At 64.6% G+C, this 55,702-nt stretch carries 55 protein-coding genes and 1 pseudogene (1 of these 56 cut by a window edge); 35 read left to right on the forward strand and 21 right to left on the reverse strand.

The features are described from left to right. From AC6LJY_RS21245 to AC6LJY_RS21265, 5 genes and pseudogenes are all read right to left on the reverse strand, one after another. Positions 1 to 690: pseudogene (locus AC6LJY_RS21245) on the reverse strand (flagellar hook-length control protein FliK); the annotation flags it as partial. Beyond that, positions 687 to 1,043, reverse strand: a complete 357-nt coding sequence (locus AC6LJY_RS21250) for a flagellar protein FliT (RefSeq protein WP_104145683.1) — start codon at positions 1,041 to 1,043, stop codon at positions 687 to 689. The pseudogene AC6LJY_RS21245 and the gene AC6LJY_RS21250, both read right to left, overlap by 4 nt. Before the next feature lie 47 nt (positions 1,044 to 1,090). Then, complete coding sequence (fliS, locus tag AC6LJY_RS21255) at positions 1,091 to 1,519, reverse strand: flagellar export chaperone FliS (RefSeq protein WP_046807466.1); 429 nt, start codon at positions 1,517 to 1,519, stop codon at positions 1,091 to 1,093. 19 nt (positions 1,520 to 1,538) lie between these two features. Then, entirely contained in the window at positions 1,539 to 2,927 is a 1,389-nt protein-coding gene (gene fliD, locus AC6LJY_RS21260) for a flagellar filament capping protein FliD (protein ID WP_046807465.1), read from the reverse strand. A gap of 143 nt (positions 2,928 to 3,070) precedes the next feature. Next, positions 3,071 to 3,448 (reverse strand): flagellar protein FlaG, encoded by a 378-nt coding sequence (locus AC6LJY_RS21265; RefSeq protein WP_046807464.1) that lies wholly within the window; start codon positions 3,446 to 3,448, stop codon positions 3,071 to 3,073. A gap of 143 nt (positions 3,449 to 3,591) precedes the next feature. Here AC6LJY_RS21265 and AC6LJY_RS21270 point away from each other — a divergent pair, with 143 nt between their 5' ends. Continuing rightward, positions 3,592 to 4,329 (forward strand): IclR family transcriptional regulator, encoded by a 738-nt coding sequence (locus tag AC6LJY_RS21270; protein ID WP_046807463.1) that lies wholly within the window; start codon positions 3,592 to 3,594, stop codon positions 4,327 to 4,329. A gap of 25 nt (positions 4,330 to 4,354) precedes the next feature. Here AC6LJY_RS21270 and AC6LJY_RS21275 read toward each other — a convergent pair whose 3' ends face one another. The 4 genes from AC6LJY_RS21275 to AC6LJY_RS21290 all read right to left on the reverse strand — a co-directional run bounded on the left by AC6LJY_RS21275 (position 4,355) and on the right by AC6LJY_RS21290 (position 8,209). Next, positions 4,355 to 5,521 (reverse strand): acyl-CoA dehydrogenase family protein, encoded by a 1,167-nt coding sequence (locus AC6LJY_RS21275; protein ID WP_046807462.1) that lies wholly within the window; start codon positions 5,519 to 5,521, stop codon positions 4,355 to 4,357. After that, complete coding sequence (locus tag AC6LJY_RS21280) at positions 5,521 to 6,753, reverse strand: CaiB/BaiF CoA transferase family protein (protein ID WP_498136693.1); 1,233 nt, start codon at positions 6,751 to 6,753, stop codon at positions 5,521 to 5,523. Before AC6LJY_RS21280 ends, AC6LJY_RS21275 begins: the two co-directional genes overlap by 1 nt. Continuing rightward, positions 6,750 to 7,721: a Bug family tripartite tricarboxylate transporter substrate binding protein gene (locus AC6LJY_RS21285; RefSeq protein ID WP_498136694.1), complete on the reverse strand. Its 972-nt coding sequence runs from the start codon at positions 7,719 to 7,721 to the stop codon at positions 6,750 to 6,752. Before AC6LJY_RS21285 ends, AC6LJY_RS21280 begins: the two co-directional genes overlap by 4 nt. A gap of 71 nt (positions 7,722 to 7,792) precedes the next feature. Next, on the reverse strand, positions 7,793 to 8,209 hold the full coding sequence (locus tag AC6LJY_RS21290; RefSeq protein WP_046807459.1) for a cupin domain-containing protein: 417 nt from the start codon (positions 8,207 to 8,209) through the stop codon (positions 7,793 to 7,795). A 164-nt stretch (positions 8,210 to 8,373) separates the two neighbouring features. On the opposite strand from AC6LJY_RS21290, the gene folC reads away from it, so the two are divergent. The 4 genes from folC (at position 8,374) to purF (ending at position 12,638) form a co-directional block, all read left to right on the forward strand. Continuing rightward, entirely contained in the window at positions 8,374 to 9,684 is a 1,311-nt protein-coding gene (folC, locus tag AC6LJY_RS21295; protein ID WP_046807458.1) for a bifunctional tetrahydrofolate synthase/dihydrofolate synthase, read from the forward strand. 63 nt (positions 9,685 to 9,747) lie between these two features. Continuing rightward, on the forward strand, positions 9,748 to 10,599 hold the full coding sequence (locus AC6LJY_RS21300; RefSeq protein ID WP_314364225.1) for an SPOR domain-containing protein: 852 nt from the start codon (positions 9,748 to 9,750) through the stop codon (positions 10,597 to 10,599). Further along, positions 10,599 to 11,087 (forward strand): CvpA family protein, encoded by a 489-nt coding sequence (locus AC6LJY_RS21305; RefSeq protein WP_046807457.1) that lies wholly within the window; start codon positions 10,599 to 10,601, stop codon positions 11,085 to 11,087. The genes AC6LJY_RS21300 and AC6LJY_RS21305 overlap by 1 nt, the downstream gene beginning before the upstream one ends. Positions 11,088 to 11,117: 30 nt before the next feature. Further along, a complete protein-coding gene (gene purF, locus AC6LJY_RS21310; protein WP_120155022.1) occupies positions 11,118 to 12,638 on the forward strand; it encodes an amidophosphoribosyltransferase in 1,521 nt (506 codons plus the stop codon). A 1-nt stretch (position 12,639) separates the two neighbouring features. Here the strand turns inward: purF and dld are convergent, their stop codons facing one another. The 7 genes from dld to map all read right to left on the reverse strand — a co-directional run bounded on the left by dld (position 12,640) and on the right by map (position 20,667). Further along, complete coding sequence (dld, locus tag AC6LJY_RS21315) at positions 12,640 to 14,418, reverse strand: D-lactate dehydrogenase (RefSeq protein ID WP_498136695.1); 1,779 nt, start codon at positions 14,416 to 14,418, stop codon at positions 12,640 to 12,642. After that, positions 14,415 to 15,182, reverse strand: a complete 768-nt coding sequence (gene lldR / locus AC6LJY_RS21320) for a transcriptional regulator LldR (protein ID WP_498136696.1) — start codon at positions 15,180 to 15,182, stop codon at positions 14,415 to 14,417. The genes dld and lldR overlap by 4 nt, the downstream gene beginning before the upstream one ends. Positions 15,183 to 15,361: 179 nt before the next feature. Next, positions 15,362 to 15,883: a M48 metallopeptidase family protein gene (locus tag AC6LJY_RS21325; protein ID WP_046807193.1), complete on the reverse strand. Its 522-nt coding sequence runs from the start codon at positions 15,881 to 15,883 to the stop codon at positions 15,362 to 15,364. Further along, on the reverse strand, positions 15,880 to 16,374 hold the full coding sequence (locus tag AC6LJY_RS21330; protein ID WP_498136697.1) for a disulfide bond formation protein B: 495 nt from the start codon (positions 16,372 to 16,374) through the stop codon (positions 15,880 to 15,882). Before AC6LJY_RS21330 ends, AC6LJY_RS21325 begins: the two co-directional genes overlap by 4 nt. A 53-nt stretch (positions 16,375 to 16,427) precedes the next feature. Continuing rightward, entirely contained in the window at positions 16,428 to 17,141 is a 714-nt protein-coding gene (locus AC6LJY_RS21335) for a MarC family protein (protein ID WP_046807192.1), read from the reverse strand. Between the two features lie 80 nt (positions 17,142 to 17,221). Continuing rightward, positions 17,222 to 19,828, reverse strand: a complete 2,607-nt coding sequence (locus AC6LJY_RS21340; RefSeq protein WP_314364234.1) for a [protein-PII] uridylyltransferase — start codon at positions 19,826 to 19,828, stop codon at positions 17,222 to 17,224. A 17-nt stretch (positions 19,829 to 19,845) separates the two neighbouring features. Beyond that, a complete protein-coding gene (gene map / locus AC6LJY_RS21345; RefSeq protein WP_046807190.1) occupies positions 19,846 to 20,667 on the reverse strand; it encodes a type I methionyl aminopeptidase in 822 nt (273 codons plus the stop codon). 862 nt (positions 20,668 to 21,529) lie between these two features. Between map and rpsB the strand changes: the two genes are divergently transcribed. From rpsB to AC6LJY_RS21425, 16 genes are all read left to right on the forward strand, one after another. Next, on the forward strand, positions 21,530 to 22,279 hold the full coding sequence (rpsB, locus tag AC6LJY_RS21350; RefSeq protein ID WP_046807189.1) for a 30S ribosomal protein S2: 750 nt from the start codon (positions 21,530 to 21,532) through the stop codon (positions 22,277 to 22,279). Between the two features lie 180 nt (positions 22,280 to 22,459). Then, complete coding sequence (gene tsf / locus AC6LJY_RS21355; protein WP_046807188.1) at positions 22,460 to 23,338, forward strand: translation elongation factor Ts; 879 nt, start codon at positions 22,460 to 22,462, stop codon at positions 23,336 to 23,338. Between the two features lie 175 nt (positions 23,339 to 23,513). Then, complete coding sequence (pyrH, locus tag AC6LJY_RS21360) at positions 23,514 to 24,230, forward strand: UMP kinase (protein ID WP_046807187.1); 717 nt, start codon at positions 23,514 to 23,516, stop codon at positions 24,228 to 24,230. Positions 24,231 to 24,245: 15 nt separating this feature from the next. Then, positions 24,246 to 24,806 (forward strand): ribosome recycling factor, encoded by a 561-nt coding sequence (frr, locus tag AC6LJY_RS21365; protein WP_046807186.1) that lies wholly within the window; start codon positions 24,246 to 24,248, stop codon positions 24,804 to 24,806. A 179-nt stretch (positions 24,807 to 24,985) separates the two neighbouring features. Beyond that, positions 24,986 to 25,750, forward strand: a complete 765-nt coding sequence (gene uppS / locus AC6LJY_RS21370) for a polyprenyl diphosphate synthase (RefSeq protein WP_046807185.1) — start codon at positions 24,986 to 24,988, stop codon at positions 25,748 to 25,750. Positions 25,751 to 25,802: 52 nt separating this feature from the next. Beyond that, a complete protein-coding gene (locus AC6LJY_RS21375) occupies positions 25,803 to 26,660 on the forward strand; it encodes a phosphatidate cytidylyltransferase (RefSeq protein WP_046807184.1) in 858 nt (285 codons plus the stop codon). Then, the gene (locus AC6LJY_RS21380; RefSeq protein WP_314364241.1) at positions 26,657 to 27,856 is read left to right on the forward strand and encodes a 1-deoxy-D-xylulose-5-phosphate reductoisomerase; all 1,200 of its coding nucleotides are present in this window, start codon (positions 26,657 to 26,659) and stop codon (positions 27,854 to 27,856) included. The genes AC6LJY_RS21375 and AC6LJY_RS21380 overlap by 4 nt, the downstream gene beginning before the upstream one ends. A gap of 43 nt (positions 27,857 to 27,899) precedes the next feature. Continuing rightward, a complete protein-coding gene (gene rseP, locus AC6LJY_RS21385) occupies positions 27,900 to 29,231 on the forward strand; it encodes an RIP metalloprotease RseP (RefSeq protein WP_046807182.1) in 1,332 nt (443 codons plus the stop codon). A gap of 53 nt (positions 29,232 to 29,284) precedes the next feature. Beyond that, a complete protein-coding gene (gene bamA, locus AC6LJY_RS21390; RefSeq protein WP_046807181.1) occupies positions 29,285 to 31,618 on the forward strand; it encodes an outer membrane protein assembly factor BamA in 2,334 nt (777 codons plus the stop codon). Positions 31,619 to 31,727: 109 nt separating this feature from the next. Beyond that, positions 31,728 to 32,288 (forward strand): OmpH/Skp family outer membrane protein, encoded by a 561-nt coding sequence (locus AC6LJY_RS21395; RefSeq protein WP_046807180.1) that lies wholly within the window; start codon positions 31,728 to 31,730, stop codon positions 32,286 to 32,288. 17 nt (positions 32,289 to 32,305) lie between these two features. Next, a complete protein-coding gene (lpxD, locus tag AC6LJY_RS21400; RefSeq protein WP_498136698.1) occupies positions 32,306 to 33,403 on the forward strand; it encodes a UDP-3-O-(3-hydroxymyristoyl)glucosamine N-acyltransferase in 1,098 nt (365 codons plus the stop codon). A 67-nt stretch (positions 33,404 to 33,470) separates the two neighbouring features. Continuing rightward, positions 33,471 to 33,926, forward strand: a complete 456-nt coding sequence (gene fabZ, locus AC6LJY_RS21405; protein ID WP_006219108.1) for a 3-hydroxyacyl-ACP dehydratase FabZ — start codon at positions 33,471 to 33,473, stop codon at positions 33,924 to 33,926. Then, positions 33,927 to 34,721: an acyl-ACP--UDP-N-acetylglucosamine O-acyltransferase gene (lpxA, locus tag AC6LJY_RS21410; protein WP_219992273.1), complete on the forward strand. Its 795-nt coding sequence runs from the start codon at positions 33,927 to 33,929 to the stop codon at positions 34,719 to 34,721. Continuing rightward, positions 34,718 to 35,914, forward strand: coding sequence for a lipid-A-disaccharide synthase (gene lpxB, locus AC6LJY_RS21415; RefSeq protein ID WP_219992274.1), 1,197 nt, complete (start codon positions 34,718 to 34,720; stop codon positions 35,912 to 35,914). Before lpxA ends, lpxB begins: the two co-directional genes overlap by 4 nt. Then, positions 35,901 to 36,509, forward strand: coding sequence for a ribonuclease HII (gene rnhB / locus AC6LJY_RS21420; RefSeq protein ID WP_046807176.1), 609 nt, complete (start codon positions 35,901 to 35,903; stop codon positions 36,507 to 36,509). The genes lpxB and rnhB overlap by 14 nt, the downstream gene beginning before the upstream one ends. Continuing rightward, positions 36,506 to 37,285 carry a TrmH family RNA methyltransferase gene (locus AC6LJY_RS21425; RefSeq protein ID WP_498136699.1) on the forward strand — a complete coding sequence of 260 codons (780 nt, stop codon included), beginning with the start codon at positions 36,506 to 36,508 and terminating at the stop codon, positions 37,283 to 37,285. The genes rnhB and AC6LJY_RS21425 overlap by 4 nt, the downstream gene beginning before the upstream one ends. Before the next feature lie 599 nt (positions 37,286 to 37,884). Here AC6LJY_RS21425 and ppsR read toward each other — a convergent pair. Continuing rightward, entirely contained in the window at positions 37,885 to 38,712 is an 828-nt protein-coding gene (gene ppsR, locus AC6LJY_RS21430) for a posphoenolpyruvate synthetase regulatory kinase/phosphorylase PpsR (RefSeq protein WP_046807173.1), read from the reverse strand. A gap of 181 nt (positions 38,713 to 38,893) precedes the next feature. On the opposite strand from ppsR, the gene ppsA reads away from it, so the two are divergent. Beyond that, complete coding sequence (gene ppsA / locus AC6LJY_RS21435; RefSeq protein ID WP_104145645.1) at positions 38,894 to 41,260, forward strand: phosphoenolpyruvate synthase; 2,367 nt, start codon at positions 38,894 to 38,896, stop codon at positions 41,258 to 41,260. A gap of 85 nt (positions 41,261 to 41,345) precedes the next feature. Here ppsA and AC6LJY_RS21440 read toward each other — a convergent pair whose 3' ends face one another. Then, a complete protein-coding gene (locus tag AC6LJY_RS21440; protein ID WP_498136700.1) occupies positions 41,346 to 42,287 on the reverse strand; it encodes a bifunctional transcriptional activator/DNA repair enzyme AdaA in 942 nt (313 codons plus the stop codon). Between the two features lie 94 nt (positions 42,288 to 42,381). Continuing rightward, positions 42,382 to 43,119 (reverse strand): glutamine amidotransferase, encoded by a 738-nt coding sequence (locus AC6LJY_RS21445; protein ID WP_120155036.1) that lies wholly within the window; start codon positions 43,117 to 43,119, stop codon positions 42,382 to 42,384. 168 nt (positions 43,120 to 43,287) lie between these two features. On the opposite strand from AC6LJY_RS21445, the gene AC6LJY_RS21450 reads away from it, so the two are divergent. The 3 genes from AC6LJY_RS21450 (at position 43,288) to AC6LJY_RS21460 (ending at position 45,952) form a co-directional block, all read left to right on the forward strand. Next, positions 43,288 to 43,725: an NfeD family protein gene (locus AC6LJY_RS21450; protein ID WP_046807170.1), complete on the forward strand. Its 438-nt coding sequence runs from the start codon at positions 43,288 to 43,290 to the stop codon at positions 43,723 to 43,725. An 87-nt stretch (positions 43,726 to 43,812) separates the two neighbouring features. Continuing rightward, on the forward strand, positions 43,813 to 44,739 hold the full coding sequence (locus AC6LJY_RS21455; protein ID WP_046807169.1) for an SPFH domain-containing protein: 927 nt from the start codon (positions 43,813 to 43,815) through the stop codon (positions 44,737 to 44,739). Between the two features lie 25 nt (positions 44,740 to 44,764). After that, on the forward strand, positions 44,765 to 45,952 hold the full coding sequence (locus AC6LJY_RS21460) for a diguanylate cyclase (RefSeq protein ID WP_314364256.1): 1,188 nt from the start codon (positions 44,765 to 44,767) through the stop codon (positions 45,950 to 45,952). A gap of 1 nt (position 45,953) precedes the next feature. Here AC6LJY_RS21460 and smpB read toward each other — a convergent pair whose 3' ends face one another. Further along, positions 45,954 to 46,484, reverse strand: coding sequence for an SsrA-binding protein SmpB (gene smpB / locus AC6LJY_RS21465; RefSeq protein ID WP_255444759.1), 531 nt, complete (start codon positions 46,482 to 46,484; stop codon positions 45,954 to 45,956). 69 nt (positions 46,485 to 46,553) lie between these two features. Between smpB and AC6LJY_RS21470 the strand changes: the two genes are divergently transcribed. The 7 genes from AC6LJY_RS21470 to AC6LJY_RS21500 all read left to right on the forward strand — a co-directional run bounded on the left by AC6LJY_RS21470 (position 46,554) and on the right by AC6LJY_RS21500 (position 52,278). Next, entirely contained in the window at positions 46,554 to 46,988 is a 435-nt protein-coding gene (locus tag AC6LJY_RS21470) for a type II toxin-antitoxin system RatA family toxin (protein WP_046807167.1), read from the forward strand. Beyond that, positions 46,978 to 47,325 (forward strand): RnfH family protein, encoded by a 348-nt coding sequence (locus AC6LJY_RS21475; RefSeq protein WP_104145647.1) that lies wholly within the window; start codon positions 46,978 to 46,980, stop codon positions 47,323 to 47,325. The genes AC6LJY_RS21470 and AC6LJY_RS21475 overlap by 11 nt, the downstream gene beginning before the upstream one ends. A gap of 292 nt (positions 47,326 to 47,617) precedes the next feature. Next, positions 47,618 to 48,772: an acyl-CoA dehydrogenase family protein gene (locus AC6LJY_RS21480; RefSeq protein WP_046807165.1), complete on the forward strand. Its 1,155-nt coding sequence runs from the start codon at positions 47,618 to 47,620 to the stop codon at positions 48,770 to 48,772. Continuing rightward, positions 48,769 to 49,944: an enoyl-CoA hydratase/isomerase family protein gene (locus AC6LJY_RS21485; protein WP_046807164.1), complete on the forward strand. Its 1,176-nt coding sequence runs from the start codon at positions 48,769 to 48,771 to the stop codon at positions 49,942 to 49,944. The genes AC6LJY_RS21480 and AC6LJY_RS21485 overlap by 4 nt, the downstream gene beginning before the upstream one ends. A 235-nt stretch (positions 49,945 to 50,179) precedes the next feature. Beyond that, positions 50,180 to 51,070, forward strand: a complete 891-nt coding sequence (gene mmsB, locus AC6LJY_RS21490; protein WP_046807163.1) for a 3-hydroxyisobutyrate dehydrogenase — start codon at positions 50,180 to 50,182, stop codon at positions 51,068 to 51,070. Position 51,071: 1 nt separating this feature from the next. Continuing rightward, positions 51,072 to 51,509, forward strand: coding sequence for a PaaI family thioesterase (locus AC6LJY_RS21495; RefSeq protein ID WP_104145648.1), 438 nt, complete (start codon positions 51,072 to 51,074; stop codon positions 51,507 to 51,509). Between the two features lie 79 nt (positions 51,510 to 51,588). Then, on the forward strand, positions 51,589 to 52,278 hold the full coding sequence (locus AC6LJY_RS21500) for a VIT1/CCC1 transporter family protein (protein ID WP_046807161.1): 690 nt from the start codon (positions 51,589 to 51,591) through the stop codon (positions 52,276 to 52,278). Between the two features lie 189 nt (positions 52,279 to 52,467). Here AC6LJY_RS21500 and ygfZ read toward each other — a convergent pair whose 3' ends face one another. Then, complete coding sequence (gene ygfZ, locus AC6LJY_RS21505; RefSeq protein WP_046807160.1) at positions 52,468 to 53,496, reverse strand: CAF17-like 4Fe-4S cluster assembly/insertion protein YgfZ; 1,029 nt, start codon at positions 53,494 to 53,496, stop codon at positions 52,468 to 52,470. A gap of 154 nt (positions 53,497 to 53,650) precedes the next feature. Here ygfZ and mltG point away from each other — a divergent pair, with 154 nt between their 5' ends. The 3 genes in view from mltG to holB are tightly spaced (each overlapping or abutting the next) and all read left to right on the forward strand, a layout consistent with a single transcriptional unit that may run on beyond the window. Continuing rightward, positions 53,651 to 54,811: an endolytic transglycosylase MltG gene (gene mltG, locus AC6LJY_RS21510; protein ID WP_498136701.1), complete on the forward strand. Its 1,161-nt coding sequence runs from the start codon at positions 53,651 to 53,653 to the stop codon at positions 54,809 to 54,811. Beyond that, the gene (gene tmk / locus AC6LJY_RS21515; RefSeq protein ID WP_498136702.1) at positions 54,808 to 55,431 is read left to right on the forward strand and encodes a dTMP kinase; all 624 of its coding nucleotides are present in this window, start codon (positions 54,808 to 54,810) and stop codon (positions 55,429 to 55,431) included. The genes mltG and tmk overlap by 4 nt, the downstream gene beginning before the upstream one ends. Then, positions 55,428 to 55,702 carry the 5' end (the start) of a DNA polymerase III subunit delta' gene (gene holB / locus AC6LJY_RS21520; RefSeq protein WP_046806813.1) on the forward strand. Its footprint extends 775 nt past the window's final position, so the window shows 275 of its 1,050 coding nt (coding positions 1-275); the start codon lies at positions 55,428 to 55,430; its stop codon lies beyond the right edge, outside the window. The genes tmk and holB overlap by 4 nt, the downstream gene beginning before the upstream one ends.

The following is a 55,702-nucleotide window of genomic DNA, read 5'->3' on the forward strand; positions in this document are numbered from 1 at the left end:
TTGGAGTCGTGGAGTAGCCTGTAGCAATCGAGAAGAGATCGCGGCGCGTGGGAGGATAGAGGTGGGGTGGAGGGAGGGGTGGGGGGTGGGGGGGGGGGGGCTTGCGGGGGGGGGGGGGGGGGCGGGGGGGGGGGCGGGGGGGGCGGCGGTGTTCGCGGCAGCGCCCGTCTGCGGGGCGCCCGGCAACGTCTGCGCGGCTTGTCCGGGCTGGGCGGCCGGGCCGTTCGCGGGCGCGGGTTGGGATCCGGCTTGGGCGGGCGCTTGCTCAGCCGCGCCGCCATTGGCGTTCCACAGCGGGGCGCGTCCCTGGACGGCGGGCGCGGCTTCTGGAAACTGCGCCAGCAAGGCAAGAATCGTGCGGGCGGTGGTGCCCAGCGTGGTCGGCGCGGACGCGGTGGTGTCGCTACTGGTGACCAGCCCGCGCGCGGCCAGCGCCAGCGCGGCGGCGGTCTTGGCGTCGACAACGGTATTCTGGCGGTCGCCTCGGGCGCCGCCAGTTTGTATACCTTGCCGGGGGTCGCGGGTGGACCCGTCCGACGACCCGGGCTTTTCCGGGCCGCCAGGCTGGCTGACGGCGTCCGGCCGGGCGCCCGAAACCTGGTTGGCATTCGCGGCGGACATCGTCGTGCCAAGCACGGCGTCCAACCGCTGCACCAGGACGTTACCGAGTGCGGCGGGACCGACGCTCATTCTTCAGGCGCCTGCTGGTATCCGTAGGCCGACAGCAGCGTCTGCTGGCGCTTCATGCGCCCCAGCAGTTCGCCCAGGCGGGCCAGTTGAGGAATGGCCAGATCACGCGTCAGCGCGTCGTTTTCCAGGATGCGCACCAGCAGGTCGTACTTCATGGCGCGCGTGGCTTCGTCCAGCGGCGCCTTTTGTTCGGTCTGACGCAGGCGTTCGACGCGTTCGCAGTATTGCTGGCCGTGCACCATGGCCAGGTCCCAGTCGCCGGCCTTGGCGGCGGAGAGCATTTCCCCCGTGATGTCAGCAATCTCCTGGTAGTTTTCCAGGATGGAGGGAGGGGACTGGGTAAGGGACGTCATGGAAATCTCGGGCGTGCGCAGGCTGGCTAGGGACATGGTTCTGGCCATTACGGCTCCATGCCGCCGGCAGGCCGGTCGATGGAAGTCTGCCAGGCCTCGGCCAGGTCGGCCAGCAGGCGGTCGGCAATATCCAGCTGTTCGGCATCCGCCTTCAGGTTCGCCGTCAGCAGCGTGCGGATGATGTAGTCGTACAGCAGGGCGAGGTTGGCGGCGATATCGCCGCCGGCCTCCATATTAAGCCCCGTCTTCAGACCTTCATCGACGATCTTGATCGCTTTCGAGATGGCGGCGCCGCGCTCGGCGATCCGGCCTTCGTTCAAATGGATACGTGCCTGCCCGATGGCCGCCCGCGCACCCAGATACAGCAGGGTGATCAGCCGCTCCGGGCTTGCGCCCAGGACTTGCGTTTCCAGACCGATATCGGCGTAGGAACGAACAGAATAAGACCCTGAGGGCCGTCGGGCGGCATACGTCATTTAATGCATCTTCTATAAGTTACTTGTTGGACTTATTCATTGCCTCAAACTGCTGGGTCAGGTACGCGCCTGTGCTTTGCATCTTCATGTAGAAGGTGTCCAGCGCAACAAACTGCGAGCGCATCCGTTCGATTTCAGCGTCGCTGGACGCTTTGGCGCGTGCCTTCTGCGCATCCACGGCAGTGATGGACTTGGCCAAGCCGTCCTGGCGGGTCTTGAGCGAACCCGTCGAACCCAGCACGTCCTTGAGGGCGGCGTCGATGTTCTTGGCCAGGCCGTTTTCGCCGGTCAGCAGCTTGGTGACGTCTGCCGGGTTTTCCGTCAGGGCCTTGGTCAGCTTGGTCGTGTCCAGCTTCAATTCGCGGGCGGTGGCATCCGTGGTGATGCCCAGATCAGCCAGCGATTTCAGCGTGCCGTTGCCCAAGACGCCTTGCAGCGCGCCGGACAGGGCGGATTGGATCGAACGCGTCGTACCGTCGCCGGTCAGCGGCTGATTGGTGGCGGCCTTGGCGTCGAACGACGTCAGGTTCTTGATCGTGGTTTGCAGCGTCTTGTACTTGGTGACGAAGTCCTGCACGGCCTTGCTGGCGACCGAGGTGTCGGCTTCCAGCTTCAGCGTGATCGGCTTGTCGGCGTCCGTCTTTTCTGCCAGGTTCAACGTGATGCCGTCGATGGCGGTCGAAATGTTGTTCGAACCGCTCTTGACCGGGATGCCGTTGATGATGACTTCGGCGTCCTGGCCCTTGGTGGCCGTCATGCCGCTGGTGACGCCGCCGGCGTCGGTGCTGAAGGTCAGGATGTCTTTCAGCGACTGGTCGCCGTTAACGGTAATGGACTTGACCGATGCCTTCTCGCCCGTGTCGCGCGCGGTCAGCATCAGGAAGTTGTTGCCGTTGCCGTCGTTGATGACCGTGGCGCGCAGGCCGGTCTTGTCGTCGGCGTTGATGGCTTTGACGATCCCGTTCAGCGACGTGTCGTCTTTCAGGTCGACGGTACGCTTGGTGCCGTCGGCCAGTTCGATTTCAAACGTGCCGGTGGCGCCGTTCTGAGCCGTGCGGTCGGCAATGGCCGACGATTGCAAGCTTTGGGCACGCGCCAGGTTTTTCACTTCGATGGTGTACTCGCCAGCCACCGCGCCTTCCGCGGCCACGGTGGCCGTCAGGGCGGAACCGCCGGTCACGCTGCCTTTGATGGCAGCCATCGTTTCGGTCTTGCCCAGCACGGCGGCAGACGACTGAAGGGCTTCCAACGCGCTTTGCAGCTGCGAGTAAGCGTCGATACGGGTTTGGTAGCTTTCGGCGCGGGTCGTGTAGACCGACAGCTTTTTCGTCTCGGCGTCTTGCAGGTCCGACAGGATCTTTTCCAGCGGCAAGCCGGACACGGACCCAAGGTTGGTAATAGAAGCCATGTGAAATTCCTTCCTAGCGATGCGATTCTGTCAAAAATATGATGCCGGCGATTGGCCGGGTAAGGGCATAAGGCGGGCCTAATTCGGGGTTTCCCTCACGAAATGGCGCCAACTTGCATGGAAAACACCGTTTTAAGGGTCACCTACGCGGAAGTCTTGATGCCGTTTCCTTGCATGTTCACGATCATTTTGGCGATTTTCAGCACGGTTTCGCTGGGGATCGTACGAATGACATCGCCCGATTCCGCGTCCACCACCGACACCACCACCTGATGCACGTTCGGGTCTATCTCGAACTGCAATTGAGTCGACCACGCCTTCATCTGGTCGTTGATTTCGTCCAGCGCCTTGTCCAGCGGCAGCTTCTGCGAATCTGATTGGTCCGACGTGGCACTGTCGGAGGCGCCGCTGTTCGTGGCGGCGGCCGCGGGCGTCACGCTCACAGCCGGTTCGGCTGCGACGGGGGCCAACACGGGCGCAACGGGTGCGAACGTAGCGGGGGCTAGGGGGGTTACGGCCATGATCACTCCAGCGGCGATGTGGGCGTCTCGGAGGAACGCGCTGTTTTCAGGGAATTCTCAGCTACGATTACGGCACCTTTGCAGGGAACTTTAGCCCCCGGCGGGGCTGGGTCTTTCACGTGCTAATCAGTTTGGATCGGGCAATGAGTGTCAAGACGGCGCTGCGAGTCATCGAAATCATCGAAACCTTTGCCCGCGAAAAGCGCGCGTTGCCCTTGTCGGAGCTGGCCCGTCTGCTGGATGTGCCGGTGTCCAGCTGCCTGGCGCTGATCCGCACCTTGACCGGGCTGGGCTACCTGTATGAAACGGGCCGGCGCCAGGGGTACTACCCCACCGGCCGGCTGCTGGCCATGGCGCAACGCATCGCGCGTGCGGACCCCGTGCTGGATCGCGTCTACCCCAGCCTGGCCGAATTGCGCGACGCCACCCGCGAAACCGTTGTTTTTGCCAAGCTGACGCAGGACGGCCGCGTGGTCTATCTGGACGTGCTGGATTCGCCACATACCATCCGATACGCGCCCGTTGCCGGCGAGTTCAAGGACGTACATGCCAATTCGCTGGGCAAGGCCTTGATGTCGCTGATGGACGAATCCGCGCGCCATGCCGTCCTGGCCGGCACGCCGATGACGCGCTACAACGAGCGCACGCTGGTCACCGCCGAGGCACTGGAAGCTGATCTTCAGCGCTCGCGGCAACGCGGCTGGTTCATGAACAGTGGGGAATCGATCGCCGACGTGGGCGCCATTGCGTGGCCCGTCACGCTGTCGGGCGAGCACTATGCGATTTCGGTGGGCGGCCCGATCTACCGGATCGAGCCGCAGCAAGAGGCGTATGCGCGCATCCTGCGGGCGGCCTGCACGGCGCTGGAACAGCAGGCCTGACGGGGCGCGGGCCCCGCCCTGATCCTTAATACGACTTCGGCAGCCCCAGCACCTTTTCGGCGATAAAGCACATGATCAGCTGCGGGCTGACGGGCGCAATGCGCGGAATGAAGCTTTCGCGCAGCAGCCGTTCCACGTGGTATTCCTTGGCGTAGCCCATGCCGCCCAGCGTCATCACCGCCGTCTGGCAGGCGTTGTAGCCGGCTTCGGCCGCCAGGTACTTGGCGGTGTTGGCGTAGGGGCCGCAGGGCAGGCCGGCGTCGTACAGGCTGGCGGCCTTGAACACCATCAGGTCGGCGGCCTCCAGCTGCATCCAGGCTTGTGCAAGCGGGTGCTGGATACCCTGGTTCTGGCCAATGGGGCGGCCGAATACGGTGCGTTCGCCGGCATACTTCACCGCCCGGTCCAGCGCCGCGCGGCCAATGCCCACGGCTTCCGCCGCGATCAGGATGCGTTCGGGGTTCAAGCCGTGCAGGATGTATTCAAAGCCTCGGCCCTCTTCGCCGATGCGGTCGGCCACGGGGATGCGCAGGCCATCGATGAACAGCATGTTCGAGTCCACGGCCTTGCGGCCCATTTTCTCGATCTCGCGCACTTCGATCTTTTCGCGGTCCAGGTCCGTATAGAACAGCGACAGGCCCTGGGTGGGTTTGTCTACCTCGGACAACGGCGTGGTGCGCGCCAGCAGCAGCATTTTGGTGGCAACCTGCGCCGTCGATATCCAGATCTTGCGCCCATGCACCACGTATTCATCGCCCTGGCGCACCGCCCGGGTCGACAGCTTGGTGGTGTCCAGCCCGGCATCGGGCTCGGTTACGGCGAAGCAGGCTTTTTCGCGCCCGGCGATCAGCGGTTCCAGCCAGCGGCTGCGTTGTTCGTCACTGCCGAAGACCACCACCGGATTCAGCCCGAAGATGTTCATGTGCACGGCGGACGCGCCGGTAAAGCCCGCGCCGGACGCGGCGATGGTCTGCATCATCAGCGCGGCTTCCGTCATGCCCAGGCCGGCGCCACCGTATTCCTGCGGCATGGCGATGCCCAGCCAGCCGTCGCGGGCCAGATCGGCATGCAGCGGCTCGGGAAAGCCGCCTTCGCGGTCGCGTTCCAGCCAGTATTCGTCGGGGTAGCGGTCGCAGATGCGCGAAACGGCGTCGCGCAGCGCCAATTGGTCGGGGGTGAAAGCAAAGTCCATCAGTCGTTTCCGTCCTGGGTAATGCCACGGGCGAGCAGGTCGTCGATCCGGGCGTCGTCGTAGCCGGCCTGCGCCAGCACCTCGCGGCTGTGCTCGCCCAGTCGGGGGGCGGGCCGGCGCAGCGATGTCGGCGTGCCTTGGTAATGGCCCAGCGGCGCGGGGGTGCGCAGCGGGCCTTCGCTGGGGTGGTCGATGTGGCGGATGAAGTCGGTGGCGGCCAGGTGCTCGTCTTGCAGCAGGTCGTCCACCGTGTACAACTGCGAGGCCGGAATGTCGGCCGCCGCCATCGCTGCCAGCCAATGGTCCGTGCTGCGGGTGCGAATCACGTCTGCCACGAAGGCGTAGACCTCGCTGATGTGCGCCGCCCGCGCGCCATGCGTGCAAAAGCGCGGGTCCTGGGCCAATTCCGGCTGCTCGATCAGCTTGAAGAAGTTGCGCCAGTGCTTGTCGTTGTAGATCAGCAAGCATAGGTAGCCGTCGGCCGTGGCGTAGGGGCGGCGGTGCGGGGCCAGCAGCCGGGCGTAGCCGGTGGGTCCCAGAGGCGGTTCAAAGGTCGCCCCGCCCAGGTGGTCGCCCAGCACCAGATGCGCCATGCCTTCAAACATCGGGATCTCGACCTGTTGGCCGCGCCCCGTGGTCTTGGCGTGCAGCACGGCCGACACCAGGGCGATGCCTACGTGCAGGCCCACCGCGCGGTCCGCCAGCGTCAGCGGCGCGTAGCGCGGCACGTCGCCGCTTTGCTGGGCCGACAGCGCCGCGATGCCCGTCTGCCCCTGGATCAGGTCGTCGTACGCGGGCCGGCCGGCGTAGGGGCCGGCCTCGCCAAACCCGTAGGCGCCCAGGTAAACGATGCGCGGGTTGCGCGCGGCCACCGCCTCGTACGACAAGCCCAGCCGCGCCATGGCTTGGGGCCGGATGTTGTAGAGCAGTGCGTCGCAGCTTTCCGCCAGCCTCAAGCAAGCCGCCAGGCCCTCGGGCGTCTTCAGGTCCAGCACGATGGACCGCTTGTTGCGGTTCAGGTGCAGGTACAAGTGGCCCATGCCCGGATTGCGCATGGGGCCCACGGCGCGCATGTTGTCGCCCGCGGGCGATTCCACCTTGATGACGTCCGCGCCCAGGTCCGCCAGCGTCTGAGTGGCGTAAGGGCCCATCACGACCGAGCTCAGGTCCAGGATGCGCACCCCGGCAAGCGGGCCGCCGGCGGCGGCATCAGTGGATGAATGCTGCGTCATTGTTGTTGGATCCCCGCGTCTTTGATCAGCTTGCCCCACAGGTCGCGCTGTTCGCTGACGAACGTGGCGAAGTCCTGCGGCGTACCCGAAAAGGCGTCGAAGCCCAGGCCCGCCAGGCGCTTCTTCACGTCGGGATTGGCCACCACTTTGTTGATCGCGGCGTTCAACTTGGCCACCACCTCGGGCGGCAGGCCGGCCGGGCCGAAATAGCCGTTCCAGGAATTCAGGTCAAAGTCCTTCACGCCCGCCTCGGCCATGGACGGCAGGTCCGGCACGATGGCGCTGCGCTCGGCGGTGGACACGGCCAGGGCCCGCAGTTGGCCGGAGTGCACGAACGGCAGGCCGGAAGCCAGGTCGGTGAACATGAAATCCACCTGGCCGCCGACCACGTCGGTCAGCCCCTGCGGCGTGCCCTTGTACGGCACGTGCAGGATGTCGATCTTGGCGCGGTCGGCCAGCGTTGCGCCCGCGACGATGCCCGTGCTGTTGCCGCTGGCGTAGGTGATGCGGCCGGGGTTCTTCTTCGCGTCAGCCACCAGTTCGGCCACGTTCTTCCAGGGCCGTTTCGGGTTTACGACCAGGATGAAAGGCAGGTTGCCGCCGCGCGCGATGGGCGTGAAATCCTTGACGGGGTCGTAGGACACGTTCTTCATCAGCCAGGGGGCGGCCGAGTGCGACGTATTGGTGGTGACGAACAAGGTGTAGCCGTCCGGCTTGGCGCGCGCCACATAGCTGGCCGCGATGGTCGCGTTGGCGCCGGGCTTGTTCTCGACGACGATCTGTTGGCCCAGGATGGTCGACAGCTCCTGCCCGAAGATGCGGCCGACGGCATCGGTGCCTGAACCGGCCGGGAACGGCACGATCAACGTAATGGGTTTGTTGGGGTAGTCGGCCGCCTGCGCCAGGGGCGCGGCCAACAATGCCGCGCCGCTGAGCAGGGCGGTACCGAATAGACGGAAGGGGTGCATGGGTTGTCTCCAGTTTTTATAGATAGGAATGCAAGCGCGGCTCTGCGTCCGCTGCCTGGTGCCGCGCCGCGTCAGGCGGCGGGCGAGGGCGCCGGAAAGTCCCGGATCACGCGGTCGGGGGATTCTTCGTACGGAGGGGTGTAGATCACCAGCAGCCTGGCGGGCTCGTCGCTGGTCACGGTAAATACGTGGGGGATGTCGGGCGGGAAGTAGCAGCAGTCGCCCGCCACCATGTCGGCCGTTTCGTCCGCCACCTGCGCGCGCGCGGTGCCGGACAACAGATAACAGACCTGTTCGATGCCCGGATGCGCATGCGGCAGCGCGCCCTGGCCTTTTTCAATCACGCCCAGCAGCACTTCCACGCCGCGCGCGCCGACCGTGTCGGGGCTGATCAGCCGGCGGTTCAAGGTGCCGGTGTGATTGGCGGGGTGATAGCCGGGGATGTCGGCTTCGCGAACCAGCCAGCGGGGGGGTGAAGATTGCGTCATGTTCGTCCGTCTAAGTTTTCATACGTAAATTCATTTTCACGTATGCGAAAAACATCGGCAAGCGCTTTTTCGGAACCGATACCGTGGCGCGCCCTAGGGGATTAGGGAAAACACCGGGCACCGGCTGCTAAAATCCTGGGCTGATCTCCTCTCTCGGCCCCGACATGTCCCCCGTTTCTTCGCCTGACGCTTCCGCCACCCTGTCCGACTGGCTCCAGTACCTGGAATCCATACACGCCACCGCGATCGACATGGGCCTGGACCGCGTGCGCGACGTGGCCACCCGCATGGGGCTTGAGCTGTCGGGCGTGAAGTTCGTGGTGGGCGGCACCAACGGCAAGGGGTCCACCTGTGCCATGCTTGAAGCCATCCTGCTGGCTGCCGGCTACAAGGTCGGGCTGTACACGTCGCCCCACCTGATCGACTTCAACGAACGGGCCCGCGTCAACGGCCAGATCGCCTCGGACGCCGAGCTGATCGCGCAGTTCCAGGCGGTCGAAGCGGCGCGGGGCGAGGTTTCGCTGACCTACTTTGAATTCACCACGCTGGCCATCCTGCGGCTCTTCTCGCAAACGCGGTTGGACGCCATCGTGCTGGAAGTGGGGCTGGGCGGGCGGCTGGACGCCGTCAATATCGTCGACGCCGATTGCGCCATCGTCACCAGCGTAGACCTTGACCACACCGACTGGCTGGGCGATACCCGCGAAAAAATCGGCTTCGAAAAGGCCCACATCTATCGCGCTGGCCGTCCGGCCATTTGCAGCGATCCGGTGCCCCCGCAATCGCTGCTGGACCACGTTGAAAAAATCGGCGCGGATCTCTGGCTGTTCGGGCGCGACTACAACTATTCCGGCGACCGCCAGCAATGGGCGTATGGCGGGCGCGAACAGCGCCGCAGCGCGCTGGCGTACCCGGCGCTGCGCGGGGCCAACCAGCTGCTGAACGCGTCCGCCGCGCTGGCCGCGCTGGAATCGGTGCGCGACCGGCTGCCGGTGCAGCAGCAGGCGGTGCGGCTTGGGCTGCTACAAGCCTCGCTGCCGGGCCGCTTCCAGATTCTGCCCGGTCAGCCGTCGGTGATCCTGGATGTGGCGCACAACCCGCATGCCGCGGCCGTGCTGGCGCAGAACCTGGACAACATGGGCTTTCATCCGTACACCCACGCGGTGTTCGGCATGCTGAACGACAAGGACCTGGCCGGCGTCATCGCCAAGCTGGGCTCCCGCATCGACCACTGGTATTGCGCAGGGCTGCCGGGCCCGCGCGGCACGTCGGGCCAGGCGCTGGCCGACAAGGTGGCCGCCGCCTTGCCGCCATCGCCCGCGGGGGCGGAAAGCCCCAGCATCGCCGCCTTCGACGATCCCGCGCAAGCCTACGCGGCGGCGCGCGAACGGGCGGTCGAGAATGATAGAATCGTCGTGTTTGGGTCGTTTCTCACCGTGGCCTCGGTTTTGCAGGCTCTGGGTCGCAAGGCATAGGCAAAACGGGACATGGCGGCCCGCCGCCATATTGCCGCAAGGCGCCGCAAGGAATTCTCTTCCATGGGTTTTTTCAATCGCAAAGATCCTGCCGACCAGGCGCAGTCCTCTAAACGGGCGGCAGTGCCTAGCGAGGTTCAGGCTGCGCAGTTGCGCGGCCGTGCGCGGCGCAGGTTGGCAGGCGCCGTCGCCCTGGTGCTGGCGGCAGTCATCATCCTGCCCATGGTGCTTGATTCGCAGCCGGTGCCGGTTGCCGACAACATTCCCATCCGCGTGCCGGACCGCAACACTCCCTTCCAACCGCAGGTAAGCGAGCCGCAGGCCGCCGGGTCCGGTGCTGCCGCGTCGGGCGCAGCCGCAGCCAATGGCGCCGCCACGGGCACCGCGCCTACCGAAACCCCGGTGCCCACGCCGCCTGCCGTGACCTCCACGCCGCCCGCCGCGACGGCGTCCAGCGCGCAAGGAACCACCGTGCAGGTCACGCCGCCACTGGTGCCGCCCAAGCCCGAAGCCAAGCCCAAGCCGGAACCCAAGCCCGAGGCCAAGCCGGAAGCCAAACCGACCACCCCCGCCAAACCCGACACGCGTTCCGATGACGGCGCGCGCGCTTTGGCGCTGCTGGAAGGGCGTGCGGCACCGGCTGCTTCGGCGCCGGCCACCGCGCCCAAGCCTGCCGCCAAGGGCAATTTCGTGTTGCAGATCGCGGCGTACACCACGTCGGAAGACGCCCAATCGCGTCGCGCCAAGCTGCATCAGGCGGGCGTCACCAACGCATTTGTTGAACAAGCCTCCATCGGAGGCAAGCAGCAGTACCGTTTGCGCGTGGGGCCGTTCCCCTCTCGCGAAGCGGCACAGGCGGCCCAGGCGCGTTTGCGCACCTTGGGCTATGACAATGGTTTTATCGCCGCCCAATAGTGACCGGTTTCGACTTCGTCGTGCTGGCCATCCTGGCGGTCTCGGGTGTGCTGGGCCTGGTGCGCGGCCTGCTCAAAGAGGTGCTGTCGCTGGTCGCCTATCTGCTGGCCTTCGTGGCCGCGATATGGTGGGGTCCCACGGTGTATACGTGGCTAGAGCCCTATATTGAAACGACGCTGCTGCGCATGGGAGTCTCATACGCCGTGGTGTTCATCCTAGTGCTGCTCGGTGTGGGTTTGGTCAACATGACGCTAGCCGCCTTGATCCGCAGTACCGGACTCAGCCCGGCCGATCACGGCCTGGGCGGAATGTTCGGGCTGGCCCGTGGTCTGCTGATCGTGCTGGCGTTGGTGGCCGCTGCCGGCTACACGCCGCTGCCCCAAGAGCCGTGGTGGAAGGACGCCATGTTTTCGCATTCGGCCATCGAGGCCATCAAACATATCAAAACGTGGCTGCCGCCGTCTTTGGCGACTTGGCTGCCGTATTGATTAGCTTCAAATCAACCAGGAAATCTCACCATGTGTGGAATCGTAGGGGTCATCGGGCGCGGGCCGGTCAACCAGCTGCTCTATGACAGCTTGCTGTTGTTGCAGCATCGCGGGCAGGACGCCGCGGGCATCGCGACGTCGCAAGGCAACCAATTCAATATGTACAAGGCTCACGGCCTGGTGCGCGACGTCTTCCGTACGCGCAACATGCGTTCGTTGCCCGGTACGTCCGGCGTCGGCCAGGTCCGCTATCCCACCGCGGGCTCCAGCGCCAGCGAGGAAGAGGCCCAGCCGTTCTACGTCAACGCCCCGTTCGGCATCATGTTTGCCCACAACGGCAACCTGACCAACTGGCGTGAACTGCGTGAATCGCTGTACCGCGTCGACCGTCGCCACATCAACACGAATTCCGATTCCGAAGTGCTGCTGAACGTGCTTGCGCACGAGCTGCAATCCTCGGCCAACGGTGTGTCGCTAGACGACGACGCGATCTTCCGTGCGGTGTCGGCCGTGCATAAGCGCGTGCGTGGCGCCTATGCGGTCGTGGCGCAGATTTCCGGTTACGGCCTGCTGGCCTTCCGCGACCCCAACGGCATCCGCCCGTTGTGTATCGGCCGCATGGAAACCGACGAAGGCGTTGAATGGATGGTGGCCTCGGAATCCGTGGCGCTGGAAGGCAGCGGCTTTGTCTTCGTGCGCGACGTCGAGCCCGGCGAAGCCGTGTTCGTCGACCTGGACGGCCGCTTCGTCAGCCGCCAGTGCGCCGAGAACCCGCAACTGGTGCCCTGCATTTTCGAATACGTGTACTTCGCGCGTCCGGATTCGCTGATCGACGGCGTGTCGGTCTACGACGCCCGCCTGCGCATGGGCGAGTACCTGGCCGACAAGGTCGCGCGCAACATGCGCCTGGGCGACATCGACGTCGTCATGCCGATTCCGGATTCCTCGCGTCCCGCCGCCATGCAGTTGGCCGCGCGCCTGAACCTGGACTACCGCGAAGGGCTCATCAAGAACCGCTACGTGGGTCGCACGTTCATCATGCCGGGCCAGGCCGTGCGCCGTAAGTCCGTGCGCCAGAAGCTCAATGCCATCGGCATGGAATTCAAGGGCAAGAACGTGCTGCTGGTTGATGACTCCATCGTGCGCGGCACCACCAGCCGCGAAATCGTCGACATGGCGCGCGCCGCCGGCGCCAACAAGGTGTACTTCGCGTCCGCCGCGCCTCCGGTGCGATTCCCGAACGTGTACGGCATCGACATGCCCACGCAATCGGAACTGATCGCCACCGGCCGCAGCGACGAAGAAATCGCCCGCGCCATCGGCGCCGATTCGTTGATCTACCAGGATCTGTCCGACATGCAGCAGTCGGTGCGTGACCTGAACCCCAAGATGCAGCGCTTTGAGGCTTCGTGCTTCGACGGCGAATACGTCACGGGCGACATCACCGCCGAATACCTGGCCCGCCTGGGTCAGTCGCGCGCCGAACCCGGCCAGGACGAAGGCGCCAGCGGCTTGCAATTCAACATGGGCTACGCCGCCAACGACGCCTGATCTACCCCTGCGCGCCGCGGCCATCCTCTTGGCCGCGGTAAGCGGCCGGCAACCCTTGCTGGCCGCAGCAGGCACCCCAATTCAACAGTTTTGACGTGTGCCCGATGCCCGGGTTGAACGTGTTGGTGGGGTCCAGTTCCCGATAGAACGCAGCCAGCGCCGGCTTGGCAACATACAAGTGCCCCACGTTGTGCTCGGCCGGATATTCCGCCTGCCGCGCGTCCAGCAACGCCCACATGCGATGCTCCATCGCGACCGGATCGACGCCCTTGCGCACGATGTAGTCCTGGTGAAACACGTGGCAGAAAAAGTGCCCGTAATACAGCTTGTGCACGATGTCGCGTTCCATGTCGGCCGGCAGGGTCTCGACCCATTCCCGGTCATTGCGGCGCAACGCGATGTCCAGCGGCACGATGTCCTGCACCGTTGAGCGATGCGTGTCGCGATAGCGGATTGCCGCGCCCGCGATGGCAAAACGATGCAGAAAGGCCTTGCGTCCTTCTTCGGCGTCGCATTCAAAGAATGCGGCGTCCTTGCGTCCCGCGAAGTGCTTCGTCAAAAACGCGCGCGTGGCCTCGACCGTATCGTTGGACACGCGCAGCAGCAGGTGGTGTTCGTAGCGGTCGCGGTAGTCGCGCATGCGGCGCGGCAGATGATTCGGCAGCAGCGCCACAACGGCCTGTATCGCGCGGTCGATCAGGCCCGGCAGGCCCAGCCGTTCCGCCATGCCGTCCAGCCGGCTCTTGATGGCAAAGGCCTTGGGTACGCGGGCGGTGCCCAGTTTGTCGATCAGCAGAAACACGTCTTTGCCATAGCGCGCGCCGATATCGAATGCGTCGCGATGGATGTATTCGCCCGCGATAGGCAGCCGTGGAAGCTTGGCCAATAGTTCGCGGCGGACAGCGGTCAGGTCATCGGGCCGGTTGCTGCCGATATAAAACACCGTGCTGGGTTCGCGCTCGAACGTGTCCAGCCGCACCGCGAACAGGCACACGCGGCCGGCCGAGCCGGAGGCTTCGTGCAGGCGTGAGGGGTCCGCATTGAAGCGCGCCGGCGTGGGGGCGTCGATCTGGCGCACATGGTCGGCATAGTTGGGGTCTGACGCCGCGCCCACGTCATCGCTGATATCGCCGGGACCATAGTCGCCGGCCTGCAAACGGGTCAGGATCTCTTCGGGCGTCTGGCCCAGGTCGATGCCCAGATGGTTGACCAGGTTAAGCGAACCGTCTTCGTTCAGCCGCGCGTACAGCGCCAGTTCGGTATACGCGGGCCCGCGCCGCAGCAAGGCGCCGCCCGAGTTGTTGCACACGCCGCCCAGCACCGACGCCCCAATGCAGGACGACCCGATCACCGAATGCGGTTCGCGACCCAGCGGCGCCAGCGTCTGCTCCAGCCGGTCCAGCGTGGCGCCGGGCAGGCACACCACCTGCCGCCCGTCGCGGATCACCTGCACCCCCGGAATGCGCAGCGTGCTGACCAGCACGATCTCGCGGTCGTACTGATCGCCATCGGGCGTGGACCCGCCGGTCAGCCCGGTGTTGGCGGCCTGCATGATGACGATGCGCCCCGATTGCACCACGGCTTGCAGCACACGCCATTGCTCCAGCAAGCTGCCGGGGCGTACCACCGCAAGCACACGGCCTTCGCCCGTGCGATGGCCGCGACGAAAGCGGCGCGTGGCCGCATCGCCGGTCAGTACATGCGCGTTGCCGACCACGGCGCGCAGTTGGGTCAGCAATTCGGTGCCGGTGCCGGTGTCGGGGGTGGAGGCTGGCGTCATGGTTGGGGCGAGGGCGGGGGCGGGGAGGGCAGGCGGGCGGCGCGGTCGCGCCGGGCGGCGTCTTCGTCCATTTTGACGAGCGTGGCGCGGATGTAGTCCAGGTGCTGGCCGATGACGGCGCGCGCCTGGTCGGCGTCGCCGTCAAGGATGCTTTGCATCAGCGCCTGGTGCTGATGGGTCAGCTTGTCGTGCGAGGACGGGCTGTCCTGGATGACCATGATGCGGCGGTTTTGCGCCACGGTGGACAGCATCAGGTCGAACAGCCCGCGCATGACTTGCAGCAGCACCAGGTTGTGCGAGGCTTCGGCAATGGCCAGGTGAAACTGCGCGTCGGCGTGGGCCGAGAGCTCGGCATTGCCGCGTTGCTGGTAGTCGACCATCTGATCGAAGCAGCGCTGGATCTTGGCTTTGTCCGCGTCGGTGGCGCGTTGCGCCGCGTAGCTGGCGGTGCTGGTTTCCAGCGCGCAGCGCGTTTCCAGCACGTCATAGCGGTACTGCGGGTCGTGCTGCATCAGCGCGGCCAACGGCGACATTGATTCCTGCGGCCATTGATGCGCGTCGGCCGCCAAAAACGTGCCGGCGCCGACGCGGCTGATCAGGATGCCGTGGCTGGACAGCTTCTGGATGGCCTCACGCAAGGCGGTGCGTGACACGCCCAGGCTTTGCGCCAAGCCGCGCTCGGCCGGCAGCCTTCCACCCGGCGCGATGTTGCGGGCCTGGATCAGGGATAACAGCTTTTCAGCGACTTGGTCTGACAGGCGCATGGGATATTGGTACGACCAATTTGCCGTCCCTTGCGGGCGGCGGCGCATGCCAATCAGGCGCCGGAGGCAATGATACCCAAGAATCGCCGCTCAATCTCGCGGGAAGATTCGTTTAATTCGCGATATTGCCAAGCGAAACTGGTACGACCAATTTGTTGTAAAGCGACGCTGCCCGACCTTCAGCCCACCGGCGCCCACAGCGTTTCGCGGGTGGCTTCCAGATGCGTCAGATACAGCCGCAGATCAAATTCGTATTGGTGGTAGTGCGGTTCCATGCGCAGGCACAAGTTGTAGAAGGCCTTGTTATGGTCCTTCTCTTTCAAGTGCGCCAACTCATGCACGGTGATCATTTTCAGGAACTGCGCGGGCACGGTCTTGAATAGCGTCGCCACCCGGATCTCGTGCTTGGCGCGTAATTTCCCGCCCTGCACGCGCGAGATGTACGTGTGCTGGCCCAGCGCGTGCTGGATCACATGAATCTTGCTGTCGTACGCCACCTTGTTGATCTGGTCGCCATTGCGCAGATACGTGTTCTTCAGGTCGGTCACGTACTGGTAAAGCGCGCGGTCGGTGCGGATGTCGTGCGGCCCATCCGGGTAGCGCGCAAGCAGGGCGTCGCCCAGCTTGCCGCGCTCAAGCAGCGTCTGGGCCTGGACGAGCAGGGGTTCCGGATAGCCGGTAAGAAATTTCAGGGTAGTCACAGCGCCGAGCGAGCAGGCGCGCGCCCGAAGACCACCGGCAGCGCCATGAAGAACAGGATCACGAAAAGCGCCAGGCTCCACAGGGCGTATTCGATGCCCAGCACCGGCACCTTGGCGTCCATGCAGGTGGCGAAAATGCCGAACACCCAGGGCACGTTGCCTTCCAGGCCGATGCCCGTCATGAAGCGGTCGGCAAACGTCTGGTCGCACGACAGCATGTTGGCCGCCACGGTGTACTGGTACCAGGCCGCCACCACGCCGGACAACGACAACAGCGCCGCCAGCGCGCCGGCAATGCGGGTCAGCGCACGGCCGCCACCAAATCCGCCCACCAGCGCCACCGCCCCGATCACCAGATAGATTAGGCGTTGCAGCACGCACCAGGCGCAGGGCGGCATGTCAAAGACGTGTTGTGAAATCAGGGCCACGCCAACGGCGCCGAAGCAAAACAGGGCAATCAGGCGTAGCAGGCGTTCAGAGCGGGTAGTCATTTTTTTAGCTTGTCTTGAGATTGGTCGATGCGGGCACGCAGCCCGGCCAACGCTTAGGCTTTGGGAACCGGAATTGGTTGCATCACCTGCGTCAACAAACCCAGCATCAGGTCGCGCGCGCCTTCCCAGAAGATCTGTACGCCCAGGCACAGCATGATGAAGGCGGACAGCCGCATGAACACGGCCGTGCCGTTGTCGCCCAGCCGGTGCAGCATCTGGGCGGCAAAGCGCAGGCAGATATACAGGGTCAGCGACACGGCGATGATGCCCGGAATCGAGCCACCCAGGCGTACTAGGCTCAGCACATGGTTCTGGTCGCGCAGCGACACGCCCACGGTAATGGCGGCGGCAATCGAGCCCGGGCCGCAGCTGATGGGGAAGGTCAACGGGTAGAACGCGCGCGCCTTGGCCATTTCAGGCGTAAACGATTCGGCCATGCGGGCCACGCGCTCGGTATCGGCATCCGGCGAATTCACCAGCCGCCAGGCGCTGGCAATCACCAGCATGCCGCCACCCACGCGCACGATCGACAACGAAATGCCGAAGAAACTGAGCAGCACGTTGCCGGCCACCATGGCCACGACCAGCATCAGGCACACGTTGATAGCGACGCGCTTGGCCAACACCACGCGCGTGGCCGACGAGGCGCCTTCGGTCAGCGACAGGAAGATTGGCGCGATGGCGGGCGGGTTCAGGAAGGGCAGTAGCGTGGCCAGCGCAAAAAAGAAGCTGCTGCCAAAGACGCGCAGATAGTCGTTGAGCTGCATGAGGGCGGGCATCGCGTGGCCGAAAACCCGGATTGTATGCGGTCCGGGTGCCGTCTGGCGATGCCGCGGCTGCGGTCAGATCAAGCGACCCGCTGTTGCGCCTCGTCGCCGGCCAGCGCATCCAGGATGTCGCGTTCAAACTGCATCTGGCTGCGGGGGCGGGCCAAAGTGGATCCGTCCACGATGAAGACGTCTTCCACGCGGTCACCCAGCGTCATGATCTTGGCCATCAACAGGTTGATTTCGTGCCGTGCGAACACGCGCGCCAAAGCGTGCAGCAGGCCAGGGCGGTCGGTGGCCGTGACGGACAGGCGCCACGATGTGCTGCGCTCGTCCGGTTGCAGTTCAGCCTGCGGCATGACGGGAAATACCCGCGACACGCGCGATTGCCGGTTGCGGCCGTAATAGCCGCCCCGGTTGGGCTGCGCTTGCGCGGCCGCCTGCGGGTCTTTCAGACGTTCGGCCAGTTCGTGTTCCACCAGCGTGGCTTGCGCGCGCAGGTCGCTGGCGCCTTCGGGCAGCAGCACGATAAAGCTGTCCAGCGCCCAGCCATGGCGGGTGGTGTGGATGCGAGCGTCCTGAATAGACAGGCTCTTGGCGTCGAAGTACCCGCAGATCGCCACGAACAGGTCCGGCGCATCGCGCGTGTAGACCATGATCTGCAAACCTTCGCCTTGCTCGGTGGGGCGCGCTTTGACCACGGCTTGCGCGGGAGCCACCTGGTGATACAGGTGGCGCGTGTGCCAGGCAATGTCGGAAGCGTCGTGGCGCAGGAAATAGGCCACGTCCAGCTGGTTCCAGAAGGCCTCGCGGGCGTCGTCGCGCAGGCCGGCCCGGCGCGTCAGGCGGGCCGCTTCTTCCTTGCGTTCGGTCAGCACCGTGTGCGCGTCCGCGTGGGCGCCGCCCAGGGCCGCCAGCGTCAACTTGTACAGGTCTTCCAGCAGCTTGCCCTTCCAGGCGTTCCACACCTTGGGGCTGGTGCCCCGGATGTCGGCCACCGTCAGCAGGTACAGCGCGGTCAAGTGGCGTTCGTCTTTGACCGTGCTGGCAAATTCCTGCACCACCGCCGGGTCGGAAAGGTCACGCTTTTGCGCCACGGCCGACATCAGCAGGTGCTGGCGCACCAGGAATTCCACCAGCTTGGCGTCTTCCGGGTCCATGCCGTGGTCTTGCGCAAACTTGCGCACGTCGCGGGCGCCCAATTCGGAGTGGTCGCCGCCCCGGCCTTTGGCGATGTCGTGAAACAGCGCGGCCACGTACAGCAGCCAGTGCCGGTCCAACCCGGCAATCAGCTGGCTGGCCAGCGGATATTCCTGCGCGTGCTCGGGCATGGTGAAGCGGCGCAGGTTGCGCACCACGGCCAGCGTGTGCTGGTCCACCGTGTAGGCGTGGAAAAGGTCGTGCTGCATCTGGCCCACAATGCGGCGAAACACCGGCAGGTAGCGGGGCAGGATGTTCAGCATCGTCATGCGCCGCAGCTCGTGCACGATGCCGCGCGGCTGCTGAAGAATCTGCAGGAACAGCTTGCGGTTGACCGGGTTGCGTCGGAACTGCGCGTCGATGCGATGGCGCGAATGCCAGATCGCGCGCAACGTGCGCGCCGACATGCCGGTCAGTTCGGGGTGCTGCTGCATCACCAGGAAGGCGCGCAGCAGCAGGGTGGGGTTGCGTTCGAAACCGTCGTCGCGAATGATGTCCAGGCGGTCGCGCAGGTTGCGGAAATCGTCGTCGATATCGCGCGCGTCGCTATCGGGGCGCGGAAACAGCCGTTCTTCGATGTTCTGCACCAGGATGCCGTTCAACTGCGTTACCAGCCGCGCTGCCCAGTAGTAGCGCTGCATCAGCAGTTCGCTGCCGCGCCGCGTGGCGGTGGCATGAATGCCGTAGACCTCGGCCAGCGCCGGCTGCAAGTCGAACAGCACGCGGTCCTCGCGGCGGTTCGACAGCAGATGCAATTCAATGCGCAGGCGCTTGAACGCCTGTTCGGCCTTGCGCAGGTCGCGCGCCTCGGATGAGGTCAACAGGCCCGCTTGCGCAACCGACCGCCAGCTGTCGCCAAAACCCGCCGCGCGCGCCATCCACAGAATCACTTGCAGATCGCGCAGGCCGCCGGGCGATTCCTTGCAGTTCGGTTCCAGCGCATAGGGGGTGTCTTGGTAGCGTGCGTGGCGCTGCTGCATTTCGACCCGCTTGGCGCGGAAGAAGGCGCGCGGATCCAGCCGCGACTTGGTTGCCGCGTCGAACTTGCGCATCAGGATGCGGCTGCCCGCCAGCCAGCGCGATTCCAGCAGCGCCGTTTCCACGGTGATGTCGGCGTCGGCCTCGCGCTCGCAGTCTTCAATGGTGCGCACGCTGTGGCCGGGCTCCAGGCCCAAGTCCCACAGCGACGCCACCAGCCGTTCAATCGCCGTTTCTTCTTCCCGCGTGGGGGCGTGCGGCAACAGGATCAGCAGGTCGACGTCGGAATGCGGATACAGTTCGCCCCGGCCATAACCGCCCACCGCGGCCAGCGTGGCGCCCAGCGGCAGCGGATAGTGCTTGACCAGGTCGCGCAGCGCGGCGTCCACGATGCGCCGCAATTCAGACAGCAGGGTGTCCGGGCGCTCGTGTTCGCGAAACTGCGCCACCGCGGCGCGCCGGGACTGCTGGATGCGTTCGCGCAGGGAGCTCAGGAATTCGGCGGTCATGGGCGGGCGGCGATGCGTTACACGGCGGGGATGACGATGGGCTCGGTGATGAACGCCGGCGGGGGCGGCATGCCGGGCGACAGCGTCAGCACTTCATAGCCGGTTTCCGTGACGCAGACCGCGTGTTCCCATTGAGCGGACAGGCTATGATCGCGCGTGACCACCGTCCAGCCATCGGCCAACTGGCGGATTTCGCGGCGGCCGGCATTGATCATGGGTTCAATGGTGAACAACATGCCCGTTTCCAGTTTCACGCCGGTGCCGGGCTTGCCATAATGCAGCACTTGCGGATCTTCATGGAAGCGCTGGCCGATGCCGTGGCCGCAGAATTCGCGCACCACCGAAAAGCCGTTGGATTCCGCATGCTTCTGGATGGCGTTGCCCACGTCGCCCAGGGTGGCGCCGTTCTTGACCTGCTGAATTCCCTTCCACATGCATTCGAAGGTGATTTCGGTCAGGCGGCGCGACAAGATGGACTGTTCGCCCACGGGGTACATGCGGCTGGTGTCGCCGAACCAGCCGTCTTTGATGATGGTGACGTCAATATTGAGAGAGTCCCCATTTTTCAGGACCTTGTCGCCCGGGATGCCGTGGCACACCTGGTGGTTCACGGACGTACAGATGGCGCCGGTGAAGGGCGGGTAGCCGGGCGGGGCGTAGCCTACCGTGGCGGACTTGACCTTCAATTCGTCAGTCAGGTATTCCAGGCAGAGGCGGTCCAGCTCGCCGGTGGTGACCCCCGGCTTGACGTAGGGGGTGATGAAGTCGAGGACTTTGGCGGCGTCCTGGCAGGCGGCGCGCATCTTGGCCAGGTCGGCCGGATTGGTAATTGTGCCCATGGAGTAACTTGACGATCTCTCGCTTGAATGTCTGCTTGAAAGAATAGTAGAATTATAGGCTTCCCTAAAATTTTGGGGAGCCATCGGTAGTGATACCGGTAGCAGTGGTAGTAGTAGTAGTAGTAGCAGTGGTAGTAGTGCTGGTAACAGTACTGTTACCGTAACTGGGTAACGGCAAGAGCCGATCCTGGCAGCGGTGGTCGAAGATGCGCCGCATGAGTTTTGCCAGTCCCTTTGCCCCGAACGATCTTTCATGAGATCGGCAGCATGCCCTGAAGTTTCACCGCAAGCGAAGGTTGTGGAGCGAAATCGGGCAGGTTGCCAGGTACTGAAAGAGCGCAAGGTGCGAAAGGGGCCGCGCGGGATTTGTGTGGGTATTTGAAATCAGCAAAACCGGGGCACGGCGTGCTTGTACGCCCGGTCATGTTTTTGAGCGGCGATGCAGGTTCGGTATGGACGCCAGATTAAGTTCTTGAAAACCTTCGGGTTTTTTTAAGAAATGCCCTGGGGGTCTGATGCGCAAGATGGCGTTGAGCCTGACTGCGAAGAGCTGGATTTCGCTGCCAACAAAACAAGTCCGGGTGCGCTGAACCCCGGAAACTTCCAGGAATTTCCTGGAGGGTCTGGCTCAGCGCCTGCTTGTGCAGAACAAGCGGGAACAGGTGTGTAGTGCAAGGCTCTGGTCGTGTCGGTCGTCTGGGTTTATCGCGGAAGCAGTAGTTTTATTGCGACAGTGATCGGTCGGCCCGGTTAAAATTTTGTCCATCCCGCATGTTGCGGGAAATCGCGCGTCTCACCACCCAGGGTGTCAGCCAGATGCTGATGCAGGTGCGGCGCAAGAAACCAACCCTTGGAGAATTACATGTCTTTGATGCGCGAAATGCTGGAAGCGGGTGTCCACTTTGGTCACCAGACCCGTTACTGGAACCCCAAGATGGCTCCGTACATCTTCGGTCACCGCAACAAGATTCACATCATCAACCTGGAAAAGACGGTTGATAAGTACCAGGAAGCCACCAAGTTCGTGAAGCAGATCGCTGCTCGCGGCGGCAACATCCTGTTTGTCGGCACCAAGCGCGCTGCTCGCGAGCTGGTCGCCTCTGAAGCTGCTCGTTGCGGCATGCCCTTCGTCGACGCCCGCTGGCTCGGCGGCATGCTGACCAACTTCAAGACGGTCAAGACCTCGGTCAAGCGCCTGAAGGACATGGAAGTCGTCGTCGCCGAAGGCGGCGCCGAGCGCATGATCAAGAAGGAAGGCCTGCTGTTCCAACGCGAACTGGACAAGCTGAACAAGTCGATCGGCGGCATCAAGGACATGAACGGTCTGCCTGACGCCATGTTCGTCATCGACGTCGGCTACCACAAGATCGCCATCGCCGAAGCCAAGACGCTGGGTATCCCCGTCGTCGCCGTGGTTGATACCAACCACTCGCCGGACGGCATCGACTACGTCATCCCCGGTAACGATGACTCGGCCAAGGCCATCGCGCTGTACGCCAAGGGCATCGCCGACGCCGTGCTGGAAGGCCGCGAACAGAACATCAATGGTCTGGTCGAAGAGCAAGGCGAAGGTCAGGAAGAGTTCGTTGAAGTGCAGGACAACCAGGCCTAAGCCTGTTGTCATGTCCGGCGGTTAGTGTCCGGGAGCGGCTTTTGAAACAGAACCGCTCCCGCCTCGCCGGCACTGCGAAGGTGGGCTCCCATCTTCCTGGTCCGCCACTGGCGGGCGTCCCATCGAATCAAATCACTGCCCCGGCGAGCCGGGGCGTGTCTTAGCAAAATTGGAGCAAACATGGCTGAAATTACCGCTGCCCTGGTCAAGGAACTGCGCGAGAAGACCGACGCGCCCATGATGGAGTGCAAGAAGGCCTTGACGGAAGCCGAAGGCGACCTGGCTCGTGCCGAGGAAATCCTGCGCGTCAAGCTGGGCAACAAGGCCAGCAAGGCCGCTGCCCGCGTCACCGCCGAGGGCCTGATCGGTCTGTTCATCTCCGCCGACGCCAAGCAAGGCGCCGTGGTCGAAATCAACTGCGAAACCGACTTCGTTGCCAAGAACGACGACTTCGTCGGCTTCGTGAACAAGCTGGCTGAACTGGTTGCCACGCAGAACCCGGCCGACGTCGCCGCTCTGTCGGCCCTGCCGTTCGGTGAAGGCACCGTTGAAACGACCCGTACCGCCCTGATCGGCAAGATCGGCGAAAACATCTCGATCCGCCGCTTCGAGCGCATCGAAACGCCGAACTCGCTGGCCAGCTACGTGCACGGCGGCAAGATCGGCGTGCTGGTGGAATACACCGGCGCCGAAGAAGTGGGCAAGGACCTGGCGATGCACATCGCCGCCACCAAGCCCAAGGCCCTGAACGCCGACGGCGTGAACCCGGCCGACATCGCCGCCGAGCGTTCGGTTGCCGAGCAGAAGGCCGCCGAATCCGGCAAGCCGGCTGACATCGTCGCCAAGATGGTTGAAGGTTCGGTCGCCAAGTTCTTGAAGGAAGTGACCTTGTTGTCGCAACCTTTCGTCAAGAACGACAAGCACACGGTCGAACAGCATCTGAAGGCCAATGGCGCTTCGATCAGCAAGTTCGTGCTGTTCGTTGTCGGCGAAGGTATTGAGAAGAAGACCAGCGACTTCGCCGCTGAGGTTGCCGCCGCCGCCGCCGGCGCCGCCTAACCTTCTGGGGTAGTGCTTAAAGGCCGGCACTAGATTAAATTCTAGTCCGGCCTTTTTACGCCGAGGGGCCGGTTCGGGTGCAGCAGCGCCCGGCAGATAGCCGGCCCTGGGGCTTTGAGGGTCACCCTCATTCTTGTCATACACTTTCGTCGGATTGTTCTTCGGGATATCACCTATGAGCAGCAGAGCATACAAACGGGTTCTTCTCAAACTTTCCGGCGAGGCGCTGATGGGCGAGGATGCTTTTGGCATCAATCGTTCCACCATCGTCCGCATGACCGATGAGATCGCCGAAGTCGCCGCCACGGGCGTCGAACTGGCCATCGTCATTGGCGGAGGTAACATTTTCCGTGGCGTCGCCCCGGGTGCGCAGGGCATGGACCGCGCCACCGCCGACTACATGGGCATGATGGCCACCATCATGAACGCGCTTGCCCTGCAAGACGCGCTGAAGCACAAGGGCATCGACACCCGCGTACAATCCGCCCTGAACATCGATCAGGTCGTCGAACCCTACATCCGCCCGAAGGCTTTGCGCTACCTCGAAGAGGGCAAGGTCGTCATCTTCGCCGCGGGCACGGGCAACCCCTTCTTCACGACCGACACCGCCGCCGCCTTGCGTGGCGCGGAAATCGGCGCGGAGATCGTGTTGAAAGCCACTAAAGTGGACGGCATCTACAGTGCGGATCCCAACAAGGATCCCACCGCGACGCGTTATTCGCGGATCAGCTTCGATGAAGCGATCGTGCGCCGTCTGGAAGTCATGGACGCCACGGCCTTCGCACTGTGCCGTGACCAGAAACTGCCGATCAAAGTGTTTTCGATCAATAAGTCCGGCGCGCTCAAGCGAGTGGTCAGCGGCGAAGACGAAGGCACGTTGGTACACGTTTAAAGAAAAGGAAATTCCATGAGCGCAGCAGAAATTCGCAAATCCGCCGAAGCCAGGATGGCCAAGTCGCTTGATACGCTCAAGATCAACCTGGGCAAGATCCGGACGGGCCGCGCCCACACCGGCATCCTGGACCACGTGCAGGTCGAGTACTACGGCTCGCCGGTTCCGGTCGGCCAGGTCGCCAACGTGAACCTCGTGGACGCCCGCACCATCAGCGTGCAGCCCTACGAAAAGCACATGGCCGGCCCGATCGAAAAGGCCATCCGTGAATCGGATCTGGGCCTGAACCCGATCTCGATGGGCGATACCATCCGCGTGCCGATGCCCGCCCTGACCGAAGAGCGCCGCCGCGACCTGACCAAGGTTGTGCGCAGCGAAGGCGAAGACGCCAAGATCGCCGTGCGCAACCTGCGTCGTGAAGCGAACGAAGCCCTGAAGAAGCTGGTCAAGGACAAGGAAATCTCCGAGGACGACGAACGTCGTGCGCAGGACGATGTCCAGAAGCTGACCGATCGCGCCGTGGCCGACATCGACAAGATGGTCGTCCAGAAAGAAGCGGAAATCATGACCGTATAATCCGTGATTACTTCGGGGCGGGCGGCTTGGCCGTATCGCCCCGGCGTCAGGATTTTCTTGCCCATGCGCCGTCCTTACCATTGCTTCGCAGCACCCTTACGCAGCAATGGAATGACGGCGCAGGTTTTTCTCCCGTAGTTTCGATATTGGCCGGCTTTCCGCGCTTAAGTCCCACATCCATGGCAACCAGTTCGACCCAGGCGGTTCCCGATACTCGCGACATCCCAGAACACGTGGCCATCATCATGGACGGCAACGGGCGATGGGCCACGCGACGGCTGCTGCCTCGCACGGCCGGCCACGCCAAGGGCGTGCAGGCGGTACGCCGAGTGGTTGAAGCTTGCGGTCGCGCGGGCGTGCGCTACCTGACGCTGTTTGCGTTCAGCTCTGAAAACTGGCGCCGGCCCGCCGAGGAAGTCTCGCTGCTGATGCGCCTGTTCGTGCAGGCGCTTGAACGCGAAATCGGCAAGCTCGACGAGCAGGGCGTGCGCTTGCACGTCATCGGCGACCTGAGCGCGTTCGAACCCCGCTTGCAAGAGCTGATCCTGGCCGCGCAGGCGCGCACCGCCCACAACGACCGCTTGCACCTGACGGTGGCGGCCAACTACGGCGGCCGCTGGGACATTCTTCAAGCCACGCGCGCCATGCTCGCGGCCGAGCCCGAGCTGGCCGCCCACCCCGAGCGGGTCGACGAAGAGCGGCTGGCCCGGCACCTGTCGATGTCCTGGGCGCCCGAGCCCGACCTGTTCATCCGCACCGGCGGTGAGCAGCGCATTTCCAATTTCCTGATCTGGCAGATGGCCTACGCGGAGTTCTACTTCACGGATCGCTATTGGCCGGATTTCGGCGCCGCCGAATTGCAGGCGGCGTTTGACTGGTATCGCACCCGCGAACGCCGCTTCGGCCGCACCAGCGCGCAAGTCAGCGAAACCGGCGCGCAGTAAGCAGACCGCGACAAGCGTGTCTTTCCAGAGCAGCACACGAGGAGACCGTCATATGTTGGGCCAGCGTATCGTTACCGCCGTCATCCTGTTGGCCATTCTGGCCGCCGCGATGATCAGCGCGAATCCCTGGTGGTTTGTTGCCTTGCTGGCCCTGGCCGCCGCGTGCGCCAACTGGGAATGGCTGCGCTTGACGCTGCCCCAGCCCCCGTCCCCCCTGATTGCCATCGGCGTCGCCGTGCTGCTGTTTTGCGGCATGCTGGCGCTGGCGTCGGCCTGGCTGGCGGGCAACGGCGTGGGCTGGCGCGACCCTACTTGGGTGTTGCGCTATGTGGTGCCGGCCGTGGCGGCCGTCTGGTTGTTGGGCGGCTTCACGGCCGTAATCCAGGGCCGTTCCGACGCTTCGCCTGCCAGCCTGGGCTGGTCCGTCTTCTCGGTGCCCGCCGCGTTTGCGGCCTGGGCGGTGCTGGCGCAGATGTTCATCGCGCGCGGCGCGGGGTTCGTGGTGTCGCTGCTGGCGCTGGTTTGGGTGGCCGACATTGCCGCTTATTTCGCCGGCCGGGCGTTCGGCAAGCGTAAACTGGCTCCTCGGGTCAGCCCGGGCAAGACCATTGAGGGCGCCGTTGCCGGCGTGTTGGGCGCCGTGATCTGGATCGGCTTGTCCAGCCTGTGGGACGGCTCGTTCGGACATGCGCTGGTTGAACGCTGGAGCTTCTGGCTGGCGCTGCCCATTGCCGCCTTGCTGGGCGTGGTGTCCATTGTTGGCGACCTGTTCGAATCGCTGCTCAAGCGCCGCGCCGGCCGCAAGGATTCCAGCACGCTGCTGCCCGGCCACGGCGGGGTCTATGACCGCATCGATGCGATTCTTCCGGTTGCGCCGTTTGCGCTACTTTTGTCTGGAGTGTTGTTTTGACGGCTTTTCAACGCGTCGTCGTGCTGGGGTCGACCGGGTCGATCGGTGAAAGCACGCTGGATGTGATTGCCCGCCACCCCGATCGGCTGGCGGTTTATGCGCTGTCCGCGTACAGCCGGATGGAACGCTTGGCGCAACAGGCGCAGGCCAGCCGCGCCGCTGTTGTCGTGGTGCCGGATGACGCGGCCCGCAAGCAATTCACCGCCGCCTGGACAGGCAAGCAGCCGATGCCCGAAATCCGCGTCGGCGCCCAGGCGCTGGCGGACACCGCGGCCGACCCGGAATGCGATTCCGTCATGGCCGCCATCGTCGGCGCTGCCGGTTTGCCCGCCGCGCTGGCGGCTGCCCGAAGCGGCAAGCGCGTGTTGCTGGCCAACAAGGAAGCCCTGGTCGCTGCCGGGTCCTTGTTCATGCAGGCCATCCGCGACCACGGCGCCGAGCTGCTGCCCATCGACAGCGAGCACAACGCCATTTTCCAATGCCTGCCCCACGGCGGGCGGGCGCAAGCGCCCGATGCGCCCGCCCCGGGCGTGCGCCGTCTGCTTCTGACGGCCTCTGGCGGCCCGTTCCGCGGACGCGACCTTGAAGACCTGCACGATGTGACGCCCGCCCAGGCATGCGCCCATCCCAACTGGAGCATGGGCCGCAAGATCTCGGTGGACTCGGCCACCATGCTGAACAAAGGCCTGGAAGTGATCGAGGCGCATTGGCTGTTCGCCATGCCGGCCGATCGCATCGAAGTCGTGGTGCACCCGCAAAGCGTCGTGCATTCGATGGTCGAATACGACGACGGTTCGGTGCTGGCGCAGCTGGGGCAGCCCGACATGCGCACGCCCATCGCCTACGGGCTGGGCTTTCCCGACCGCCTGGCCAGCGGCGTGGGCCCGCTGGACCTGACGCGTCTGGGCCGGCTGGATTTCGAAAAGCCCGATCTGGCCCGCTTTCCCTGCCTGGCGCTGTCTTTTGCCGCGCTGCGGGCCGGGCAGGGCGCCTGCGTGGCGCTGAACGCCGCCAACGAAGTCGCCGTGGCGGCATTCCTGGATGGCCGCCTTCCCTACACCTGGATCGCGCGCGTCATTGAAGCCACCCTGGAGTGGCAAGCCGCCCGGGCATCTGTTACGCTCAACAGTCTTGACGAAGTGCTGGCGCTGGATGCCGACGCGCGCATCTTCGCCGGTAACCTTGGGCTGGCCTGATGGCTGGCCCCGCTTGCTTCTGATTCCCTAGATCCCGATCCCGATGCTTTTCACCCTGCTGGCCTTTGCGGTAGCGCTTGGCTCCCTGATCACCTTCCATGAGCTGGGGCACTATTGGGTGGCTCGGCTTTGCGGCGTCAAGGTGCTGCGGTTTTCGCTGGGCTTTGGCAAGGTCATCTTGCGTCGCACGGATAAAAACGGCACCGAATGGGCCGTTTCGGCGTTGCCGCTGGGCGGCTACGTCAAAATGCAGGACGACGCGCCCGCCGGGGCCAGCCCGGCCGAGGCCGCCAGCGCGTTCAACAACAAATCCGTGGGCAAGCGCATTGCCATCGTTGCCGCGGGCCCCATCTTCAACCTGATCCTGGCGGTCTTCCTGTACGCCGGCCTGAACATGGCCGGCACGGACGAACCGCAGGCCATCATCGCCCAACCCGCTGCTGAGACGCCCGCTGCAAATGCCGGTCTGCTTGCGGGCGACCGCATCCTGGCCGTGGACGGCCAGGAAATTGCCTCGTGGTCCGACGCCCGCTGGCGCCTGATGGACGTCATGTCCACCGGCGGCCGCGCGCTGATCGAAGTCAGCACCCCGTCCGGCGCCGTCCAGCAACGCGAGCTCAATCTGCCGCCCAACGCCATGGACCCGTCCTCGGGCGATCCCCTGGCCGCTGCCGGTATCCGCCTGGCCCAGCCCAAGCCCGGCGTGCGCGCCGTGAACGACGGCGGCGAAGGGCAGGCGGCGGGCATGCGTACCGGTGACCTGATCGTAGCCATCAACGGCCAGCCCACGCCGGAAACGGGGTCGGTCATCAAGCAAATCCAGCAAAGCGCCGGGCAGACGCTGACGCTGACCCTGCTGCGCGATGGCGCCAATATTTCGCTGAACGTGACGCCGCGCGCTGAAACGGTCAACGGCCAGGAAATCGGCCGCCTGGGCGTGCAGCTGGGCGGCGACGTGCCGATGGTCACCGTTCGCTATGGCCTGTTCGAAAGCGTATGGCGCGGTGCCGTCCGCACCTGGGATACCGCCTGGTTCTCGCTGCGCATGATGGGCCGCATGGTCACCGGCGATGTCTCGTGGCGCAACGTCAGCGGCCCGGTCACCATCGCCGACTACGCCGGCCAGACCGCCCGGATCGGCATTGTTGCGTATATCGCCTATATTGCCTTGATCAGTATCAGCCTGGGCGTACTAAATTTGCTGCCCATTCCTATGCTGGACGGCGGCCATCTGCTGTACTATCTCGTCGAAATTGTGCGGGGTAGCCCGCCGCCAGCGAGGTGGATCGATATCGGACAGCGCGCCGGCATAGGTTTATTGGCAGGCCTGATGGGCCTTGCGCTGTTCAACGATTTCACGCGTTTATTCACGTAAACGCGATTTAGCATAAAATCCCCCGCCATTTGCACGACCGAGGATACTCAAGGATGTCTTTTCGCCGGATGTTTCATCACAAAAAGGGTGTACTGCCGGGTCTCATCGCCGCATTAATGCTGCCGGCCATGGCCCAAGCCTTCGACCCTTTTGTCGTGCGGGATATCCGCGTAGAGGGTATTCAACGGACTGACGCCGGCACCGTCTTCGGTTATCTCCCCGTCAAGGTGGGCGAGAAATTCACCGAAGAAGAGGCTACCGAAGCCATCCGTCGCCTGTACGGCACGGGCTTTTTCACCGACGTGCAAATCCAGACGGACAACAACGTCGTGGTGGTCGTCGTGCAAGAGCGCCCGACCATCGCCTCCGTCAACTTCAACGGCATGCGTGAATTCGACTCCAAGGCGATCACCACGTCGCTGGGGCAGGTCGGTTTCGCCGAAGGCCGCATTTTCGATCGCTCGATGCTCGAGCGCGCGGAATACGAACTGAAGCAGCAATACCTGTCCAAGGGCAAGTACGGCGTCGAAGTCACCTCTACCGTGACCCCGCTGCCGCGCAACCGCGTGGGCGTGAGCTTCGACGTGTTTGAAGGGTCGGTTGCCCGCATCCAGGAAATCCGCTTCGTCGGCAACAAGGCCTTCTCGGAAAGCGACCTGCTTGACGAGTTCAAGCTGACGACGCCGGGCTGGTTGACCTGGTACACGGATACCGACAAGTATTCCCGCGAAAAGCTGGAAGGCGACCTTGAGCGCCTGCGTTCGTTCTACCTGGACCAGGGTTACCTGGAGTTCACGGTCGAGCCCCCGCAGGTCACCATTTCGCCTGACCGCAAAGACATCCGCATTACGATTACCGTTCACGAAGGCGAGCCCTACAAGGTGCGCAGCGTGAAGCTGGCCGGCAATCTGCTGGGCCTGGACAAGGAAATCAACGCCCTGGTGCAGACCAAGCCCAACGAGACGTTCTCGGCCGCCAAGGCCAACGACTCGGCCAAGGCCATTACCGACTACCTGGGCGAATTGGGCTACGCGTTCGCCAACGTCAACCCGAACCCGCAACTGGACCGCGCCAAGCACGAAGCCGACCTGACGTTCTACGTCGACCCGAGCCGCCGTGTGTACGTGCGCCGCATCCAGATCGGTGGCAACACCCGCACGCGCGACGAAGTCGTGCGCCGCGAAATGCGCCAGCAGGAAGCTGCCTGGTACGACGCCAAGGACATCAAGACGTCCCGCGACCGCGTCGACCGCCTGGGTTACTTCAGCGACGTCAACGTCAAGACCGATCCCGTCCCCGGTTCGCCCGACCAGGTCGATGTGAACGTGGACGTGAAAGAAAAGCCCACCGGCATGATCAACCTGGGCGTGGGCTACGGCTCGTCCGAAAAGGCGATTCTGTCGGCCGGTATCAGCGAAGACAACGTTTTCGGCAGCGGCACCAACCTGACGCTGCAATTGAACACCAGCAAGACGAACCGCGCGGTCGTGCTGTCGCACACCGACCCGTACTGGACCAAGGAAGGCATCAGCCGCACGACGTCCGCGTACTACCGCGTGACCGAGCCCTGGAACAACAACGACGGCGACTACCGCGTCAAGGCGCTCGGCCTGGGCATGAACTTCGGCATTCCGATTTCGGAATACGACCGGATCTTCCTGGGTGCCAACTACGAACATAACCAGATCGACCTGTTCACGAACTCGCCGCAGGCCTACCGCGACTTCGTAAGTCAGTACGGCGATTCGACGAACGCGGTCATCTTCAGCACCGGCTGGTCCAAGGACACGCGTGACAGCGCGCTGGCGCCGACCAAGGGCTCGTACACGCGCCTGAAGGCCGACGTATCCACCGTCGACCTGCAATACACGATGTTGACCGGCCAGCAGCAGTACTTCGTGCCGCTGGGTGGCTCGTACACGCTGGCCTTGAACGGCATGGTCGATTGGGGCAACAGCTACGGCAGCAAGAATTATCCCGTCATCAAGAATGTGTATGCCGGCGGTATCGGCACCGTTCGTGGGTATGAAGGGTCGTCGCTGGGTCCGCGCGATACGCTGACCGGCGATTACCTGGGCGGTACGCGTCGTGTCGTGGCCAACGCGCAGTTGTATCTGCCGTTCCCGGGCGCCACCAAGGACCGCACGCTGCGTTGGTTCATCTTCAGCGATGCAGGCCAGGTCGCTGCCGGCAGTGGTCTGAGCTGCACCCGCGGCCGCAACAACACCGAGGTCGAGGATCCTTGCGGCTGGCGTTTCTCGGCGGGTGTCGGCCTGTCGTGGCAGTCGCCGATGGGACCGTTGCAGCTGTCTTACGCGCGTCCGCTGAACTCCAAGCAGGGTGACGACAAGCAAAGCTTCCAGTTCCAGATCGGTACCGGTTTCTAAGCGCGCCGTTACGCTTGAAAACAAGGGAGGGGCCCCATGGCCCGGCTCCCTTGCTGTTTAGTGGCACAATACACACTTTGGCTTTGCCTTACTGGAAGGTGAGATTTTCATGATGTCTGATTTCGCACTTAAATCATCGAATACGCCGCGCGCCAAGCGCCGTGGCAAGCTGGGCGGCTCCATTGCCCTGGTGGGTGCTCTCATTCTCGGTTCGGCTGCTGCGATTCCCGCGCAGGCTCAAAACACCAAGATCGGCTTCGTCAACACCGAGCGGATCCTGCGTGAATCGGGCCCGGCCAAGACGGCGCAAAGCAAGATCGAAGCCGAATTCAAGAAGCGCGACGACGAGCTCCAGCGCCTGAACAACAGCCTGCGTTCGCAAGCCGAGAAGTTCGACAAGGACGCTCCGGTTCTGTCGGAATCCGACCGCGTCAAGCGCCAGCGCGAACTGTCCAACCTGGATACCGACCTGCAACGCAAGCGTCGTGAATTCCAGGAAGACTTCAACCGCCGCCGCAATGAAGAGTTCTCGGGCATCGTCACGAAGGCCAACGAGGCCATCAAGCGCATCGCCGAGCAAGAAAGCTACGACCTGATCATCCAGGACGCCGTGACGGTCAACCCGCGCATCGACATCACCGACAAGGTGATTCAGAGCCTGGGCAAGTAAGCAGCACCCGTCACACCATGCCGGTTTTACTGGATCTTGCTCGCGCGCCGACTCTTGAAGCACTGTTGAGCGCCGCCAATACCCAGGGTATGGACTGGCGCATCAGCGCGCCCCAGGGCGCAGAACCTTTCAAGGTCTGCGGTATCGGGACGCTGTCTTCGGCGGGTAGCCAGGAAATCACGTTCCTGGCCAACCCCCGCTACCAGAGCCAACTGACCACCACGCAAGCCGGGGCGGTCATCGTCTCGGCCGACGTGGCCGAGGCGCTGGAAGGCCAGGGCGCCGATCGGCCGCCCTTTGCGCTGGTCGTCTGCAAACATCCCTATCTGCTGTATGCCCGTGTGGCCCAATGGTTCGACGCGGCGCGTCGTCCTGCGTTGCCGGGTTCCACGCATCCGTCCGCTGTTGTTGCGCCCGACGCCGTCCTTGAAGAGGGCGTGCGTATCGGCCCCAATTGCGTGGTCGAGGCGGGCGCCCGCATCGGTCGCGACACGGTCCTGGGACCGAGCTGCGTGGTCGGAGCGGGCTCGTCCATTGGTGCGGGCAGCCGCCTGCACGCACATGTCACCCTTTACGAAGGCGTGAAAGTGGGCGAGCGGGCCATCATTCACAGCGGCGCCGTGCTGGGCGCCGACGGTTTCGGCTTTGCGCCGGACCCGACGCTGGGGCAGGGCGCCTGGGGCAAGATTCCCCAGCTGGGCGGCGTGTCCGTGGGCAACGATGTCGAAATCGGGGCCAACACCACCGTCGACCGCGGCGCCTTGGACGACACCGTGGTGTCGGACGGCGTCAAGCTGGACAACCAGATCATGGTGGCGCACAACGTGCGCATCGGCGCGCATACCGCCGTGGCGGCGTGCGTCGGCATCGCCGGCTCCACCACCATTGGCGAACGCTGCACCATCGGCGGCGCCGCGATGCTATCGGGCCATTTGACCCTGGGCGACGACGTGCACATCTCGGGTGGCACGGCGGTCACCTCCAGCATCACCAAGCCAGGCCGCTATACCGGGGTGTTCCCGTATGCCGAGCATGGCGACTGGCAGCGCAACGCCGCCGTGATACAACAGTTGGCGCAACTGCGCCGCCGCGTGCGCACGCTGGAAAAAGACTAGAGCGCGCAATTGCCGCCTGGGCGTGCACGCGCCAAAATTATTTCATCTCGCAGGAAAGCATAGAAAAATGGAACTCGACATCAAGGGGATCATGGAGAGGCTGCCGCATCGTTATCCGATGCTGCTGATTGATCGCGTCGTCGAAATGGTGCCCGGCAAGTCTATTGTCGCCATCAAGAATGTCTCGATCAATGAACCGTTTTTCAACGGTCACTTCCCCCACCATCCGGTGATGCCGGGCGTGCTCATCGTGGAAGCCATGGCGCAAGCTTCGGCACTGTTCTCGTTCACGGACGAAAACGGCGGCCTCAAATGCGATAGCTCCAAGACGGCCTACTATCTGGTCGGCGTCGACGGCGCGCGCTTCCGCCGCCCCGTGGTGCCGGGTGATCAACTGCGCATCGAAGTCGAAGCCGAACGTCTGAGCCGCAGCATCTGTAAGTACGCCGCGCGCGCGACGGTCGACGGACAAGAAGTGGCGTCCGCCAAGCTGATGTGCGCGATTCGCAGCCTGGAAGAGTAAATGGCAGGAAACATCCATCCCACCGCAGTCGTTGATCCGGCGGCAAAAATTGACCCGAGCGCCGTAATCGGCCCGTTCGCAATGGTGGGGCCAGACGTCACCATCGGAGCAGGGACCGAAATCGGCCCCTACTGCATGGTTGACGGCGTCACGACCATCGGGCGCGACAACCGTTTTTACCGCTACTGCTCGATCGGCGGCATGCCGCAAGACAAGAAGTACGCCGGTGAAAAGACGCGCCTGACGATCGGCGACCGCAATACCGTGCGCGAATTTGTCACGCTGAACACGGGCACCGTCCAAGATGGCGGCGAAACGACGCTGGGCAGTGACAACTGGATCATGGCGTATGTGCACGTGGCGCATGACTGCCACGTTGGCAGCCACACCATTCTGGCCAACTCGGTGCAACTGGGCGGCCATGTGCATGTGGGCGACTGGGCCATCATCGGCGGCCTGACCGGCGTGCACCAGTTTGCACGCGTGGGCGCGCACACCATGACGGGTGGCAACAGCTCGTTGATGCAGGATACGCCGCCGTTCGTGCTGGCGGCGGGCAACCCGTGCCGGCCGGTGGGCATCAACGTCGAAGGCCTGAAGCGTCGCGGTTTTACCCCCGTGATGATTTCGGCCTTGCGGGAAGCCTACAAGATCATCTACCGCCGTGGTTTGCCGCTGGACGCCGCGCGCGCTGAATTGCACAAGCGCCAACAAGAAATTCCCGAAGCGGCCGAGCATCTGCAAACGCTGCTGGATTTCCTGGACGTCGCCTCGCGCGGCATCATTCGCCCATGAACACTCGGATCGGCATGGTGGCCGGCGAGCCCTCGGGCGACTTGCTGGCCGGTCGGATCATTGCCGGTCTGCAAGCCCGCGATGCCAGCGTGCGGTGCGAAGGCATCGGCGGCCCGCAAATGCAGGCCCGCGAATTTGACGCCTGGCATCCCATGCACGCGCTGACCGTGTTCGGCTACGTCGATGCGCTCAAGCGCCTGCCCAGCTTGCTGAGCACCTATCGCGACGTCAAGCGCCGCTGGCTGGCCGAGCCGCCCAAGGTCTTCGTGGGCATCGATGCCCCCGACTTCAACCTGCGGCTGGAACACCAGCTACGCCTGGCCGGTACCCCCACGGTACATTTCGTCGGCCCGTCCATCTGGGCGTGGCGCTACGAACGCATTCATAAGATCCGTGAATCCGTGTCGCACATGCTGGTGCTTTTCCCGTTCGAGGAAGAGATCTACCGCAAGGAAAACATTCCGGTCACCTACGTGGGCCACCCGCTTGCCGGCGCCATCCCGATGCAGCCGGACCGCGCCGCCGCGCGCGCAAGCCTGGGCATCGACCCGAACGCGCGCGTGCTGGCGATTTTGCCCGGTAGCCGTTCGTCCGAAATCCGCCTGCTGGCGCCGCGCTTTTTGCAGGCTGCCCAGCTGTTGATGAAGAAAGATCCCGCCCTGCAGTGCGTCGTGCCGATGGTTAACGACCAGCGCCGCGCCGAATTCCAGGCGATTCTGGCTCAGCACCCGGTGCCCGGCCTGCGCTGCATCACCGCCGACGACCTGCATGGCGCCGGCGGCGATCGCAAGGCGCCCGTGGCCTGGTCCGTGATGGAAGCGGCCAACGCGGTGTTGGTGGCCAGCGGCACGGCCACGTTGGAAACGGCGCTGTACAAGCGCCCCATGGTGATTTCGTACGTGTTGTCGCCCTGGATGCGCCGCATCATGACGTGGAAGTCGGGGCAGCAGCGGCCTTACTTGCCGTGGGTGGGCCTGCCCAATGTGCTGTTGCGCGATTTCGCGGTGCCTGAATTGCTGCAAGACGACGCAACGCCCGAAAAGCTGGCCGAGGCGACCTGGGCGTCCTTGACCGACGATGCGCTGATCGCCCGCGTCGAGGCCCGCTTTACCGCCATGCACCAGGAATTGCTGCGCGACACGCCGGCCCTGGCAGCCCAGGCGATTCTGGAGGTGGCGGGTGGAGCAGCCTGAATTGTTCGCGGCCCCCGTGCAACCCGCCATGGTTACGGCGGGCGTGGACGAGGCGGGCCGTGGCCCGCTTGCCGGCGCGGTCTATGCCGCGGCGGTGATCCTGAACCCTGCGCGGCCCATCGATGGGCTGGCCGATTCCAAGGTGCTTAAAGCCGCCACCCGCGAGGCGCTGGCGCTTGAGATCCAGGAATACGCCCTGGCCTGGTGCGTTGCCAGTGCCAGCGTGCAGGAAATCGATACCCTGAACATCCTGCGGGCCACGATGCTGGCCATGCAACGGGCGGTGCAGGGCTTGTCCTTACCCGCGCAACTGGCTTTGGTGGACGGCAACCAGGCGCCCAAGCTCGGTTGCACCGTGCAGACGGTCATCAAGGGCGATGCGCTGGTGCCGGCAATTTCCGCTGCCTCCATCCTGGCCAAGACCGCGCGCGATGCCGATCTGGTGCGCCTGCACAGCCTGTATCCGCAATACGCCTTTGACCAGCACAAGGGCTACGGCACCGCGCTGCACCTGCAAATGTTGCGCGAACACGGCCCTTGCGCGGAACACCGCCGCAGCTTCGCTCCGATCAAGGCGTTTGGCCTGGCGTCATGAAGCACATCAGTTCCCGCGACAATCCGGCGGTCAAGGCCTTGGCCAAATTGGCCGGCACGGCCGGCAAACGCGGCGCGCCCGTATTGCTGGACGGCGTGCACCTGTGCCAGGCATGGTTGCAGCACCACGGTGCGCCGGACCAGGCCATCTTCGATGTGGACCGCCTGGCACAACCCGATATCGCCGCGCTGGCAGCCGCGGTTCCCGACGCCCGCTGCCTGGCGCTGGATGCACGCCTGATGCAGTCGCTGGCCAGCGTGGAAAGCGGGCAGGGCGTGGCCTTTCTGGTCACTCCCACGCCGTTGGAAATGCCGGCCGACATCGACGAAAACTGCGTGCTGTTCGACCGTATCCAAGACCCCGGCAACGTCGGCACGCTGCTGCGCACCTGCGCGGCGGCGGGCGTGAAACGTGTGTTCCTGGCAACGGGTACCGCCGCCGCGTGGTCGCCCAAGGTCTTGCGCAGCGGCCAAGGCGCGCACTTCGCGCTGGCCATCCACGAACACGTTGACCTGCCCGCCTTGTTGCCCAGCCTGCGCGTGCCGCTGGTAGCGACCGCCCTGGACGGCGCACAGAACCTGTACGAAGGCGCGTTGCCGGCCCGGTGCGCCTGGGTCTTCGGGCACGAGGGCCAGGGCGTGGATCCCGCTTTGCTTGCCGCCGCCCGGCTCAAGGTCTGCATCCCCCACGACATGGCCGCCGTCGAGTCCCTGAACGTCGGCGCGGCTGCCGCGATCTGCCTGTTCGAGCAGCGGCGCCAAGCGCTTCGTTATTGAAACCACAGGGTTTGCAAGATTCGGTGGCGGTCATAGACTGCGCGTTTTGACTTCTTCCGAGGTGGCTATGACGGCATCGCCGGCTCACAGGATCTGGGCGGAAAGGTTGCAAGGGCGCCCTGCGCGTATCTGGCGGGCGTTGCTGCTGGCGTCCGCATGCGGGCTTGCGCTGGGCGCCTGCACGTCTGGCATGCAGATAATCGGCATGACGCCCGTGGCTGCCGCGGATCCGGTCCACACTATCCGGTTGTCTCGCGCCGTCATCGCCGCTGGGCCTGAGGGCAACAGCGTGACTTTGCCAGCCGGGTCGCAGTGGCGCCGAGTGGGCGCCCTGCCTGAGGGAGACGTCTACCGTTCGGCGAGTGGCCCGTTTACTCTTCAGCCGAGGCGGCAAGGCGAGGCCTATCTGGTGGCCTCGTCAGGCAGACTTCTGGGTTTTTACCTGCCGTCGGAAAGCGCGTATTTGGCGCTGTCTCGTTCTGTCATATTGCCCGTGGGGATGCGGCAATGAAACCGTGGAGCGCGCCAAGTTCTGGCCCACGCCCATTTTTATTGAATAGGCCAAGCTTGGGCGCACCATGGGTGCGCCCAAGTTTTTTTCAGCCCCGATCCAGGCCCACTTCCTGCAACACCGTCGTCGCGATTTCTTCAATCGATTTGGTGGTGCTGGACAGCCACGAAATGCCTTCACGGCGCATCATCCGTTCGGCTTCCGCCACTTCGTAGCGGCATTGTTCCAGCTGGGAATAGCGGCTGTTGGGGCGGCGTTCGTTGCGAACTTCCGCCAGGCGCTCGGGCTGGATCGACAGGCCGAACAGCTTGGCGCGGTGCGGGGCGATGGTCGAGGGCAGGGTGCCGCGTTCGAAATCGTCCGGCGTCAGCGGGAAGTTGGCGGCCTTGATGGCGTACTGCATCGCCAGGTACAGGCTGGTGGGGGTCTTGCCGCAGCGCGACACGCCCACCAGGATGACATCCGCCTGGTCCAGCTGGTTGACGAACTGGCCGTCGTCGTGGGCCAGGCTGAAGTTGATGGCGTCGATACGGTTGCGGTACTTTTCGGAATTGGCCTGCATGTGCGACCGGCCGATCGAATGGCTGGACTTCAGGCCCAGCGCTTGCTCGATATGGCTGACGAAGGTGCCGAACAGGTCCATGAAGATGCCGTTCGCCTGGCGAACACGCGCCAGGATCTCGGGGTTGACCAAGGTGCTGAACACAATCGGGGGCACACCGGCTTCCAGGGCGCTGCGGTCGATGCGCATGGCGACCTCGGCGGCCTTTTCCAGGGTGTCGACGAACGGCAGCCGAATCGGCTTGAATTCCACCTCTTCGAACTGGGACAGCACCGACTGGCTGAAGGTCTCGGCGGTGATGCCGGTACTGTCGGAAACGATGTATACCGTGCGTGCGATCGGGGTAGATGTCATGTGTAAAAAATTCCAACCAGTCAGATAGCCCAGGGTACTCCACCGAGTACAATCAGGCCCCTATAAGTCACCCCAAGGGCGGTCCAAGGCCAGTTTGGTCAGCGTCTGAAAAAAGCAGTTTTTGTGCTTGTTTCGTGCTTTGACCTAACTCGCTTTCATTCCATTGTAAAAGGTGACTTCAATGTCGTATGTTGTTTTGTTCGAGCAGCTCCGCATGACGGACGTGGACTCGGTAGGAGGCAAGAACGCATCACTAGGCGAAATGATCAGCCAGCTGTCTGGCGCGGGCGTCCGCGTGCCGGGCGGCTTTGCCACGACCGCCGACGCCTTCCGTGATTTTCTGAAGGCCTCGGGCCTGGACAAGCGCATCGCTGAACGCCTGACCACGCTGAACCCCGAAGACGTGCGCGAGCTGGCCACCGCCGGCGCGCAGATCCGCCAATGGATCGTCGAAGCGCCGTTCTCGGCCGAATTCGAAGCACAAATCCGCGAAGCCTTTGCCAAGCTCGACGCTGACGGCAAGGGCTCGTTTGCCGTGCGCTCGTCCGCCACGGCGGAAGACCTGCCCGATGCGTCCTTCGCCGGCCAGCAGGAAACCTTCCTGAACGTTGTGGGCATCGACGACGTGCTGGACAAGATCCGCCACGTGTTCGCCTCGCTGTACAACGACCGCGCCATTTCCTATCGCGTGCACAAGGGCTACGCCCACGCCGATGTGGCCTTGTCGGCCGGCATCCAGCGCATGGTGCGTTCCGACAAGGGCAGCGCCGGCGTCATGTTCACCATCGACACCGAATCGGGCTTTGAAGACGTGGTGTTCATCACGTCGTCCTACGGCCTGGGCGAAACCGTCGTGCAAGGCGCCGTCAACCCCGACGAGTTCTACGTCTTCAAGCCCACGCTGGCCCAAGGCAAGTTCCCCATCGTCGGCCGCCGCATCGGTTCCAAGCTGATCAAGATGGAATTCGACCCCGAGCGTCCGGAAGGCCGCGCGGTGCGTACCGTTGACGTGCCCGTGTCCGAGCGCAACCGCTATTCGCTGACCGACGACGAAGTCAACGAACTGGCTCGCTACGCCGTCATCATCGAGCAGCACTACAAGCGCCCGATGGACATCGAATGGGGCCGTGACGGCGTTGACGGCAAGATCTACATCCTGCAAGCGCGCCCGGAAACGGTGAAGTCGCAGCAGGGCGTGAACGACGTGCAGCAGCGTTACCGCCTGAAGGCCACCGGCCAGGTCCTGATTACCGGCCGCGCGATCGGCCAGAAGATCGGCGCCGGCCCCGTGCGCGTGGTGGGCGACATCTCCGACATGGACAAGGTCCAGCCGGGCGATGTGCTGGTCACCGACATGACCGATCCCAACTGGGAACCCGTGATGAAGCGCGCGTCGGCCATCGTCACGAACCGTGGCGGCCGTACCTGCCACGCGGCGATCATCGCGCGCGAACTGGGCATTCCGGCGGTGGTGGGTTGCGGCAACGCCACCGACCTGCTCAAGGAAGGCCAGGCCGTGACCGTGTCTTGCGCGGAAGGCGACGAAGGCCGCATCTATGACGGCCTGATCGAAACCGAAGTCGAAGAAGTGCGCCGTGGCGAAATGCCCGCCATCGATCTGAAGATCATGATGAACGTGGGCAACCCCCAGCTGGCGTTCGACTTTGCGCAAATTCCCAACGGCGGCGTCGGCCTGGCGCGTCTGGAATTCATCATCAACAACAACATCGGCATCCACCCGAAGGCAGTCCTGGACTACCCGAACGTGGACGGCGAACTGAAGAAGGCCGTTGAATCGGCTGCCCGTGGGCACGCCAGCCCGCGCGCGTTCTTCGTTGAAAAGATGGCCGAAGGCGTGGCGACGATTGCCGCTGCGTTCTACCCGAAGCCGGTCATCGTGCGCATGTCGGACTTCAAGTCCAACGAATACCGCAAGCTGGTGGGCGGTTCGCGCTACGAGCCCGAGGAAGAGAACCCCATGCTGGGCTTCCGTGGCGCTTCGCGCTACATCGCCGAGGACTTCGCCGAGTGCTTCCGCATGGAATGCGAAGCGCTCAAGAAGGTTCGCGACGACATGGGCCTGACCAACGTTGAAATCATGGTGCCGTTCGTGCGCACGCTGGGTCAGGCCGAAAAGGTCGTGAACCTGCTGGCCAAGCATGGCCTGGCTCGCGGTGAAAACGGCCTGAAGCTGATCATGATGTGCGAAGTGCCGTCCAACGCCATCCTGGCCGACGAATTCCTGCAATTCTTCGACGGCTTCTCGATCGGTTCCAACGACATGACCCAGCTCACGCTGGGCCTGGACCGCGATTCCGGCATGGAGCTCCTGGCTGCCGACTTCGACGAACGCGACGAAGCCGTGAAGTTCATGCTGCGCCGCGCGATCAAGGCTTGCCTGGCCGCCAACAAGTACGTGGGCATTTGCGGTCAAGGCCCCAGCGACCACCCCGACTTCGCGCAATGGCTCAAGGACGAAGGCATTTTGTCGATGTCGCTCAACCCGGATACGGTTGTCGACACCTGGCAGCGTCTGGCCAAGCAATAAGCGCCTGGCCCGTTCCAATAAAAAACCCCGCGTCCGATCAGGATGCGGGGTTTTTTCTTTGGCGCACGATGCGGGGGCGGGTGTGCTACGCCGCTTTCAATTCCCGCGCGATCAATTCCCGCTTGCGATCGATGCCCCAGCGGTAACCCGCCATGGACCCGTCCGTGCGCACCACGCGGTGGCACGGGATGGCCAGCGCAATGGAGTTGGTGGCGCAGGCGCGCGCCACCGCCCGCACGGCGCTGGGCGCACCGATGCGTTCGGCCACTTGCGTGTAGGTGACCGTGGTGCCCACCGGAATGTCGCGCAGTGCTTCCCATACCCGGCGCTGAAAGGCGGTGCCGCGCACGTCCAGCGGCAGGTCCAGCCCGCGCGACGGGTCTTCGACGAAGCTCACCACGGCGGCCACCCAGGTCTCAAACTCGGCATCCGCCCCGATCAGGCGGGCGGCCTTGAAGCGGTCTTGCAGGTTGCGGACCAGGTGTTCCGGGTCGGCGTCCAGCGAAATGTCGCAGATGCCCGTGCCGGTGGCCGCCACCAGCAAGGCGCCCAGCGAGCACTGCGCCACGGCGAAGCGGATGTCGAGGCCTTCGCCGTTCTTGCGAAAGGCGGTGGGCGTCATGCCCAGGATGGCGGGGGCGGCTTCGTAGAACCGGCCGCTGGAATTGAAGCCGGCGTCGTACATCGCGTCGGTGACGCTGGCGCTGCTTTCCAGTTGCTGGCGCGCGCGGGCGGCGCGCAGCGCGTTGGCGTAGGCCTTGGGCGTGATGCCGGTGGCTGCCTTGAATACGCGGTGAAAGTGAAAGCGGCTCATGCCGGCTTGTTCGGCCAGCGTGGACAGGTCGGGCGGCTGCTCGGCCTCAAGGGCGCGGCAGGCGCGTTCGACGACGGCGGCATGCTGTTTGCTTAACAGCTCTTTGCTTACAAGCTGTTTGCTTACTAGCTGTTTGCTTAAACCGGCTGCGGCTGCGGCTGCGGCTGCGGCTGCGGCGGGCGGCTGCTTGCTTGCGGCGGCGATGGGGCTCATCGAAGACTCCTGACATGCGCGTAATGGATTGCGCTTTAGGTTCATGGTCTCAGTTGCCGACTAGCTTCGCACTCCGGATGTTGCGCGCCGCCGTTCAGGCCGGCGCGTAAGCGTCCAGGAAGCGGCGCAGCAGCCCCCCGGCCACGGGCGTGGCGCGCACGTTCGCGGTCAGGTCGGGAAGGTCCAGGTTTTCCGCCGCGTAACGCCGGCCATAGCGATCCAGGTGGGCGCGAATGAAGTCGGGGCCAAATTCGGGATGGAACTGGGTCGAAAACACATTGCGGCCGATGCGGATCATCTGGTGTTCGTCCAGGTCCGAGCGCGCCAGCACGGCCGAGCCGGGCGGCGGCTGCAACACGGTCTGGGCATGCAGCATCTGGGCGGGAAACGTGCCGGGCAGGCCGGCCAGCAACTTATCGCCCGAGGCCGGCGGCAGCAGCTCGACGGTTTGCGTGCCGACTTCGCGGCCGGCCGGGTTGTAGCCCACCTTGCCGCCCAGCGCATAAGCCAGCAACTGGTGGCCGTAGCACACGCCGAACATGGGCAGCTCGGCGGCGGCGGCCTCGCGCAGCCAGGCGGCCGTGTCTTCGCTCCAGGGTTCCTTATCGGTAACCATGGCGGGCGATCCGGTGATGAGTGCGGCGCGATAGCGCGCTGGCGATTGTGGGCGCTGGCCTTCGTGCACGGCAACGATTTCAACCGCGTCGGCCGTCAGGCCGGCGGCCTGGGTCAGTTGTTCGGCATAGCCGCCGAACTGGCTTTTAAGCGTGTCGTCCGGATCGCCGGTATGCAGGATCAGGACGGGTAGGGCGGAAGGTGTTGCAGCGGTCATGGATCGATGTGCTTGAAAAAGCGGACGCCGGCCATCCGGGTGGGATCGTCGCGTCAGGCGCACATCATAATCCAGCGCCGCAGGACCGAGGCCAACGGGCTTTCCCGTTACGTCCCGGAAATACGTACAATCCGCTCACGAATCATCCTTTCAGGCGACGTTAAGACTATGTGGATCTGGCTGGGACTGGCCGCGCTGGCCCTTATCGGGGAGTTGGCGACGGGTACTTTCTATTTGCTGCTGGTGGCCTTGGGGCTGGCGGCGGCCGGCGCTGCCGCGTGGCTTGGCACTGGGCTTGAATGGCAATTGGTGGCGTGCGGCGTGGTCTTGATGCTGGGCCTGTTGGCGCTGCGCAAGACGCGCGTGCTGAAAAAGCGCGAGGTCAATTCGGCGCGCAACGCCGACGTGAACCTGGACATCGGCCAGACGGTTTCCGTGGAATCGTGGTCAGAACAGCGCACGGCGCGTGTCTGGTATCGCGGCGCGCACTGGCAGGCCGAACTGGCCCCGGGGCATGCGCCCCACGCCGGAGAACACACCATTACCGAACTGCGTGGCTCGACCCTGGTGCTCAAGCCTACGGGTGCGCCGGGTTCAACCAGGTAAGACCGGCTCGCGCCTCGCGCGGCCCGCAGCAGGCGTCCGGGGCTTGTTGTCCGACGCCATCGCATTAACTCAGAAGAGGTTTCAATCATGATCGATACATCCACTATCGTCCTGCTCGTCGTCGTCGCGCTGGCGATCCTGATCGTCATCAAGTCGATCGCCATCGTGCCGCAACAGCACGCCTGGGTGGTCGAACGCCTGGGCAAGTTCGACCGTGTCTTGTCGCCGGGTGCCGGTTTTGTCATCCCCTTCATCGAACGCGTGTCCTACAAGCATTCGCTAAAGGAAATCCCGCTGGACGTGCCCAGCCAGGTCTGCATCACGCGTGACAACACGCAGCTGCAAGTGGACGGCGTGCTGTATTTCCAGGTGACCGACCCGATGCGCGCATCGTATGGTTCGTCGAACTACATTTCGGCCATCACGCAGCTGGCGCAGACCACCTTGCGCTCGGTCATCGGCAAGATGGAACTGGACCGCACGTTCGAAGAACGCGATTCGATCAACAGCAACATCGTGTCGTCGCTGGACGAAGCCGCGCTGAACTGGGGCGTGAAGGTGCTGCGCTACGAGATCAAGGATTTGACGCCGCCCAACGAAATCCTGCGTTCGATGCAGGCGCAGATCACCGCCGAACGTGAAAAGCGCGCGCTGATCGCGGCCTCGGAAGGCCGCCGCCAGGAACAGATCAACATCGCCACCGGCGAACGTGAAGCCGCCATTGCCCGCTCCGAAGGCGAGAAGCAGGCACAGATCAACCAGGCGCAGGGCGAGGCCGCCGCGGTGCTGGCCATTGCCGAAGCCACCGCCAAGGCCATTACCCAAGTGGCCGATGCCGTGCGTCAGCCGGGCGGCATGGAAGCGGTGAACCTGAAGGTGGCCGAGCGCTACGTCGAGGCATTCGCCAACGTGGCCAAGGAAGGCAACACGCTGATCCTGCCGGCCAACATGTCCGACGTGGGCGGCATGATCGCCTCGGCCATGACCATCGTGAAGTCCACGCGCAACACCTGATACCGCGCCTAGCGGCGCGCCGCCCATGATCGCTCCCGTTAATTTGCTTCTGATAGCAGCACTGGCGGGGGTGCTATCGCTCTGCGTGCTGGGGTCGCTGGCTCGCAGCGGCATGGCCGGCATCCGCGAAACCATACGCGCCAACTTGCTTACGCTGTTGGCGTTTTTTACGTTTGCGCTTCAGAACACATCGGCGCCCTGGCTGGTGTCGGTTGTGGTGCCCAACGCGGCCGTGGGCCTGGCGCTGTTTTCCTATTACTCGGGCGTGCGGCGCTTGCTGGGGCTTAGCGTACCCAAGCACCTGATGACGCTGGCATGCCTGGTGGCGCTGGTGGTGTTGCTGGCCTATACGTATGTGGACTGGCGCATCGGCCCGCGCATCGTGGCGATGTCGCTGCTGCAAATGGGCTTTCTGATTGCGGTGGCCGTCACCGTCCAGCGCAATATGCCGATGCATCGTTCGCGCTACAGCTATCGCTTCGTGTGGGCCGTGGCGCTGATCTCGGCCGCCGTCTGTGCGTTGCGGGCCGCGATCTACGCGCTGGACCTGGCGCTGCCCGAATCCTTGATGGAACCAAACGTCTGGAACATCGCCTTCCTGACGCTGGGCGTGCTGATCATGCCGTGCCTGACGCTGGGCACCATCATGATCATCCACGACCGCATGCTGGCCGACCGCGAGCAAGAGGCCAACACCGATTTTCTGACGGGCCTGATGTCGCGCAAGGCGTGGTGGTTGCAGGCCGAACGCTATTGCGCGCAGGCGCTACGCACGCGGCGTCCGCTGACCCTGCTGCTATTGGACATCGACCATTTCAAGCGCATCAACGACACGCATGGCCATGTGGCGGGCGATGCCGTGCTGCGCCATTTTGGCCTGCTGGCCACCGCCACCTTGCGCACGGGCGACCATGTCGGGCGCGTGGGCGGTGAGGAGTTCGGGGTGTTGTTTCCGGATATGCGCGGCGACGCCGTGCTGGATGTGGCGGCGCGCTTGCTCGATTCCGTGCGGCGCACGCCTTGCGCGCATGGCGGCAGCACCATTTCGTACACGTTCAGCGCGGGCGTGGCCGAATGGGTGCCCGGCGAAAACCTGCAAGTGTTTTTCGAACGCGCCGACCGCAAGCTCTATGCCGCCAAGGCGGCGGGGCGCAACCGCATCGTGGGGCCGGCCGAGCAGGCAGAGCGCCTGGTCATGCCGGCCGCGGCCTGAATCAATCGTCTTTGTCTTTGCGGGGCGCGCGCGTGTCGTGCTTCATGATGCGTTCTTTCTCGCGCTGCCAGTCTTTTTCGCGGGCGGTGTCGCGCTTGTCGAACAGCTTCTTGCCCCGGCCCAGCGCGAAGTCCAGCTTGATGCGGCCATTCTTGTAGTGCAGGTTCAGCGGCACCAGCGTGTAGCCGCGCTGCTCGACCTTGCCGATCAGCTTGCTGATTTCTTCGGCCTTGAGCAGCAGCTTGCGCGTGCGCATGGCATCGGGGTGGATGTGGGTGGACGCCGTGGGCAGCGGGCTGACGTGCATGCCCAGCAGGTACAGTTCACCATCGCGTACGATGACGTAGCTTTCCTTGAGCTGCACGCGGCCGTCGCGAATCGCTTTGACTTCCCAGCCTTGCAGGACAAGGCCGGCTTCATAGCGGTCTTCGATGAAATAGTCGTGCGTGGCCTTGCGGTTGTCGATAATGCTCATAACGCCTTTTTGCGCATAACGCCTTTTTTGCTCATAACGGCAATTTGCGGGCTGCAAAGCGCCACATTAGGCTCATGTTGCGCGGTGCCGGTAAAATCTTGCCATTCTAGCCATTTGCGATAGTCGATGCACAAAGTACAACGATCCGTCCTGGTGCCTTACAGCGCCGCCCAGATGTTCGACCTGGTTGCCGACGTGGAGAAGTACCCCGAGTTCATGCCGTGGTGCGGCGGGGCCGAGGTGCAAAGCCGCGACGAACATGGCATGCAGGCCTCTATCCTGATCAGTTTCGCGGGCATGAAGCAGCGCTTCACCACGCGCAATACCCACGTCTATCCCGACCGGATCGACCTGGAACTGGTGGATGGCCCGTTCTCCAGCCTGGTCGGGCACTGGGAATTCCAGGCGCTGGCCGAAGATGCCTGCAAAGTCCTGTTCACCATGGAATACGCGTTTTCGAACCGCGCGCTGGAAATGGTGGTGGGGCCGGTGTTCAACCGCATTGCCACCAGCTTTATTGATTCCTTCACCAAGCGGGCGCAGGCCAAATATGGCGAATGAGCCCTCTGACGCGGCGTTGCTGAACGTCAGCGTTTGCTATGCCTTGCCCGGCCACGTGTGGCTGCGCGAACTGCGTCTGCCTGACGGTGCCACGGTAGCGGACGCGCTGGCGGCCAGCGGGTTTGCGCAGGCGTTTCCGGTGGTGCAGCCCTGGGAACGCGGGGTGGGCGTGTTTGGCCGCGCCGCCGAACCGCAATCCCGGCTGGCCGAGGGCGACCGCGTCGAAATCTACCGCGGCCTGAGCTTCGACCCCAAGGAATCGCGCCGCCGCCGCGCCGAACACCGTCGGACCAAGACGGCCAAGAACGGCCGGGTTCGGCCCGCGGGCTTGCTGTAGGCCGCTTTCTGTAGGCTGCTTTGTGCAGGCCGCCTTGTGCAGGCCACCTTGTGCAGGCCACATTGTGCAGACCACCTTCCGCAGGCTGCTCTCCGGGCCGGGCCGGCGCCGCCGGACATTGTCACCAACAAGACAAATACCGCCCCGGCATCCGGCGTAACATAAACGCGGTTTCATATTTACGTTTACGTTAACGTCATGCCAGAATCCATCTTGCCACGGCGATGGGCGGGCGTTCACGAGACGACCCGCAACGCCAACAGACAATACCGACACCAACAGGAGACAGGTTGTGGACTTGGAACTGACCGACGAGCAGCGCGCGTTTGCGCAAGCCGCCCGCGACTACGCCGAGGGCGAACTGGCCCCTCACGCCGCGCGCTGGGACGCTGAAGGCATTTTTCCGCGCGAGGCCTTCGCCCGGGCGGGCGAAATGGGCTTTTGCGCCATCTACGCCAGCGAAGAAATCGGCGGCCTGGGCCTGCCGCGCCTGGACGCCACCCTGGTGTTCGAGGAAATGGCCGCCGTGGACCCGTCCACGACTGCGTTCCTGACGATACACAACATGGCCACCTGGATGGTCGGAAAATGGGGCCAGCCCGCGCTGCGGGAGGCTTGGGGCCCGCTCTTGGCCAGCGGCCAGAAACTGGCTTCTTACTGCCTGACCGAACCGGGCGCCGGATCGGACGCCGCGTCCCTGTCCACGCGCGCGCAGCGCCAGGGTGACGACTACGTGCTGAACGGCGCCAAGGCGTTCATTTCGGGCGGGGGCGACACGGACCTGCTGGTCGTCATGGCACGCACGGGCGGCGAGGGGGCGGGCGGTATCAGCGCGTTTGCCGTGCCCGCCGACAGCCCCGGCATCAGCTACGGCCGCAAAGAAGAAAAAATGGGCTGGAACAGCCAGTCCACCCGCCCCATCACTTTTGAAAACGTCCGCGTGCCGGCCGCCAACCTGCTGGGCCAGGAAGGCGAAGGCTTCAAGATCGCCATGAAGGGCCTGGACGGCGGGCGCATCAATATTGGCACTTGCTCGGTGGGCGCGGCCCAGGGCGCGCTGGACGCGGCCCGCCGCTACATGGACGAACGCCGGCAGTTCAACCGCCGCCTGGCGGAATTCCAGGCGCTGCAATTCAAGCTGGCGGACATGGCCACCCACCTGGTGGCGGCACGCCAGATGGTGCGGCTGGCTGCCTGCAAGCTGGACGGCGGCGCGCCGGACGCGGCCACCTATTGCGCCATGGCCAAGCGCTTCGCTACCGACATGGGCTTTCAGATCTGCCTGGACGCGCAACAGATTCATGGCGGTTACGGATACTTGAAGGACTATCCCTTGGAGCGTCTGGTGCGCGATACTCGCGTTCATCAGATTCTGGAGGGCACCAACGAGATCATGCGCGTGATCATTGCCCGCCAATTGTTGGAAAAAGGAGCCGACATAAGATGAATGCACCGGTGTTGTTCGAAGAAAGAAGCGCGGCGAACGGCATGCGGTTCGGGATTGCGACGCTGAACGCGCCGCAGACCCTGAACGGCCTGTCGCTGGAAATGGTGGACTTGCTGGCAGAGCGCCTGGACCAATGGGCGCGCGATCCGGGCGTGGCCCTGGTGGTCTTGCAAGGCGCGGGCGAAAAGGCCTTCTGCGCGGGCGGCGACCTGCACGGCCTGTACCGCAGCATGACCGAAAACGCGGGTAAAAGCGGCTGGAGCAACGCCTACGCGCGCCGCTTCTTCGAGCACGAATACCGGCTGGACTACCGCATTCACACGTATCCGAAACCCGTGCTGTGCTGGGGCCACGGCATCGTCATGGGCGGCGGCATCGGCCTGATGATGGGCGCCAGCCATCGCGTTGTCAGCGAAAGTTCGCGCCTGGCGATGCCGGAAGTCTCGATCGGCCTGTTCCCGGACGTGGGCGGCAGCTGGCTGCTGAACCGCATGCCGGGCCGCATCGGCCTGTTCCTGGCGCTGACCGGCGCGCAGATGAACACGGCGGACGCGTTCTTTGCGGGCCTGGCGGACTTCCGCCTGAACCACGCCGACTGGCCGCGCCTGCTGGCGTCGCTGGAAGAGCAGCCGTGGGCGGGCAAGCCGGCCGGCGCCTCGGACGAGGCCATGGCGCCGCGCTCCATCAACGACGGCCTGCTGCGCCGCGCGCTTACCGCGCTGGAACCGCAAACGCCGCTGGAACCCGGCCACCTGCGCCAGCATTCGTTCCTGATCAACAATCTGTGCACGGGCAACCGGCTGGACGAGATCTACGAAGAGCTGGCGCTGCTGAAAGACCATGAAGACCCCTGGCTGGCGCGCGCCGCGACGACCATGTTGGCCGGTTCCCCCGGTTCGGTACGCCTGGCCTTCGCCTTGCAGCAGCGCATGCGCCTGCGGTCGCTGGACGACGTGTTCCGCGCCGAATACATCGCGGCGCTGGCGTGCACAGCCCATGGTGATTTTGCCGAGGGCATCCGCGCCTTGCTGATCGACAAGGACAAGAAGCCGCGCTGGAACCCCGCAGTGATCGACGTCGCAACCGACGCCTGGGTGCAAAAGTTTTTCGAGGAACCCTGGCGCGAGGGCGAGCCGCATCCCTTGGCCGACCTGGGACAGGAAGGGCGCTGATTGTCTCGGCCGGCCCGTACGCGCGGGTCGGCGTGCCGCGCATACCCCGCCGAGGAACCTCCGCGTAGCCTCGCTTACCCGCGTATCCCGATAGACGAGCCGCGCCCGTCATGCAGGTCACGATGAATCCATACCTAAAGCAAGAACAACAGCAACAGCAACAGCAATAGCAATAGCAATAGCAATAGCAAGCCATAGCCATAGCCATAGCCATAGCACCAGGAGACAAAACATCATGAGCAGTATCGCGTTTATCGGTTTGGGCAACATGGGCGCGCCCATGGCATTGAATCTGATCAAGGCCGGACATAGCCTGACGGTCTTTGACCTGGTGCCGGCAGCGGTGAAGCTGCTGACCGATGCCGGCGCCAGCGCCGCGGCATCGGCGGCGGAAGCGGTCAAGGGCGCGGACGTTGTCGTGACCATGCTGCCCGCCAGCAAGCACGTCGAAGGGCTGTACCTGGACCACGACCTGCTGGGCAAGATTTCGGCCAGCGCGCTGGTCATCGATTGCAGCACCATCGCGCCGGACACGGCCCGCAAGGTGGCGCAGGCCGCCGAGGCGCGTGGCATTGCCATGATCGACGCGCCGGTCTCCGGCGGCACGGCGGGCGCGGCGGCAGGCACGTTGACGTTCATTGTGGGCGGCCCCGCGGCCGCGCTGGAGCGCGCCCGGCCCGTGCTGGAAAAAATGGGCAAGAACATCTTTCATGCCGGCCCCGGCGGCGCGGGCCAGGTGGCCAAGATCTGCAACAACATGCTGCTCGGCATCCTGATGGCCGGTACGTCCGAGGCCCTGGCGCTGGGCGTGGCCAACGGGCTGGACCCCAAGGTGCTGTCGGACATCATCGCCAAGAGCTCGGGCCGCAACTGGGCGACCGAGCTCTACAACCCGTGGCCGGGCGTGATGGACCATGCGCCCGCGTCCAAGGGCTACGCCGGCGGTTTCGGCGTGGACCTGATGCTGAAGGACCTGGGCCTGGCCGCCGAGGCCGCGCTGTCCACGCGCGCCTCAATCCCGCTGGGCGAGCTGGCCCGCAACCTGTATTCGCTGCATAGCGCGGGCGGCTCGGGCAAGCTGGATTTCTCCAGTATCGTCAACCTGGTCAAGCGCGAGCAAGACTGACATGGCCGCGCCGCAAGCGTCGGCTGATCCCGCCGCGCGGGTCAAGGCCAGCTTCGACCAGCAGACCGTCATGCGGCTGCTGGGCGCGCGGCTGGATGTGGTGGAGCCGGGCAGGGTGGACATCGGGCTGCCTTACCGGGCCGATCTTTGCCAGCAAAACGGCTTTCTGCACGCCGGCATCTCCACCACGATTGCGGACAGCGCGGGCGGTTACGCCGCCTACACGCTGTTTGGCCCGGGTGAAGACGTACTGACCTCGGAGTTCAAGATGAACTTCCTGGCGCCCGCCAAGGGCGACCGCTACGTGGCCAGCGGCCGCGTGGTCAAGCCGGGCAAACGTCTGTCGATCTGCCAGGTGGAAGTACATGCCTACGAAGGTGAGCAAGCCACGCTTTGCGTGATAGGCTTGCTCACCGCGGTGCGCGTGACACCGCGATGACTCCGGCGCGTCACGCGCCTGGCCCTTTCATGGGGCAGGTGCGTGTCGCGCTTGTCACGCGTTGCATGGGTACCGGGTAATGCCAGCCAAAGAACATCACCGAATTTTCCGCAGTAACTGGCTGCGTGCCGCCGTGCTGGGCGCCAATGACGGCATCGTGTCCACCGCCAGCCTGATCACCGGGGTGGCCGCCGCGCAGGCCTCGCATGGCGCAATCCTGACGTCGGGCCTGGCGGGGCTGGTGGCCGGCGCCTTATCGATGGCGGCCGGCGAATACGTGTCCGTCCGGTCACAGGCCGACACCGAAGCGGCCGACCTGCGGATGGAACAGCGCTCGCTGAAGGGCAACTCGGAAGAAGAGCTTGCCGAACTGATCGATATCTATGTAGACCGGGGCTTGACCCGGCAGCTGGCGACGCAGGTGGCGCGGCAACTGACCCGCCATGACGCGCTGGACGCGCATGCGCGCGATGAACTAGGCATTTCCGTTCATAACCGCGCGCGGCCCGTGCAGGCGGCCGTGGCGTCCGCCGCGTCGTTCGCGGGCGGCGCGGCGCTGCCTTTGGTCGTGGCCGTGGTGGCGCCGGTGCCGCAACTGATCGGCTGGGTAATCGGCGCGTCGGTGCTCTGTCTGGCCGGCTTGGGCACGCTGGCCGCGCAGGCGGGCGGGGCGCCCAAGGGGCCCGCCGCGCTACGCGTGACGCTGTTGGGCGCTTTTGCAATGGCGGCAACGGCAGGCGTCGGCGCGCTGTTTGGGGTGGCGGTCTGACGTTATGTGGGACGGCGGTCTGACGTTATGTGGGACACGCGGCGGCGCAGAGCACGCCGCGTCCGCGTGCCACGGCGCAAAGCACGCCGCGTCCGGTTCCCGCGGCGCAAAGCGCGCCCGCGTCCGGTTGCCACCGCGTATTGCCGCAACGCGCCGCCGGCCCTGGCGCGCGTCCGCGTCCGCCTTAACTCAAGGCGTAATGGAATACGGCAGCGGCCCAACGTTGATGCGCGGGCCGTCCTCGGCGCCCAGGCGCAGGTCCCCCTGGGGCAGCGCGGCAAGCGTGGTTTCGAACAGCACTGAAGCCACGCCGGCTTCGCTGGCGGCATCCACGACGCGGCCGATGGGCTCGCCCGGCTGGGTGGCGTCGAACACGTCCACGCCGGCCAGCGCCGCGCTTTGCCCGCCCGCTTGCTCGCCGGCCTGATCAATGGTGCCGTACGCCATGCGCCGCTTCACGGTGCCACGGTAATGGCTGCGCGCCACCACTTCCTGGCCCGGGTAACAGCCCTTGGTGAAGCTCACGCCCTGAACCAGCTCCAGGTTGACGGTCTGCGGGATGAATACGTCCTGCGTCGCCGAGGCAATCCACGGAATGCCCGCGGCAAGATCAGCCACCTGCCAATGCGTAGCGGGCGCCAGGCTTAGCGCGCCGGCCAATGCCGAAGACTGGGCCAGTTGTTCGTCCGAAGCAATCCACCACCAGCGCAGGCGGGTATCGGCCGACGGGGCGGCGATCCAGGTGCCCGACGGCAGGTCTACGCGCTGCCACGGTGCGCGCGGCAGGGCGCCAGTCACGGCTTCCAGGGCGGCGGCTTGTTCGGTGGTGGCCTGCACACCCGCCACGTTCAAGGCGGTTGCGGCCAGCTTGACCTTGGCGCGCAGCACGAACATGGACAGGCGCTTGAGCAACGCTTCGGAAAGGTCGCGGCGGACCAGCCCATACAGTTGCGGGGCGTCGTCGGCGCCGGGGGCGGCGCGCCACATGACCAGGGTGGCCAGAAGGCGGCCCTTGGCCGTGCAGTAGCCCGCCAGGCGGGCGGTGTCCAGCGGCAGGCCGGTAACGTCTTGCGTCAGTTGGCCGTGTAGGAAAGGAAGTGCGTCGGCGCCGGACGCGCTGAAGACCAGAAAATCATCCAGCGGCGCGCACGGAGCGGACGGGGCACCCGTCGCGCAACCTTCGGCGCTGGCAGGAATCGAAGAATAGAAAGCGTGCATGGCGGCGGTGTGATCACGTCATCAAAGTGCAGATGATAGCCGCCTTCACCGCGTCATTGGCCCCTTGCCCACGCCGCGCAAAGGGCCGCCCCATAACGTCTGGCCCCGGTTTTGCCACGACAGGTCCGCGCGATCCATTAAACTTCTGGGACTTATGAAGAAGCGACTCCGTTTTTACGTCTTGTGGTCATTCCTGCTGATCGTGATCGCCGCCGCCGCAGCGGTTGGCGCCGCCTGGAGCTGGATGCATCGACCCATGCATCTACCCGCCGACAGAATCGACTTTGTGGTGGACCCGGGCAGTAGCCCGCGCACGGTCGCGCGCGCGCTGAACGCCGTGGGCGTGCCCATCTGGGAGCCCGGCTTTGTCTGGATGGCGCGCCTGTCCGAGCAGGACAAACTGCTGAAGGCGGGCGGCTATCAGGCCATCAATGGCGACTCGCCCTGGCAACTGCTGGAACGCATGGCGCGGGGCGACATGACCCAGCGCCAGATCACCTTTCTTGAGGGCTGGACGTTCCGCCAGATCCGCCAGGCGCTGCGCGAGCACCCCGACGTCAAGCAGACGCTGGGCGAAGTCAGCGACGAAGAGCTGATGACGCGCCTGGGTTCCGACATCAAGCACCCCGAAGGGCTGTTTTTTCCCGACACCTACATCTTTACCCCGGGCAGCACCGACTACGACCTGCTGCGCCGTTCCTATCAGGAAGGCCAGCGCATTTTGCAGGACACCTGGGCCAAGCGGCAGGCGGACCTGCCGGTCGCCACGCCTTACGAGGCCTTGGTGCTGGCGTCCATCATCGAAAAGGAAACGGGGCACGGGCCGGACCGCCGCCGTGTGTCCGGCGTGTTCACCAACCGCCTGAAGATCGGCATGCTGTTGCAAACCGACCCCACTGTGATCTACGGCATGGGCGACGCCTACCAGGGCCGTATCCGCAAGCGTGATTTGCAGACCGATACGCCGTGGAATACCTACACGCGACCCGGCCTGCCGCCCACGCCCATCGCGGCGGCAGGCAGGGCGGCGCTGCTGGCGGCGGTGCAGCCCGAGCAACACAAGTACCTGTTCTTCGTGTCGCGCGGCAATGGCACCAGCGAATTTGCCGAGAACCTGTCCGGCCACAATCGCAACGTGTCGCGCTACATCCTGGGCCAGGGCGCCCGCCCGACCCCGAACCCGACGCCGACGCCTACGCCGAGCCCCGCGTTGACGCCCGCGACCCCCCCGGCCACCGCGCCCGTCACCGTGCCGGACGGCCCCGGCGCGGCGACGGACTCCGAAACCGACACACCTGAAGGACAAGACCAATGACCTCTCGCGGACGCTTCATTACGCTGGAGGGCGTGGACGGCGCCGGCAAAAGCACGCATACCGACTGGATCGCGGACTTCCTGCGCAGCCAGGGGCTGGACGTGGTCTCCACGCGCGAGCCGGGCGGCACGCCCCTGGGCGAAAAGCTGCGCGCGCTGGTACTGACCGATCAGATGGGCCTGGATACCGAAACCCTGCTGATGTTCGCGGCGCGCTGCGAACACGTGCGGCAAGTCATCGAACCGGCCCTGGCGCGTGGCGCCTGGGTGGTGTGCGACCGCTATACCGACGCCACTTACGCCTACCAGGGCGGCGGCCGCGAGTTGGGCGCCGAGCGGGTCGCCGTGCTGGAACAATGGATGCACGCGGGCCAACCCGATCGCACCTGGCTGTTCGACGTTCCCCTGGAAGTGGCGCGCGCCCGGCTGGCCGATGCGCGCGAGCCCGATCGCTTCGAACGCGAAGGCGCCGCCTTCTTCGAGCGCACCCGGCAGGCGTATCACGCCCGCGCCCAGGCTAACCCCGACCGCATCCACATCATCGACTCCACCCGGTCCATCGCCCAGATCCGCACGGAACTGGAAGCCGGGCTGCGGGCGTTGCTGGCTGTGACGACATGAGCGCGCCCCAGTTCCTGCCGTGGCAGATGGAGACGGCGCGTGCCTGGCTGGGCAACCGCGACCGCTTTGCGCACGCTTGGCTGGTGCACGGCCTGGCCGGCATCGGCAAGCTGGATTTCGCGATTGCCGCCGCTGCCAGCCTGCTGTGCGAAACCCCCGATAACGGCCTGGCCTGCGGCCACTGCGCCGCCTGTGCCTGGTTTGCCAGCGGCAACCACCCCGATCTGCGCCGCATCCGCCCCGAAGCCGTGGCCGTGGAAGAGGGCGCGGA

Source organism: Achromobacter sp. RT286_PF, assembly GCF_059760425.1.

Coding starts and splice junctions, on each gene's coding strand:
- AC6LJY_RS21250 (WP_104145683.1), bottom strand. CDS start 1,043: ATGACGTCCCTTACCCAGTCCCCTCCCTCCATCCTGGAAAACTACCAG.
- fliS (WP_046807466.1), bottom strand. CDS start 1,519: ATGACGTATGCCGCCCGACGGCCCTCAGGGTCTTATTCTGTTCGTTCC.
- fliD (WP_046807465.1), bottom strand. CDS start 2,927: ATGGCTTCTATTACCAACCTTGGGTCCGTGTCCGGCTTGCCGCTGGAA.
- AC6LJY_RS21265 (WP_046807464.1), bottom strand. CDS start 3,448: ATGGCCGTAACCCCCCTAGCCCCCGCTACGTTCGCACCCGTTGCGCCC.
- AC6LJY_RS21270 (WP_046807463.1), top strand. CDS start 3,592: ATGAGTGTCAAGACGGCGCTGCGAGTCATCGAAATCATCGAAACCTTT.
- AC6LJY_RS21275 (WP_046807462.1), bottom strand. CDS start 5,521: ATGGACTTTGCTTTCACCCCCGACCAATTGGCGCTGCGCGACGCCGTT.
- AC6LJY_RS21280 (WP_498136693.1), bottom strand. CDS start 6,753: ATGACGCAGCATTCATCCACTGATGCCGCCGCCGGCGGCCCGCTTGCC.
- AC6LJY_RS21285 (WP_498136694.1), bottom strand. CDS start 7,721: ATGCACCCCTTCCGTCTATTCGGTACCGCCCTGCTCAGCGGCGCGGCA.
- AC6LJY_RS21290 (WP_046807459.1), bottom strand. CDS start 8,209: ATGACGCAATCTTCACCCCCCCGCTGGCTGGTTCGCGAAGCCGACATC.
- folC (WP_046807458.1), top strand. CDS start 8,374: ATGTCCCCCGTTTCTTCGCCTGACGCTTCCGCCACCCTGTCCGACTGG.
- AC6LJY_RS21300 (WP_314364225.1), top strand. CDS start 9,748: ATGGGTTTTTTCAATCGCAAAGATCCTGCCGACCAGGCGCAGTCCTCT.
- purF (WP_120155022.1), top strand. CDS start 11,118: ATGTGTGGAATCGTAGGGGTCATCGGGCGCGGGCCGGTCAACCAGCTG.
- dld (WP_498136695.1), bottom strand. CDS start 14,418: ATGACGCCAGCCTCCACCCCCGACACCGGCACCGGCACCGAATTGCTG.
- lldR (WP_498136696.1), bottom strand. CDS start 15,182: ATGCGCCTGTCAGACCAAGTCGCTGAAAAGCTGTTATCCCTGATCCAG.
- AC6LJY_RS21330 (WP_498136697.1), bottom strand. CDS start 16,374: ATGACTACCCGCTCTGAACGCCTGCTACGCCTGATTGCCCTGTTTTGC.
- AC6LJY_RS21335 (WP_046807192.1), bottom strand. CDS start 17,141: ATGCAGCTCAACGACTATCTGCGCGTCTTTGGCAGCAGCTTCTTTTTT.
- AC6LJY_RS21340 (WP_314364234.1), bottom strand. CDS start 19,828: ATGACCGCCGAATTCCTGAGCTCCCTGCGCGAACGCATCCAGCAGTCC.
- map (WP_046807190.1), bottom strand. CDS start 20,667: ATGGGCACAATTACCAATCCGGCCGACCTGGCCAAGATGCGCGCCGCC.
- rpsB (WP_046807189.1), top strand. CDS start 21,530: ATGTCTTTGATGCGCGAAATGCTGGAAGCGGGTGTCCACTTTGGTCAC.
- tsf (WP_046807188.1), top strand. CDS start 22,460: ATGGCTGAAATTACCGCTGCCCTGGTCAAGGAACTGCGCGAGAAGACC.
- pyrH (WP_046807187.1), top strand. CDS start 23,514: ATGAGCAGCAGAGCATACAAACGGGTTCTTCTCAAACTTTCCGGCGAG.
- frr (WP_046807186.1), top strand. CDS start 24,246: ATGAGCGCAGCAGAAATTCGCAAATCCGCCGAAGCCAGGATGGCCAAG.
- uppS (WP_046807185.1), top strand. CDS start 24,986: ATGGCAACCAGTTCGACCCAGGCGGTTCCCGATACTCGCGACATCCCA.
- AC6LJY_RS21375 (WP_046807184.1), top strand. CDS start 25,803: ATGTTGGGCCAGCGTATCGTTACCGCCGTCATCCTGTTGGCCATTCTG.
- rseP (WP_046807182.1), top strand. CDS start 27,900: ATGCTTTTCACCCTGCTGGCCTTTGCGGTAGCGCTTGGCTCCCTGATC.
- bamA (WP_046807181.1), top strand. CDS start 29,285: ATGTCTTTTCGCCGGATGTTTCATCACAAAAAGGGTGTACTGCCGGGT.
- AC6LJY_RS21395 (WP_046807180.1), top strand. CDS start 31,728: ATGATGTCTGATTTCGCACTTAAATCATCGAATACGCCGCGCGCCAAG.
- lpxD (WP_498136698.1), top strand. CDS start 32,306: ATGCCGGTTTTACTGGATCTTGCTCGCGCGCCGACTCTTGAAGCACTG.
- fabZ (WP_006219108.1), top strand. CDS start 33,471: ATGGAACTCGACATCAAGGGGATCATGGAGAGGCTGCCGCATCGTTAT.
- lpxA (WP_219992273.1), top strand. CDS start 33,927: ATGGCAGGAAACATCCATCCCACCGCAGTCGTTGATCCGGCGGCAAAA.
- lpxB (WP_219992274.1), top strand. CDS start 34,718: ATGAACACTCGGATCGGCATGGTGGCCGGCGAGCCCTCGGGCGACTTG.
- AC6LJY_RS21425 (WP_498136699.1), top strand. CDS start 36,506: ATGAAGCACATCAGTTCCCGCGACAATCCGGCGGTCAAGGCCTTGGCC.
- ppsR (WP_046807173.1), bottom strand. CDS start 38,712: ATGACATCTACCCCGATCGCACGCACGGTATACATCGTTTCCGACAGT.
- ppsA (WP_104145645.1), top strand. CDS start 38,894: ATGTCGTATGTTGTTTTGTTCGAGCAGCTCCGCATGACGGACGTGGAC.
- AC6LJY_RS21440 (WP_498136700.1), bottom strand. CDS start 42,287: ATGAGCCCCATCGCCGCCGCAAGCAAGCAGCCGCCCGCCGCAGCCGCA.
- AC6LJY_RS21445 (WP_120155036.1), bottom strand. CDS start 43,119: ATGACCGCTGCAACACCTTCCGCCCTACCCGTCCTGATCCTGCATACC.
- AC6LJY_RS21450 (WP_046807170.1), top strand. CDS start 43,288: ATGTGGATCTGGCTGGGACTGGCCGCGCTGGCCCTTATCGGGGAGTTG.
- AC6LJY_RS21455 (WP_046807169.1), top strand. CDS start 43,813: ATGATCGATACATCCACTATCGTCCTGCTCGTCGTCGTCGCGCTGGCG.
- AC6LJY_RS21460 (WP_314364256.1), top strand. CDS start 44,765: ATGATCGCTCCCGTTAATTTGCTTCTGATAGCAGCACTGGCGGGGGTG.
- AC6LJY_RS21470 (WP_046807167.1), top strand. CDS start 46,554: ATGCACAAAGTACAACGATCCGTCCTGGTGCCTTACAGCGCCGCCCAG.
- AC6LJY_RS21475 (WP_104145647.1), top strand. CDS start 46,978: ATGGCGAATGAGCCCTCTGACGCGGCGTTGCTGAACGTCAGCGTTTGC.
- AC6LJY_RS21485 (WP_046807164.1), top strand. CDS start 48,769: ATGAATGCACCGGTGTTGTTCGAAGAAAGAAGCGCGGCGAACGGCATG.
- mmsB (WP_046807163.1), top strand. CDS start 50,180: ATGAGCAGTATCGCGTTTATCGGTTTGGGCAACATGGGCGCGCCCATG.
- AC6LJY_RS21495 (WP_104145648.1), top strand. CDS start 51,072: ATGGCCGCGCCGCAAGCGTCGGCTGATCCCGCCGCGCGGGTCAAGGCC.
- AC6LJY_RS21500 (WP_046807161.1), top strand. CDS start 51,589: ATGCCAGCCAAAGAACATCACCGAATTTTCCGCAGTAACTGGCTGCGT.
- ygfZ (WP_046807160.1), bottom strand. CDS start 53,496: ATGCACGCTTTCTATTCTTCGATTCCTGCCAGCGCCGAAGGTTGCGCG.
- mltG (WP_498136701.1), top strand. CDS start 53,651: ATGAAGAAGCGACTCCGTTTTTACGTCTTGTGGTCATTCCTGCTGATC.
- tmk (WP_498136702.1), top strand. CDS start 54,808: ATGACCTCTCGCGGACGCTTCATTACGCTGGAGGGCGTGGACGGCGCC.